General features: G+C 54.4%; 47 protein-coding genes, 2 tRNA genes and 1 pseudogene (2 of these 50 cut by a window edge). 44 read left to right on the top strand and 6 right to left on the bottom strand.

The window, feature by feature from the left end; genetic code table 11:
* Window positions 1–167 carry the final stretch of a DEAD/DEAH box helicase gene (locus M2120_RS00240; protein WP_280796736.1) on the top strand. Its footprint begins 1951 nt before the window's first position, so only the last 167 of its 2118 coding nucleotides appear in the window; its start codon lies beyond the left edge, outside the window; it ends in the stop codon at window positions 165–167.
* A 9-nt stretch (window positions 168–176) separates the two neighbouring features.
* Window positions 177–908, top strand: coding sequence for a ZIP family metal transporter (locus M2120_RS00245; protein ID WP_280796737.1), 732 nt, complete (start codon window positions 177–179; stop codon window positions 906–908).
* Window positions 909–911: 3 nt separating this feature from the next.
* On the opposite strand, the gene M2120_RS00250 is transcribed toward M2120_RS00245, so the two are convergent.
* Window positions 912–1805 (bottom strand): alpha/beta fold hydrolase, encoded by an 894-nt coding sequence (locus M2120_RS00250; protein ID WP_280796738.1) that lies wholly within the window; start codon window positions 1803–1805, stop codon window positions 912–914.
* A gap of 168 nt (window positions 1806–1973) precedes the next feature.
* Here M2120_RS00250 and M2120_RS00255 point away from each other — a divergent pair, with 168 nt between their 5' ends.
* From M2120_RS00255 to M2120_RS00305, 11 genes are all read left to right on the top strand, one after another.
* Window positions 1974–3470: an NCS2 family permease gene (locus M2120_RS00255; protein ID WP_280796739.1), complete on the top strand. Its 1497-nt coding sequence runs from the start codon at window positions 1974–1976 to the stop codon at window positions 3468–3470.
* 110 nt (window positions 3471–3580) lie between these two features.
* Window positions 3581–4114, top strand: coding sequence for a hypothetical protein (locus M2120_RS00260; protein WP_280796740.1), 534 nt, complete (start codon window positions 3581–3583; stop codon window positions 4112–4114).
* A gap of 251 nt (window positions 4115–4365) precedes the next feature.
* Entirely contained in the window at window positions 4366–4923 is a 558-nt protein-coding gene (locus M2120_RS00265; protein WP_280796741.1) for a hypothetical protein, read from the top strand.
* Between the two features lie 21 nt (window positions 4924–4944).
* Window positions 4945–5673 carry a DNA alkylation repair protein gene (locus M2120_RS00270; RefSeq protein WP_280796742.1) on the top strand — a complete coding sequence of 243 codons (729 nt, stop codon included), beginning with the start codon at window positions 4945–4947 and terminating at the stop codon, window positions 5671–5673.
* Window positions 5674–5796: 123 nt separating this feature from the next.
* A complete protein-coding gene (locus M2120_RS00275) occupies window positions 5797–7119 on the top strand; it encodes a S1C family serine protease (protein ID WP_280796743.1) in 1323 nt (440 codons plus the stop codon).
* 77 nt (window positions 7120–7196) lie between these two features.
* Window positions 7197–8216 (top strand): glycosyltransferase family 2 protein, encoded by a 1020-nt coding sequence (locus tag M2120_RS00280; RefSeq protein WP_280796744.1) that lies wholly within the window; start codon window positions 7197–7199, stop codon window positions 8214–8216.
* Between the two features lie 3 nt (window positions 8217–8219).
* Window positions 8220–9017 (top strand): CDP-alcohol phosphatidyltransferase family protein, encoded by a 798-nt coding sequence (locus M2120_RS00285; RefSeq protein WP_280796745.1) that lies wholly within the window; start codon window positions 8220–8222, stop codon window positions 9015–9017.
* A 49-nt stretch (window positions 9018–9066) separates the two neighbouring features.
* Entirely contained in the window at window positions 9067–9903 is an 837-nt protein-coding gene (locus M2120_RS00290; RefSeq protein WP_432418520.1) for a glycosyltransferase family 2 protein, read from the top strand.
* A gap of 41 nt (window positions 9904–9944) precedes the next feature.
* On the top strand, window positions 9945–11174 hold the full coding sequence (locus M2120_RS00295) for a CDP-glycerol glycerophosphotransferase family protein (RefSeq protein ID WP_280796746.1): 1230 nt from the start codon (window positions 9945–9947) through the stop codon (window positions 11172–11174).
* A gap of 65 nt (window positions 11175–11239) precedes the next feature.
* Complete coding sequence (locus M2120_RS00300) at window positions 11240–14410, top strand: ATP-dependent DNA helicase (RefSeq protein ID WP_280796747.1); 3171 nt, start codon at window positions 11240–11242, stop codon at window positions 14408–14410.
* On the top strand, window positions 14407–17613 hold the full coding sequence (locus M2120_RS00305; RefSeq protein WP_280796748.1) for a UvrD/REP family DEAD/DEAH box helicase: 3207 nt from the start codon (window positions 14407–14409) through the stop codon (window positions 17611–17613). Before M2120_RS00300 ends, M2120_RS00305 begins: the two co-directional genes overlap by 4 nt.
* Here the strand turns inward: M2120_RS00305 and M2120_RS00310 are convergent.
* A complete protein-coding gene (locus tag M2120_RS00310) occupies window positions 17553–18617 on the bottom strand; it encodes a phosphotransferase (protein ID WP_280796749.1) in 1065 nt (354 codons plus the stop codon). The two genes, M2120_RS00305 and M2120_RS00310, sit on opposite strands and share 61 nt — an antisense overlap.
* Before the next feature lie 83 nt (window positions 18618–18700).
* On the opposite strand from M2120_RS00310, the gene nudC reads away from it, so the two are divergent.
* Together nudC and M2120_RS00320 are read left to right on the top strand one after the other, a co-directional pair.
* Window positions 18701–19678, top strand: a complete 978-nt coding sequence (gene nudC, locus M2120_RS00315) for an NAD(+) diphosphatase (RefSeq protein ID WP_280796750.1) — start codon at window positions 18701–18703, stop codon at window positions 19676–19678.
* Window positions 19675–21390, top strand: a complete 1716-nt coding sequence (locus M2120_RS00320; protein ID WP_280796751.1) for an ATP-dependent helicase — start codon at window positions 19675–19677, stop codon at window positions 21388–21390. Before nudC ends, M2120_RS00320 begins: the two co-directional genes overlap by 4 nt.
* 775 nt (window positions 21391–22165) lie before the next feature.
* Here M2120_RS00320 and M2120_RS00325 read toward each other — a convergent pair.
* Window positions 22166–23521, bottom strand: a complete 1356-nt coding sequence (locus M2120_RS00325; RefSeq protein WP_280796752.1) for a zinc-dependent metalloprotease — start codon at window positions 23519–23521, stop codon at window positions 22166–22168.
* Window positions 23522–23693: 172 nt separating this feature from the next.
* On the opposite strand from M2120_RS00325, the gene M2120_RS00330 reads away from it, so the two are divergent.
* Together M2120_RS00330 and M2120_RS00335 are read left to right on the top strand one after the other, a co-directional pair.
* Window positions 23694–24863, top strand: coding sequence for a YlbL family protein (locus M2120_RS00330; RefSeq protein ID WP_280796753.1), 1170 nt, complete (start codon window positions 23694–23696; stop codon window positions 24861–24863).
* A 34-nt stretch (window positions 24864–24897) separates the two neighbouring features.
* Complete coding sequence (locus M2120_RS00335; RefSeq protein ID WP_280796754.1) at window positions 24898–27780, top strand: UPF0182 family membrane protein; 2883 nt, start codon at window positions 24898–24900, stop codon at window positions 27778–27780.
* Here M2120_RS00335 and M2120_RS00340 read toward each other — a convergent pair whose 3' ends face one another.
* On the bottom strand, window positions 27781–29037 hold the full coding sequence (locus M2120_RS00340) for an MFS transporter (protein WP_280796755.1): 1257 nt from the start codon (window positions 29035–29037) through the stop codon (window positions 27781–27783).
* Between the two features lie 50 nt (window positions 29038–29087).
* On the opposite strand from M2120_RS00340, the gene prfB reads away from it, so the two are divergent.
* Complete coding sequence (prfB, locus tag M2120_RS00345) at window positions 29088–30197, top strand: peptide chain release factor 2 (RefSeq protein WP_280796756.1); 1110 nt, start codon at window positions 29088–29090, stop codon at window positions 30195–30197.
* Here prfB and M2120_RS00350 read toward each other — a convergent pair.
* Window positions 30190–30999, bottom strand: a complete 810-nt coding sequence (locus M2120_RS00350) for a sugar phosphate isomerase/epimerase family protein (RefSeq protein ID WP_280796757.1) — start codon at window positions 30997–30999, stop codon at window positions 30190–30192. The two genes, prfB and M2120_RS00350, sit on opposite strands and share 8 nt — an antisense overlap.
* Before the next feature lie 98 nt (window positions 31000–31097).
* Here M2120_RS00350 and ilvD point away from each other — a divergent pair, with 98 nt between their 5' ends.
* The 20 genes from ilvD to M2120_RS00450 all read left to right on the top strand — a co-directional run bounded on the left by ilvD (window position 31098) and on the right by M2120_RS00450 (window position 51015).
* Window positions 31098–32792, top strand: coding sequence for a dihydroxy-acid dehydratase (gene ilvD / locus M2120_RS00355; protein WP_280796758.1), 1695 nt, complete (start codon window positions 31098–31100; stop codon window positions 32790–32792).
* A gap of 44 nt (window positions 32793–32836) precedes the next feature.
* Window positions 32837–34633, top strand: coding sequence for an acetolactate synthase large subunit (locus M2120_RS00360; protein WP_280796759.1), 1797 nt, complete (start codon window positions 32837–32839; stop codon window positions 34631–34633).
* 12 nt (window positions 34634–34645) lie between these two features.
* Complete coding sequence (gene ilvN, locus M2120_RS00365) at window positions 34646–35155, top strand: acetolactate synthase small subunit (RefSeq protein ID WP_280796760.1); 510 nt, start codon at window positions 34646–34648, stop codon at window positions 35153–35155.
* 45 nt (window positions 35156–35200) lie between these two features.
* A complete protein-coding gene (gene ilvC, locus M2120_RS00370) occupies window positions 35201–36226 on the top strand; it encodes a ketol-acid reductoisomerase (RefSeq protein ID WP_280796761.1) in 1026 nt (341 codons plus the stop codon).
* 39 nt (window positions 36227–36265) lie between these two features.
* Window positions 36266–36712 carry a hypothetical protein gene (locus tag M2120_RS00375; protein WP_280796762.1) on the top strand — a complete coding sequence of 149 codons (447 nt, stop codon included), beginning with the start codon at window positions 36266–36268 and terminating at the stop codon, window positions 36710–36712.
* A 2-nt stretch (window positions 36713–36714) separates the two neighbouring features.
* Window positions 36715–37053: a hypothetical protein gene (locus M2120_RS00380; protein WP_280796763.1), complete on the top strand. Its 339-nt coding sequence runs from the start codon at window positions 36715–36717 to the stop codon at window positions 37051–37053.
* Window positions 37054–37126: 73 nt separating this feature from the next.
* Window positions 37127–38719 carry a phosphoglycerate dehydrogenase gene (gene serA, locus M2120_RS00385; protein ID WP_280796764.1) on the top strand — a complete coding sequence of 531 codons (1593 nt, stop codon included), beginning with the start codon at window positions 37127–37129 and terminating at the stop codon, window positions 38717–38719.
* Between the two features lie 24 nt (window positions 38720–38743).
* Entirely contained in the window at window positions 38744–39796 is a 1053-nt protein-coding gene (locus tag M2120_RS00390; protein WP_280796765.1) for a 3-isopropylmalate dehydrogenase, read from the top strand.
* 16 nt (window positions 39797–39812) lie between these two features.
* Window positions 39813–40925, top strand: coding sequence for a branched-chain amino acid aminotransferase (locus tag M2120_RS00395; protein ID WP_280796766.1), 1113 nt, complete (start codon window positions 39813–39815; stop codon window positions 40923–40925).
* On the top strand, window positions 40922–42427 hold the full coding sequence (gene gltX, locus M2120_RS00400) for a glutamate--tRNA ligase (protein WP_280796767.1): 1506 nt from the start codon (window positions 40922–40924) through the stop codon (window positions 42425–42427). The genes M2120_RS00395 and gltX overlap by 4 nt, the downstream gene beginning before the upstream one ends.
* A 74-nt stretch (window positions 42428–42501) precedes the next feature.
* A tRNA-Gln gene (locus M2120_RS00405) sits at window positions 42502–42573 on the top strand.
* 56 nt (window positions 42574–42629) lie between these two features.
* The gene (locus M2120_RS00410; RefSeq protein WP_280796768.1) at window positions 42630–43538 is read left to right on the top strand and encodes a diacylglycerol kinase family protein; all 909 of its coding nucleotides are present in this window, start codon (window positions 42630–42632) and stop codon (window positions 43536–43538) included.
* A 57-nt stretch (window positions 43539–43595) separates the two neighbouring features.
* Window positions 43596–43671: transfer RNA gene (locus tag M2120_RS00415), tRNA-Glu, on the top strand.
* Between the two features lie 86 nt (window positions 43672–43757).
* Window positions 43758–44750 carry a TerC family protein gene (locus M2120_RS00420; protein WP_280796769.1) on the top strand — a complete coding sequence of 331 codons (993 nt, stop codon included), beginning with the start codon at window positions 43758–43760 and terminating at the stop codon, window positions 44748–44750.
* A 9-nt stretch (window positions 44751–44759) separates the two neighbouring features.
* A complete protein-coding gene (gene leuC / locus M2120_RS00425; RefSeq protein WP_280796770.1) occupies window positions 44760–46172 on the top strand; it encodes a 3-isopropylmalate dehydratase large subunit in 1413 nt (470 codons plus the stop codon).
* A gap of 2 nt (window positions 46173–46174) precedes the next feature.
* Window positions 46175–46777, top strand: coding sequence for a 3-isopropylmalate dehydratase small subunit (gene leuD, locus M2120_RS00430; RefSeq protein WP_280796771.1), 603 nt, complete (start codon window positions 46175–46177; stop codon window positions 46775–46777).
* Window positions 46774–48147, top strand: a complete 1374-nt coding sequence (murA, locus tag M2120_RS00435; protein WP_280796772.1) for a UDP-N-acetylglucosamine 1-carboxyvinyltransferase — start codon at window positions 46774–46776, stop codon at window positions 48145–48147. Before leuD ends, murA begins: the two co-directional genes overlap by 4 nt.
* A gap of 6 nt (window positions 48148–48153) precedes the next feature.
* Window positions 48154–48885: a lysophospholipid acyltransferase family protein gene (locus M2120_RS00440; RefSeq protein ID WP_348519936.1), complete on the top strand. Its 732-nt coding sequence runs from the start codon at window positions 48154–48156 to the stop codon at window positions 48883–48885.
* Entirely contained in the window at window positions 48882–50015 is a 1134-nt protein-coding gene (locus M2120_RS00445; RefSeq protein WP_280796773.1) for an NAD(P)H-dependent glycerol-3-phosphate dehydrogenase, read from the top strand. The genes M2120_RS00440 and M2120_RS00445 overlap by 4 nt, the downstream gene beginning before the upstream one ends.
* Window positions 49918–51015, top strand: a complete 1098-nt coding sequence (locus M2120_RS00450; RefSeq protein ID WP_280796774.1) for a D-alanine--D-alanine ligase family protein — start codon at window positions 49918–49920, stop codon at window positions 51013–51015. The genes M2120_RS00445 and M2120_RS00450 overlap by 98 nt, the downstream gene beginning before the upstream one ends.
* 9 nt (window positions 51016–51024) lie before the next feature.
* Here the strand turns inward: M2120_RS00450 and M2120_RS00455 are convergent, their stop codons facing one another.
* Entirely contained in the window at window positions 51025–51507 is a 483-nt protein-coding gene (locus M2120_RS00455) for a DUF3515 domain-containing protein (RefSeq protein ID WP_280796775.1), read from the bottom strand.
* Between the two features lie 59 nt (window positions 51508–51566).
* Between M2120_RS00455 and thiL the strand changes: the two genes are divergently transcribed.
* From thiL to ffh, 6 genes and pseudogenes are all read left to right on the top strand, one after another.
* Window positions 51567–52538 carry a thiamine-phosphate kinase gene (gene thiL, locus M2120_RS00460; protein ID WP_432418542.1) on the top strand — a complete coding sequence of 324 codons (972 nt, stop codon included), beginning with the start codon at window positions 51567–51569 and terminating at the stop codon, window positions 52536–52538.
* On the top strand, window positions 52535–53101 hold the full coding sequence (rsmD, locus tag M2120_RS00465) for a 16S rRNA (guanine(966)-N(2))-methyltransferase RsmD (RefSeq protein WP_280796777.1): 567 nt from the start codon (window positions 52535–52537) through the stop codon (window positions 53099–53101). Before thiL ends, rsmD begins: the two co-directional genes overlap by 4 nt.
* Before the next feature lie 27 nt (window positions 53102–53128).
* Window positions 53129–55339 (top strand): ATP-dependent DNA helicase RecG, encoded by a 2211-nt coding sequence (locus tag M2120_RS00470; RefSeq protein ID WP_280796778.1) that lies wholly within the window; start codon window positions 53129–53131, stop codon window positions 55337–55339.
* A 44-nt stretch (window positions 55340–55383) separates the two neighbouring features.
* A complete protein-coding gene (gene coaD, locus M2120_RS00475; protein WP_280796779.1) occupies window positions 55384–55866 on the top strand; it encodes a pantetheine-phosphate adenylyltransferase in 483 nt (160 codons plus the stop codon).
* Window positions 55867–56361: 495 nt separating this feature from the next.
* Window positions 56362–57183: pseudogene (gene ftsY / locus M2120_RS00480) on the top strand (signal recognition particle-docking protein FtsY); the annotation flags it as partial.
* A 12-nt stretch (window positions 57184–57195) separates the two neighbouring features.
* Window positions 57196–57671 carry the 5' portion of a signal recognition particle protein gene (ffh, locus tag M2120_RS00485; RefSeq protein WP_280796780.1) on the top strand. Its footprint extends 1078 nt past the window's final position, so 476 of the gene's 1554 nt are visible here — the first part of the coding sequence; its start codon is at window positions 57196–57198; the stop codon falls past the right edge of the window.

A 57671-nucleotide genomic window follows, 5' to 3' on the forward strand; every position in this document is an offset into this window, starting at 1 on the left:
CTGCTCAGACTATTGACGCGAAGATTGCTGAACTGATCGACAGTAAGCGTGGTCTTGCTGCCCGAGCACTTGAGGGCGAAGAGCTCGAAGCTGGCTCGCAGGATTCCATCCAGCTCGATGCTCTGGTTCACATTCTTACTCGTGCAATCTCGACCCAGTACGCATAGCCTGAACATATGAACGAGTGGCTCACCGCAGCAGGCGCAGGTCTGCTTGCTGGTGGTGCACTCCTGGTGGGCGCACTGATTGCCTGGTTCGTTAATGTTCCACCGCGGGTGGTTGCCAGCATCATGGCATTTGGTGCAGGTGTCTTGATTTCCGCATTGGCTTTTGACCTAGTTGGCGAAGCCGTCGAAGAGTCTGGCATGTGGCCAACGGTGTCAGGTTTTGCTGTCGGCGCTGTTGTGTATGTGGGCGTGAATATCCTTTTGGATGCTTGCGATGCACGTAACCGCAGAGGATCTGCAGAGGGTCCCGGTACAGGAACAGGTATTGCCGTTGGAGCACTGCTCGACGGTGTTCCAGAGTCCATGGTGCTGGGTTTGTCCATGCTGGCAGGTCACGGAGTGAGTGTTCCCATTCTCACGGCGGTCATCATCTCGAACTTGCCTGAGGGCCTCTCCAGCACGGCAGAGCTGAAAGCTGCTGGAAAGAAGCCTCGCTTTGTGTTTGTGCTGTGGGGCGGAATTGCTTTGGCTGCCGCCATCTCGAGCCTCCTAGGTTTCACCATCTTGGCTGATGCCCCGGTTGAGCTGACAGGCTTCATCACCTCTCTGGCAGCAGGGGCCATGCTGGCCATGATTTGCGACACCATGATTCCTGATGCTTTCCGCAAAGCTCACAACTACACCGGCTTACTCGCGACTCTGGGCTTCTTGGCCAGCTTTGTTATTCACCAGCTGGCCTAGGTATTAGTGCTCGTCCCAGAAGGTTGCCAACAACTGAGCTGAGGCATGGGTGCGATCAGCATGTGCTGAGTGTCCTGCATTCGCAAGTACCCAGTAATCCCCACCAAGTTGCTCTGCCATTTCGCGTTGCATGGGGATAGGCCACGCATCGTCATTAGCGCCGTGAGAAACCAGAACAGGAATGTCGGTTCGTGAAAGCTCAAGCGTGCGGTTCTCTTGATTGATCAAAATGTTGATGCCTGCTTCAAGCTGGGCAGGGTTCGTGCTCATCAGGCGGTCGTAGTAGTACTGCTCAATCACGTTGAGCTCACCCTTGATGTCCGCCTCGGGGTCTTTACCCAGAGCAAGTTGGTTCCCAACGAAGTAAGCACGGGGCCCGTGTTCGAGCAAGCCATCACGTTGCTCGTGAAGATCTCCACCCATGTTCTCTGGCCCTGAGTTCCACATGGTCAAACTGGCGAAAGGGGAGTGGTCTTGAAGGACTGCCTCAATGGAGACCACGCCGCCGAAACTGTGGCCAAGTATATGAATGTCCGTTCCCAAGCCCAGTGTGTCAATGAGTTCGTGAATGTCTTGGCCAAGGCGGGAGAGTGCATAGCCGTCGACACTGTCGGGGCCTTCAGAGAGGCACTGGCCACGTTGTGAAAAGGAAACGACTTTGTAACCTCGTTCGGAAAGGGGCTGGAGCAACATGTTGAAGGTGTCTGCTGAGCTGGTGTATCCAGGAACAAGCAAGGCAGTGCCGACGTGTTCACCCACAGGCTCAATCGTGATGGTGGCGAGCTGATATCCATCGACTAGCACGTGAGAGCGAGTAGCGCGAGAGGGAAGTTGATCCGCCAGGGTTATGCCCTGGCTTTCCAGGGTGATGCCGTTAGTCGGGATGTTCCTACTCATAGTTCAATGCTATGTCAGGAAGTTAAACACCACATCTGGTGGTCACATACTCAGAAATTCACTTCAAGTAGTGGTTAAGACTTTCCGGCGAAAAACTCTAGGCAAACTCACAGGCAGGTTATTCTGGAACCTGTAGTTCCCTCATCCCTACTCAAAAAGGAGAACGGTTTGTCGTCCTCGACCACCGAAAAGCCCAAGTCGGGCTTCTCAGCAACACTCGATCGCTACTTCGAAATCACCAAGCGTGGATCCACCATTGGTACGGAGTTCCGTGGCGGTCTCGTCATCTTCATGACGATGGTTTACATCATCATCCTGAACCCCATCATCTTGGCATTCAGCCCCGACGTTAACGGCAACGTTATCGGCGGCGGTTCAGCTGACGCCTTCCAGTTCGCTCCTCAGGCAATTGCTTCGGCAACTGCACTGGCTGCAGGTCTGATGACCATCGCGTTCGGTCTGGTTGCTCGCCTTCCCTTCGCTATCGCTGCTGGTCTGGGTATCAACTCATTCCTCGCGGTAACCCTGGTCAAGGACGTCACCTGGCAGGAGGCCATGGGCCTCGTTGTCATCGACGGTATTATCATCCTGATTCTGGCTGTCACCGGTCTTCGCACCATGATCTTCACCGCTGTTCCTGCAGCGCTGAAGACCGCCATCACCGTGGGTATTGGTCTGTTTATCGCATTCATCGGTCTGGTTGACGGTGGTCTTGTTCGTCGCACCGACGAAGGACCAGTTCCCGTTGGACTCGGTGTTGGTACCTCTCACGGCATTGGTCTTCCCACCACCATCTTCATCATTGGTGTTCTCACCATTGCTGTTCTGATGGCACTGCGCGTTCGTGCAGCAATCCTGATTGGTCTGATCTCGACCACCGTTATCGCGATCATCGCAGAAGCGATCTTCCAGGTCGGCGGTAAGTTCGTCAAGGGCGAGTTCGTTACCCCATTCGGTTGGGACACCACCATTCCTGGTCTCCCCACCAGCGTGTTTGCTGTTCCTGACTTCTCCACCATCGGTCAGGTGAACCTCTTCGGTTCCTTCGAGCGCATCGGTGCACTCGCTGCAATCATGCTCGTGTTCACCCTCGTGTTCTCGAACTTCTTCGACGCAATGGGCACCATGACCGGTCTTTCCAAGCAGGCTGGTCTTGCTGACAAGGACGGTAACTTCCCACGTCTGAAGTCCGCACTGGTTGTTGAAGGTGCTGGTGCTGTTGTTGGTGGTTTCACCTCGACCTCTTCCAACACCGTCTACATCGAGTCCGCTTCGGGTATCGCAGGTGGTGCACGTACCGGTCTAGCAAACGTTGTTACCGGTGTGCTGTTCCTGATCGCCATGTTCTTTGCACCACTGACCTCAGTAGTGCCTATCGAGGTTGGCGCATCGGCACTGGTAATCGTGGGTGCGCTTATGATGGCTCAGGTTGTTGACATCGATTGGAAGGACTGGAGCGTTTCGTTCCCCGCCTTCCTGACGATCATCATCATGCCTTTCACCTACTCGATTGCAAACGGTATCGGTATCGGGTTCATCACCTGGGTTATCGTCCGCGCATTCGCTGGTAAGGCGAAGGAAATCCACCCAGTACTGTGGATTGTTGCAGCTGGATTCGTGCTCTACTTCGTATCAGCACCTCTGACTGCAGCCTTCGGCGGCTAGTCGCACAACACTCGCACGAGCGGGAGGGCCTTCGGGCTCTCCCGTTCGTCATTTAACCCTGTGTGGATAACTTCTGAGGCAAACCCAAGAAGTTCAGTAGGTTTCCACACATGCGCGTGAAACCGTTATTCCTTATTCCCATAGTTGCTGTTGCTCTGGCTGCCTGTTCGACACAGGCAACTCCGAAACCACAGACAACACAAGCAGCAACTGAAAAGCCACTCTTCGCAACAGATGAAGAAGCGCTCGCAGCAGCTCAAGCTGCCTATGCCAACTACTTGGAAGTATCGGACCAGATAGCCCGTGATGGCGGAGCTAACCCTGAGCGGTTGAAGGGGTTGATCTCTGCAGGGTTGTATAAAAGCCAACTAGATACGTATTCAACTGCTGCCTCAAATGGGTTAAAAGCGGTAGGTAGCTCAACTTTCAATCACTTCGAATTGCAAAATCGAAACTCAAACACACTTACTAATTATGTTTGTCTAGATGTCTCCAACATCCGTGTTGTAGATAGTGCGAATACAGATCGAACGCCGGTAGATCGACCAAACATTCTTCCTTTGGAATTAACCTGGTCGGAAGATTCCGGTGTTTTGATTCTTCAAACGAGTGACGTATGGTCTGGCACAAACTTCTGCTCATAGGCCTTGTCCTCGCTTCAATAGTTTCCTTTCCGATGTCTTCCTTGGGCGCTTCGAATAGCTGTCAAGGGGGAGCATCTGTATTTGGTGGTTGTACCGGCGCCCAAACCTCCAACAACTCTGTAGATGTCTGGGCGAGGTCTACTACTCCTGGTGGTTCAAGTAGTGCGGTGGTGCCTGCTGGCAGAAGCACGGGAACTAGGTCATCACAACCTCAGACTTACTATCCATCCGGAACAGTTACTTTCAACTGCTTGGCTAGGAAAGCAACTATTGCGAGTTGTCGTAGTACTCCAGCTCCTGCAGCAGTACCCGTCTACTACGCCCCTATTACGTTGGCAGATCTGGCTAACTTTGTTCCTCAACAGGCCACTCTCACTTCTCAGCCTCGTGGCTGGACAGTGGTCAATCTGAACACTAACTTCATTGCCGGGGCTTCAACCCACGTGGTTTCGGGATCCTTGATGGGAAATAGTGCTGAGGTTCGTTTTACTCCTCACGCATATGACTGGAGCTACGGTGATGGCGCCACCCAAACCACCAGTGTTGCTGGTTCCAGGTGGGATGTTCAGGGGTTACGTGAATTCTCACCAACTGCTACTAGTCATGTTTATGGTTCATTGGGTTCTTTCACTACCTCTGTTTATGTTCGCTACGGCGTTGAATATCGAGTGGGTGGGGGAGCATGGCTTCCTGTTGACGGAGAAGTATCCAGTGCGGCAACCACAACCGTGGTTATTGTTCAAGGTGCTGATACCGTGCTTGCCGCCCGTGATTGTTCTCAAGTTGGTGTGACGAGGAGCTGTCCCTAACTTCAGCGCTATCGTGGTGGTGTGTCCAGCGCCAGAGTGAGTGAATTGATTGCCGAACTTCAGGGTGTGGCAAATCCTGCAATTGCGGAACATTCTCAGCGCTATTTCAAAACTGGGCCGGGCGAGTATGGCGAGGGTGACATCTTCATTGGCATTCGGGTGCCCGTCACTCGTTCTGTGGGCAAGAAATACAAAGACCTGTCGCCGGATGAAATCTATGAACTAGCGCAGTCCGAGATTCATGAAGTGAGACTGTGTGCTGTTCAGATCTTGGCAGAGCAGTTCAAACGTTTAAAGAATGTGGTGCAACAGGGTGAGTTATTCAACCTGTTGTTAGAGCTTGTCTCTTCTGGCCGAGTGAATAACTGGGATTTGGTCGACTCTTCGGCTCCCTATGTGGGGTCATATCTTGTTCATGTTCCAGACTCGGCACAGCTGCTTGATTCGTGGTCGTCTTCTGAGAACTTGTGGCAGCGGCGCACAGCTGTGATGTTGACGTTTGCTTTGATCCGAATGGACATCTACGAGCCAACAATGACTCTGTGTGAAAAGTTGTTGACCGATACTCACGACCTCATTCACAAGGCAACTGGATGGATGCTGAGGGAAGTGGGGCGCCGTGATCGTGGTGTTTTGCGCTCCTTCTTGGATTCTCATGCCTCGGTGATGCCTCGAACCATGCTCAGATATGCCATTGAACAGATGGAACCTCAGGAGCGTCAACACTATTTGGGGATGAAGTCGCGTTAGCCTGAAGTGGCACAGCAACCAACCTGAATCTGCTCAAGAAACACTCAGATAACACTCAGCTTGGTCATAGCTTCCACACAGATTCATCAGGAAAGCTAAGAGTGCTTGAAAGGAGCTTCTCGAATGGTTGAGAACAACGACAAAGGTATCCCTGAGTATTACTTCCCTCCCGTGGGTGGAGAAACTCCACCACCTGCAGCACCCCCTGCTGCGGAGCAGGTAGTGCCAGAAACCTTCGTTGGACCAACTGCTATTCGTGAACGTAACCAGAGCAAGGTTGCCCCACTCGTTGCTGTTGCCGTTGTTGCTGCCCTTGTAGGCGGTATTGCAGGGGCCGGTGTTGTCGCAGTCATGGGTGCTCAAAACTCCAGTAACTCAGCTTCTAGTGCAGTTCAGGGCATCACCATTAACGACACCGACGAGGTCTCAACTGTCACAGCCGTTGCCGCCAAAGCCTCACCAAGTGTTGTCACCATCTCTGTGACCGGCACTGATGGTTCTGGGACTGGTTCAGGAGTGATCTTGAACAAAGAGGGCTATGTCCTCACCAACAACCACGTGGCAACACTGGATGGCGCATCTAGTGATGCCAAGATCACCGTGCAGGACAACGACGGCAACATTTACCCTGCCTCCATCGTGGGAACTGACCCGACGGTGGACATGGCAGTACTCAAGATTGAAGGAACAGGAACCTTCACCCCCATTGAATGGGCTGACTCAAGCAAACTCAACGTGGGTGACCTCACCATTGCCATGGGTGCACCCCTTGGTTTGGCAGGAACCGTGACCACCGGAATCGTTTCTGCATTGAATCGTTCCATTCAGGTGGCCAGCTCTGCAGTTCCAGACTCATCTAGTTCTGACTCGGGTAGTGGCGACAGCTCCAACCCCTTCAACTTCGACTTTGGCCAGGGCCAGTCTCAGGCTCAAACCCAGAGTGCTTCTATCTCTATTCCTGTCATTCAGACAGATGCCGCCATTAACCCTGGAAACTCCGGTGGTGCACTGCTGGATTCCAAGGGACGGTTGATTGGTATCAACGTCGCTATTGCGAGCGCTGGATCCTCTTCTGGACAGTCTGGAAGCATTGGTGTGGGATTCGCCCTTCCCTCGAACCTGGCAAAGCGCGTCTCTACAGAATTGATTGAAAACCAGAAGGCTTCACACGGTCTGCTCGGAGCTCAAGTCTCAGATGCGGCAACCAAGGACGGCAGCACCGCCGTGGGCGCCTACATCGAAAAGGCCGTTGATGGCGGAGCAGCAGCAAACGCAGGCATCAAGGCAGGTGACATCGTGACCCAGTTCAATGGGGTTCGTGTCACAGACGCTAATGACCTCACTGCGTTGGTGCGCACCGCAGCAGGTGGATCTGAAGCAACCGTGGTGGTCAACCGCGACGGAAAGCAACAGACCATCAAGGTTCAGCTCGGCACACTCAAGTAACACGGAGGGCATCAGCTAACCAGGGTAAAAGGCCAGCTCTTGGTAACCTAGAACTCGGCCTTCTACTCAAGGACCTCATGTCTGCTCTTGGCTCAGCGCCCATCCCTGCAACACCGCTTCCCGGTGTTTCATATGTGATGCCTGTGCTCAATGAAGTTACCCATATTCGTGCAGCTGTCGCGAGTTTGTTGGAGCAGGACTATGCCGGCCCTATGGAGGTCACCCTCGCCCTAGGGCCAAGTACGGATGGCACCAATGAGCTCGTTGCACAGATGTGTGCAGAGGATCCCCGAATCCACTCGGTTGATAACCCCGCTGCCGCTACGCCTGTGGGAATGAACCTCGCCATCAAGGCCTCGAGCTATCCGATCGTCATTAGAGTGGATGCACACTCGGTTCTTCCTCGTGACTACGCCAGCATCGCTGTCGAAACGTTGCTGCGAACCCAAGCGGACAATGTCGGCGGCATCATGGATGCCCAGGGAACCACTCCCTTTGAACGTGCTGTTGCCAGGGCATATGACACGAAGGTGGGGCTCGGCGGAACACCATTCCACGTCGGCGGTAAAGAAGGTCCAGTAGACACTGTTTATCTAGGTGTTTTCAACCGCGAAAGTCTGCTCACCGTCGGCATGTTCAACGAAGAGATTCGTCGTGGTCAAGACTGGGAACTCAACCGTCGCATCCGCGATGCCGGGGGACTGGTCTGGTTTACTCCCAAACTCAAGGTGGTCTATCGGCCTCGGACCTCGGTGAAAGCTCTGGTCAAGCAGATGTATTCCACCGGTTTATGGCGAGGAGAGCTTTCACGCCGTTTTGGCAGTGGATTGCGCTACTTCATTCCACCGGTGATGGTGCTGGCTACCGCGTTGGGTATCGTGTCTGGACTACTGGGCTTCACTCTGGGCTGGGTTATCCCAGCGGTCTATGTTGCCTTCGTGGTGGTCTCCACTGCGGTGTATGGCCGGGGCATGGGTCTCAAGGGACTCGGGTGGTTTCCACTGGTCCTTCCCTGTATTCATTTCGCCTGGGGTGTAGGTTTCATCATGAGTTACACCAGACTCAGCACCAATATTGCTGGCAAGAGCGGAAGGTAGAACGTGGACAAACCCACCTCTCTTGCTCAGTTGCGTGAAGTAACACAGCCTCCCGAGGTTCGTACCCGTGCCAATGCAGAGCACTGGGTCGCTCACCTGTATTTACGTGATCTCTCTCCCTATGTCACCTGGGTTCTTCTCAAGACACCTATCTCGGCTAATGGTGTGACCGCGCTGATGATTCTGACCGGCTGGGCCACTGCGTTAGCACTACTGATCCCCGGTATCTGGGGACCAATTCTTGCGTTGCTTCTGGGGCAGCTGCAGATGTTGATCGACTGCTGTGATGGCGAGGTTGCGCGTTGGCGCAAAACGAAGAGCCCGGCTGGGCACTTCCTCGATGCAGTAGGTCACTACACAACCGAAGCCCTCATCCCTATTGCCCTCGGTCTTCGCGCAGCGGGCTTTGCTGATAACTCACGACCCATCAACTGGATGTGGGTAGCTCTTGGCGCATTCCTGGCCATTGTCATCATCTTGAACAAGGTGCTCAATGACTTGGTTCGTGTGGCACGTGCCATGTCTGACCTGCCAAAGCTTGCAGATGCGAAGGGTGCAAACGCACCTCGACCTGGCATGGTTGCCACGCTTCGCCGCATGGCACGATTTGTGCCCTTCCACCGGATTTACCACTCGGTTGAGCTGACAATTATTGCTTTTCTGGCCATGCTTGTGGGCATTGTGATTGGTCAGCTCGTGGTCAGCCAGATCTTGGTTGCGATCTTGCTCCCGCTGTCGATTCTTGCCATCATCGGTCACTTTGTTGCCATCATGACGAGCTCTCGTGTCCGAGTTGCTTAGTCCCACACAATTTGGTGTCAGGCCCCGCGTTGGCGTCGTGGTGCTCACAATGGGGCAACGTCCAGAAGATCTTTCACGAGCGGTCAAGAGTGTTCTTGCGCAGCAGCTTGTCTCACTCGACATCGTTGTGGTGGGAAATGGCTGGCGTCCTGAATTCCTTCCCGGAGGAGTTCGTGGACTACATCTTTCGGAGAATCTCGGCATACCTGCTGGTCGCAATGCCGGAGCACAACTCGTGCAAGGTGACTATGTTTTCTTCCTCGATGATGATGCGGAGTTGGCAGATCCACTCTTTCTCACCGAGGGGATATCAAAATTACAAGCCGATTCCTCGCTGGGGTTGATTCAGCCTCGCATTACTGATCCAACGGGTAAGCAAACCCCACGAAGGTGGATTCCGCGCCTTCGAAAAGGTAGTGCCACAGACTCTAGTTATGTTTTCTCTGTGCTTGAAGCTGCCGTGTTGATGCCCCGCAGAGTATTCGATGACATTGGTGGCTGGGGAGACCCCTACTTCTATGCCCACGAGGGCATCGAGCTGGCTTGGCGGGTGTGGAACGCAGGAAAGACCGTGTGGTATGCCGGTGACATGGTTGTTCACCATCCTGTGACTTCTCCTACACGGCATGCAACCTATTACCGACTCAATGCCCGTAATCGTGTGTGGTTAGCCAAGCGAAACCTTCCTCGAATTCTGATTCCCTTCTATGTGTTCACGTGGACGGGGGTTCAACTTGTTCGCTCGGTTAGATCTGGGGGAAAGGGTCTGGGTTCCTGGTTTTCGGGGTGGATTGAAGGATGGCGCACAAACCCCGGTGGGCGCGTGGGGATGAGATGGCTCACGGTGTGGCGCATGACACTGGCGGGACGTTTCCCCATCATCTAGTGCCATCAGGCGCTCTTTCTGAAGCAAGTTAGGCTAAAACTATGGGTTTGATTCAAGATGCACGGTCAGCAACGACTCTGCTGTCCAACGCTCTCAAAGGTCGTCTTCGTCGAAAAGAACTAGCTCGCAAGCTTGAGGCAAACCCTCTTCCAGATCACAACTTTAAGGTCGGCGTTTACTTTGCTGATGGCGAAGTAAACCTCTACCAGGTTCGCCAGTGGTACAAGCCGCTGGAGGAACTGTCAAAGACCTGGCCTGTTGTCATTCTCAGTCGTAATACCTTGGGTGCTCTGGCGCTGTTGGACGAGTCACCAGTTCCCGTGGCGTATGTCCGCACGGTTGTGGATTTGGAAGAGTTCATCGCAGATCAGGACTTGCACGTCATTCTCTATGTGAATCAGAACGCACGTAACTTCCAGATGTTCCGTTACGGCAGCCGTTTCCATGTCTTCATCAACCACGGTGAATCCGACAAGATGTATATGACCACCAACCAGTTCAAGGCATATGACTACAGCCTGATTGCTGGTGATGCTGCTCGAGAACGACTTCAGCGCGTGCTGTGGGATTACGACTTTGATAAGCGTGCGATTCCTATTGGACGCCCCCAGGCTGATTACTACAGCGGAACCGTTCCTTTTGAACCTGATGGTCGTGAAGTTGTGCTCTATGCCCCTACCTGGGAGGGTGACCGCCCGGCTGCTGCCTACGGTTCTGTCGAGACGCACGGTCTAGCTCTGGTGGAGGCACTCATTGCCACCGGTAAGCACCGCGTGATTTACCGCCCCCACCCTCGAAGTGGCGCAGTGGACTTTGAATACGGTCAGGCAAATGACCAAATCAAATCCCTGCTGCGTCGAGCGAATGCGCATGACCCTTCTGCCAAACACGTCGTGGATGAAGGTGCTGAACTCGGTTGGCAACTGTCGGTGGCAGATATGGCCATTGTGGACATTTCTGCCATGGTTTATGACCGTTTGGCAGCGGGTAAGCCACTGATCATTACCCGCCCGGTCAATCCTGAAGCTGAGATTGATGAGGGTGGTTACCTCAGCGATTGCGAGTGGCTCGATGCCGACAAGGCAGGAAACATTGTTGCTCAGATCGATTCCATCGAGCATGATCCACAGGCCCAAGAACGTTTAGCAAAGTGGTGCAAGCACTATTTCGGTGACATCACTCCCGGTGTTCCCACCAAGCGTTTCCATGAAGCCATCGAACACTTGATGCGCGAGTGGGACAAGCACGCACAACTGCACGCACGGGACTAATTCGTAGCTGGCCAACTCCGGCTTGTTTCCGCGGGAGTGTCCGTGGTTCGCAGTAGCTTAGGAGTGTGGCAAAAACGGGGTTCATCGCACGTGAAAGTGTTGGTGCACGCCCTTTTGTTGCAGATGAGATTCAGGCACAGTTACTGGCTCTCCCTACACATTTTTCTGCAGCAGTCATTGGCTCTCCAGGCACGGGTAAAACGAGAGTTCTCCTCGAACTCGTTGCGGCGAGGGTCACGGCAGGTACTAACCCTGACAACATCGTGGTGCTCAGTCCCAACCGTGTTGCTGCCTCTCGCCTGAGGAACTCCTTAGGGTTACGCCTGGGTATTGCCACTAATGGTGCACTGGCTCGAACACCTGGATCTCTCGCCTTTGCACTTGCCCAGGAACATGCACTTTCTACAGGTCAAGCAGCTCCTCGGATGCTCACCGGTAGTGAGCAAGACAGCATCATTGCTGAATTACTCCTCGGGCACATCGAAGATGGCACGGGGCCTTCATGGCCAGACCCACTAGTCCCCGAAGTTCGGCAACGACGAGCTTTCCGAAGCGAATTACGTGATCTCATTGCACGCAGTACCGAGATGGGCTGGACACCTGCCGATTTACGGTTGCAAGGAGCTACTCGTGAACATCCTGAGTGGGTTGCTGCGGCCGAATTCTGGAACGAATATAGGGATGTCATTGCAGGCTTCAGAACCGAATCTTTTGATTCCTCTGAAATTTTGTCCATAGGTGCCACGGCATTAGCTGATCCTGCCGTCATGCCCTCTGTTGAACTTGTGCTGGTAGATGACGCACAAGAACTTACCCAGGGCGCAATTCGTATGTTGCGAGCATTTGCCGCCCGCGGTGTGCCCATAGTCATTTTCGGAGACCCGGACATTACCTCGACAAGCTTTCGCGGAGCCCATCCAGAAATGTTGGGGCGCTTCGGAGTTGAGCTTGGTATTCCCAGTGACTGTGTACAGAGCTTCACCCTGGAATCGATTCACCGACATGGCCCACTCATTCGCGCTGCGGTGCAGAAAACTACCGAGATGGGTTCAGCGCTGGCAGGGTCTCAACGAAAAGCGCTCTCGGTTGTTCCCGATGAGGTAACCACTCCGGTTGTGGTGTTGGAGCGTTCGTCAAAAGTGGCAGAGACCACCGCTATTGCACGCCAGCTCCGAGAAAAACACATTCTGGGCAGCACGCCATGGTCACGCATGGTCGTGGTGGTCAGAACGAGTTCTCTTGTTCCCCAGGTTGCCAGGGCACTAGCCGTTGCTGAAGTCCCCACGAAAACTTTGCTCTCTGAGCGTTCCTTGAAAGAGCACCCCGCTGCGTTAGACCTCATTGCAGCAATTGCGGTTGCGATGGGACGAATGGAACTGACTCCCAATGTTGTCAATGACTTATTGACCTCACCCATGGTGGGTCTCACCGTGTTGGAATTGCGCAGGATCCGTCTTGCGCTGCGTCATGAGGAACTCGCGAACGGGGGAGTGCGCACAGGGGAAGAACTGCTGATGGCTGCCTTGAGTCAGCCCGCTGATCTACTCACCTTGGATTTTGGCCCTGCCCGTCGTGCTGCACGATTTGTGGAGACCCTGCAGATGCTGCGAACTCAGATTGCTGCAGGAAACTCCATCGAAGAACTCTTGTGGACAGCTTGGGAACGCAGTGGACTGGCCAAGGCGTGGGGTGCGGAGGCGCTCAGTGCAGGACTGGTCGCAGACGATGCTAACCGCAACCTTGATGGTGTGATGGCGTTGTTCACTTCCGCAAAGAGGTATGTCGAACGATTCCCTGACCGACCGGCTGCAGATTTTATTGCCGAGCTACTTGACGCTGATGTCCCAGAAGATACCTTGGCCCCGCAAGCTCAAGCAGATGCTGTCTTAGTGTGTACTCCTTCAGCGCTCATCGGTACCGAGTTTGATGTGGTGGCTATAGCCTGCGTGCAAGAGAACCTGTGGCCTAACCTACGGCCACGCGGCTCGTTGTTGCACGCCCAAGACCTCGCTGGAGATTCTGTCGGTGTTGACATCGATTTCGTCGCAGCACGCAAGGACGTGCTTGATGATGAACTGAGAATGTTTGCTTTGGCTCTTTCTCGCGCAACGCAATCTGTCATCCTGAGCGCAACAGCCAACGATGACACCTTGCCGTCGCCCTTCCTCCGCCGAGTCCACGGCGCAGTTTCACAACATTCACAGGCCGTAGAAGTGCCACCTGCCACCACATTGAGTGAATACCCTCTCACTTTGAGGGGCTTGGTGGGCTCGCTGCGCAGGGCACTTACTCTGGCTCTTCGCCGCGGAGAAGAATCGACCCGGGTCGCACAGATTTCTCATGCTCTTGCCAAGCTCTCTGCTGCACAGGTTCCTGGAGCAACGCCGACAGATTGGTATGGCCTGCGTGAGCCATCCACGACAGAGCCACTGGTAGACCTCAGCATTCCAGAGAATTCTGTCTCCGTTTCCCCATCAAAGCTCGACACATGGGAAAAGAATCAGCTTGCTTGGTTTATCGAGTCAGTGGTGGGCAGAACTACCAGTTCCTCTCAAGGAATCGGCACCATTATTCACAAGGTCATGGAAGATGCCAGTGCAGATGGTGCTCCGATTGATGCCGATTCACTCTGGGAAGCTGTTGACCAGAGATGGCATGAACTGTCCTTCGACGCGCAATGGCTCAGTGTGGGCGAACGCAGGCGTGTGCGAAAGATGATTGATGCGGTGTCGCAGTACCTGGAGAACTTCTCGAGTGAGAACAAAACCCTTCTCGCCACCGAAGGTGGGTTCACCTTGGAGTTGGGGAATGCAACATTGCGCGGGTACATCGACCGCATTGAACAGGACACCGTCGGGCAGGTGGTCATTGTTGATCTCAAAACCGGCAAATATGAACCCCGCATGAAAGATCTTCCTGAACATGCACAGCTTGCCTGCTACCAATTAGCCTTGACCGAAGGGGTGCTCGAGAACGTTCCTGAAGGCTCTCTAAATGGCGGGGCCAAGCTGATTTATGTCACTAATGGAAACAAGGGCAAGCTCTACAAGACCATGCCTCAGGAAGCATATGACGATGCTCAGATCCAAGGCATTCGAGACCGTATTGAACAGGCGGCTGTTGGGATGGCTGGGAACGAATTCGTCGCACCCATCGCCATCGAGGAAGAAAAAGGAAATCCTCACACTCGTTACGAATTCCGCATCCACACGGCATCGGCGGTGTCAGCATCATGAGTGAAAACATCACTGCACGAGAGTTGGCCGATCGTCTAGGTCAGTTTGCTCCCACCCCGGAGCAGGAAGAGATTATCCAAGCTCCGCTAGAGCCTGCTCTCGTGATTGCCGGTGCCGGTAGTGGAAAGACCGAGACGATGGCGAACCGTGTGGTGTGGCTGGTGGCCAACGGCAAGGTAAGCGTCAACGAGATTTTGGGTATGACCTTCACCCGCAAGGCAGCTGGTGAATTAAGTGAACGTATCCGCGGGCACATTGCCAAGTTGGTCGCCCAAGGTCTGGCCCCTGCAGGCATGGACGAGCTTGATCAAGCCACCGTGACGACCTATAACTCATTCGCCAATCGCATTTATTCGCAGTATGCGGTGTTGATTGGACGCGACCCAGATGCCACGGTGCTCGGAGAAGCAGCTGCTTGGCAGCTCGCTCGTTCCATCGTGAAAGAGAGCACAGGGGAGGTGCTCTCCGATCTGGATAAGGGCCTAGACACTGTGACCGATGCTGTGTTGCGCCTCTCTCGTGCAATCGCCGATAACGTGGCTAACCCTGAAGACATCGTCTCCTTTGCCCACTCTCTTGATCAGCACACCTTAGCCATGCCCGTGGATGCGCCAGGTAGTAGAAAAACAGCGGCCGTTGATGCATGGCTCAAAGCTCGGGAAGTGGGCACCACGTTGCCAGCCCTTGTTGATTTGGCCATGGAATTCTCTGCAGCAAAGCGTCGACAGGGACTGATTGAATACAGTGACCAAGTCGCTCTGGCTTTAGAAATCTGCCAACGCTTCGACAGCGTTGTGGAAGATTTCAGGAGCCAGTTCAAGGTTGTTCTTTTGGATGAATATCAGGACACGTCCGTTGTTCAAACCCAGTTACTGAGTCTGCTCTTTGCCCAGACTCCCGTAATGGCTGTGGGTGACCCACACCAATCCATTTATGGTTGGCGTGGAGCGTCGGCAGACAATATTGAACAGTTTGGTGCCGCATTCGGTAATGGGCCAGCCAACATCATGAACTTCTCACTCTCCACCAGTTGGCGTAACCCTGTGAGTGTGTTGGCGGCAGCCAATGTGTTGGTGCAACCCCTCACTGCCAAGACACGAGTACCCGTTCTCGAACTCCACGCCAAAGACAGTGCTCCGCTCGGTGAACTGGACGTCAGTGTCACAGAAACTATTTTCGATGAAGCACAGGCAGTTGCCCTGTGGCTGATGGAGAGAGTCAACGACACCACCACATCAGCCCTGTTGTGTCGCTCACTCAAAGGCATAGAACCCTTCAAACGAGCACTGGATGAGCATGGTGTGCGCTATCACGTGGTCGGTTTAGGCGGGCTTCTTGATGAGCCTGTCATTGTCGACCTTGTCTGCACGCTCCGCGTTCTTCATGATGCGAGTGCGGATTCAGAACTTGTTCGTCTGCTCACCGGTGCACGCTGGGCAATTGCCCCCAAAGACATCGTGGGCCTAAGTTCAATTGCGAAGTGGATGAGCGAACGTGATCACCGCCAGCAACAACTAGCCCCAGAAGTGCGCAAGGCACTCAAAGATTCAGTTGTGTCAGAAGATGGTGCATCACTAGTTGACGCTGTGGACTTTGTCGTTTCCGCCCCTGAAGGCCACACAGCACTACAGAATCTCTCTGCTGCCGGACTGGCACGTATCAAGGAAGCCGGTGAGCAAATTGCCCGGTTGCGTCGCCGTGTGGGTGTTGATCTGCGTGAACTGGTCACGATTGCCAATCAGGAACTCCTGCTCGATATTGAAGCGGTTGCAAATGAATCAGCAGCCACTGCACTATCCAGCCTTGAAGCCTTTATGGAACCTCTGAGTGCCTATGTTGATGGCGAAGATCGTGCCACGCTCGGAGGTTTCCTCAGCTGGCTCAAAGAGGCAGAAAAGCGGGAGAGACTCAGTCCACAATCAGCTCCAGCAGAGCCCGGAACCGTCCAAATCATGACCATCCACGGCGCTAAAGGTCTCGAGTGGGATGTCGTTGCCATTCCTCGCATGGTGAAAGACGAACTGCCCGGAAACAGAACACGTGCTGAGCATTGGCTGGGGTTCGGCAGATTACCGTTCCCCTTCCGAGGAGATGCCCTTCACCTTCCGATCTTCAACTGGCGTTCTGCAACAACACAGGTTGAACTGGGGCAACACTACGACGAATTCGTCGAAGAAGTTCGTCTTCGATATGACGATGAACAACGCAGACTTGCCTATGTTGCACTTACCCGCGCCAAGCACAGCCTGCTATTGTCGGCATCTTTTTGGGCACGCCAGGTTTCACCACGCTCACCGGGAGTATTCCTGCAAGAGCTCGCTGCTGCCGGTCTTCTCGGCCAGCCGTTGCCCGAAGCCCCCGAGAATGAGGCAAACCCTCTCGGAGATTCTGAAGAGACCGTGATGTGGCCACTAGATCCGCTGGGTTCCAGGCGTGACATTGTTCTGCGGGCTGCAGAAGCTGTGTATCTTGCCGACGCCTCTACTCCAACGCCATGGGATTCTGAGATTGATTTGCTGCTGGCAGAGCGTGAACGCAGAACCAATTCAGACGTTGAGATTCCTCTACCTGAACGTATTCCAGCATCACGGTTTAAGGACTTCATTGAAGATCCCCAAGCAGTTGCGAGAAGTCTTCGCAGGCCACTGCCTGAACGCCCCTATCGTGCAACTGCGCTGGGAACTTTATTCCATTCCTGGGTGGAAGCACGTTCTGCCGTGACCACCCACATTGACCTCGTGGATTCACATCCAGGCGAACTCGATGGCATGGATGACAACGCTCTGGTCTCAGCTGACGAGGCAACGTTGCGTGCGCTGAAAGAAACATTCGAGCACAGTCAATGGGCAACTCGCAAACCGGTTGCAGTCGAGCTGGAAGTCAATGTTCCGCTGGGTAACAGCATCATCATCTGCAAGATTGATGCCATCTATGAGGTTGAGGGCTCACAGGGGCAGCGCTTTGAAATCGTGGACTGGAAGACCGGTAAAGCACCTAAGGATGCGGCCGATCTGGAACTGAAGCAATTCCAGTTAGCGCTCTATCGACTTGCCTATGCCCGTTGGTCTGGAGTGCCTGCAGAGAACATCGATGCCGCCTTCTACTTCGTTGCAGAAGACACCGTGATTAAGCCAGAACGTATTTACTCTGAGAGTGAGTTGGAAGAGCGCTGGTCGTCAGTAACTGGCTCCATGCCACGGTAACGGCTTGTTGCATCACCTGGGGTCTCGTCCAGAAGTTCAACAACCTCGGTCACTGTCAAGACAGGTGCAGTATCGGTGCCGATGGAGTTTGTGTTTTCTTGGTGAACGCTGTCGACCAGACGGTCCAGCATGTCGATAGCGTCATCAACGATTTCTGGGCTCTTTTGCTCCACGCCGTGGAGCAGCCAGCGGGCAAGCTCCAGCTCGGAATACAGCGTTGCACGCTGGCGAAGCTTGGGATCGACCAGAGAGTGTCGTGAATCTCCGTAGGCGGCAAAGGCTGCATCTTGGGATTCAATTGGTGCATTGATAATCCAGTGCATGTCTGAGGCGGGGTCTCCCACGCGAAGAGCCGCCCAGCCCAGAACACCAGAGATGGAATCTGTGCCAGCGATGAATGAGTCAGCACCCAATGAACCGTGAATCACGGTCGGATCAAAGAGCCACAACGAGTTGTCATTCACCGCTTCTTGCCAGCGTGCTGATAAAGCTGCAGGCAAGAGTGCGGTTCCCCGAGCTTTGGACACGAGATCGCGTGTTTGACGCTGAATGTCCTGTGCTGAGAAGAAAGGCAGACCAGCATCTGAAACGAAGTGGGTGGGCAGGGAGTGAATAGAAGCGATTGAAGACCCAATTGAGGTGGGAAGTCCTGAATCCAAGGTGAACTCTGCCAAGGAAAGCTGGTGACCGTGGAGGAATTCGAAGACAAGCCCAAAGGTCTTGCCAATAGGCGCACGGCCAACAAGGGTGGGAACATCAAAGCTCAGGCGGGAACGGATCCCTGCGGTCATGGTTTCCAGAGCATACTTCTCTGCACCAAGCTGAGCCTCAGCTTCGGCAGAGTTAGGAACACGAACAATGAGCTCACGACCGGTCGCATCGGTGACGATGGCAGCAAAGAAGTCACCGTGCATTCCGGTGGAAAAAGCCTGGGCTTGAACGGGGTCAAAACCGGGCACTGCCGCTGTAGCCAACGCCGCTAGAGTGATATGAGATCTGGCCATGAAATACAGGCTAATTCGCGGATGCGCTTGTGGCTCTCAACGCCACGCATCCAATGCCCTACTGATACCCGTAAACGAGTGCAATGACTGAAGATTTCACACAACGGTTAACGTTGTCTCGTCACGCCACGGATCGACGGGCAGATCTGCGCACCAGACCTGGTTTGCTGGAAGAACTTGCTCAAGACGCCAGAACCCGTGTGATTGTGTTGAACAATGGCAAAGCGTTAGTGAATGCTCATGCTCTCGTCACGTTCACACTTGAACAACTCTCCGCGGTCACAAATACTTCCGAGCAGGAAATCATCTTCTTAGGTGTGAGCACCGAAGAGGCACCGAATGAGCCTGTGGGAACGCCATTCCTCGCGGTGAGTGTGGATGAGAGCGTTGCCCGCGTGCTGGCCCCTGATGCTGAAAACTGGGGTGATTTGCGTGCGCTGGGACATGTACTCAGTGACCGTGATGCTGGGCTATTCACCCAAGCACTAGCCTTGGCGAACTGGCACCGCTCACACACCCATTCTGCTTCGCATGGCCACCCCACTATCCCTGTTCATGCCGGGTGGGTTCGCCAGCATGAAGACGATGACTCCGTTCAAGTTTTCCCCCGCACAGACCCCGCCATCATCGTGTTGGTCACCGATGAGCAAGATCGTGTTCTGCTTGGCAACAATGCGATGTGGGAAGGGAATCGATATTCACTGCTTGCAGGGTTCGTGGAGCCTGGTGAATCTCTAGAAGCCGCTGTGATTCGAGAAGTGTTTGAAGAATCAGGCGTGGTGGTAACAAACCCTCGCTACATGGGCTCACAGCCCTGGCCTTTCCCACAGTCACTCATGTTGGGCTTCACTGCGCAGGTTGCAGCAGGGTTTGATCCGGAAAACCACGTACCTGACGGCGAAGAGATTCTCTCCTTGAAGTGGTTCTCTCGCGAGGAGCTCAAGGCCAGCATTGGTGAGATTATTCTGCCGGGCAAGGTCTCGATTGCTCGCGCACTGATCGAGCACTGGCTCGGTGAAAATCTCGATCACGAAGATGCCTGGCTGGGGCGTCAGTCATGAGTGAGATCAGTTCTGCATCGCCGGAAGAACTACTCGCTGGTCTTGATGAAGACCAGCGCACAGTTGCACAAGAGCTTCACGGGCCTGTGTGTGTACTTGCAGGTGCTGGAACAGGTAAAACGAGGGCCATCACTCACCGCATTGCCTATGGTGTTGCAACGGGAACCTATTCTCCCGATCGAGTTCTCGCACTGACATTCACCAATAGGGCCGCCGGTGAAATGCGCACACGTCTTCGCCAACTCGGAGCAGGACCTGTTCAAGCCCAGACGTTCCATGCGGCAGCACTTCGACAGCTTGGGCACTTCTGGCCCAGGTTTGTTGGGGGAGAAACTCCCAAGATTTTCGAATCCAAATCACGACCACTGGCAGAAGTGGCAACGGGCTTAGGTCTGAAGCTGGACACCGCCACTTTGCGCGATCTTGCCTCAGAAGTTGAGTGGAGAAAGACCAGCAACCTGAGCCTGTCCAGCTATGAAAAGCGCGCCTATGGCCGAGCAATGCCAGGAAACCTTGCTATTTCGGATGTTCTTGCAGTGATGAACGGCTATGAGGATCTCAAGGATTCTCGTGGACAGATCGATATGGAAGATGTGCTCCTGCTCACGGCAGGATTACTTGAATCCGAGGCAGCAGCGGCCATGGAAGTGCGCGAGCGTTACCGCTTCTTCGTAGTTGATGAATACCAGGACGTATCTCCCTTGCAACACCAACTCTTGGATTTGTGGTTGGGCGATCACCGCGACTTATGCGTGGTGGGGGATGCAAGCCAAACTATTTATTCCTTTACCGGTGCAACTAGTGAGTACCTCCTGAACTTCGGGTCAACCTACCCCGATGCACACGTGGTGAAACTGGAGACGAACTACCGCTCCACCTCTCCAATCGTGTCGGCAGCGAATGCATTGATGCGGGAGCGCCCAGGAGCACTGACGCTCACGGCAGCAACCCCACAGGGCAGCGAGCCAACACTCACTGAATATCCCAGTGACGCTGCGGAAGCTCGAGGAGTTGCAGCCAAGATTGCGGTAGAGATTGCTGCCGGAGCACTGCCCGAAGATATTGCAGTGTTGTATCGCATCAACGTGCAGGCAGTAGCTGTGGAACAAGCGCTCGCAGATCTGGGCATCAGCAGCACTGTGTATGGAGCTAAGCGCTTCTATGACCTCCCTGAAGTCAAACAGGCCATCCTTGCTCTTCGGGGAGCATCAGTATCTGTCACAGGCGAACCACTGTTCAAGTCTGTCAGCGACGTGTTGCGCTCGGTGGGGTGGACCCAAGAGGCTCCACAGACCACCGGCGCATCCCTAGCTAAGTGGGAAGCACTCAACGCCCTGATGGTGATGGCAGATGAAGCACCCGAAGGAACAACTTTCCGGGCCTTCACAGATGAATTGCTTGCTCGGCAGGCCGCCCGCCATGAACCCACGATGCATGCCGTGACTCTTGCTTCAGTTCACTCGGCTAAGGGTTTGGAATGGGATTCGGTCCACCTGATTGGGCTCAGTGAAGGTTTGTTCCCGATTAGCTATGCGCAAAGTATGGAAGCAGTTGCGGAGGAGCGCAGGCTTCTCTATGTCGCCATTACCCGCGCCCGGAAGCAGCTCTCACTGTCGTGGGCTCAGCAAGGAACTGGCCGCGCCACGAACCGAGAACGCTCACGTTTCGTGGCAGAGCTTGGCATGCACAATCTGGGTGCAAAGCGTAAGTAGCTTCTTCCCGGGCACCGTTTGTCCAGAGCACCAGGGCAGTATCTGTAGAAATCGGAACTTCCGTTGGGGTTTGTATCCACCGGGCAATGGTTGCTGAGATTTCCACATTGAGCAGGGGAGTCTGACTAGGTGCGGGAGTATTCAAGAGTTGGCTTGCCATCGCAATCCAGCAGCTATCTCGGTCTCGGTGGGCCAGTTCTATGCACTGCTGGCAGGGGTAGTGGCTGATTTCTGCAGGTGAACGAGGCGTGGTTCCTAATAGTGGTCCTATTCGAGCAGATTCATCACTAAAGACAACCGGAAGGTGGGGAATGTCCCTGGAAAGCCAGGCGCCAGGACGGTGGGGTTCGAGCACATACTCACCAACCACAATGGCCAGATCGCATTTACCCGCAGTGTGTGCTGATGCCCTGACTACTCGGTGTCCCAGAGCAATCAGCAGAAGGCCCAGTGAGTCCACGAACGGTCCCGTTCCATCAAGAGCGATCCGCCAACTGGGGCGAGGTTTCTCCTGCCCTAGCGCAGGTGAAATGACGGTGAGGAACGCATCGGTCTCATCAGGCGTGAGACCACATTCTTCGGCAACCGTCGGAAGTGAGGCATTACCGAAGCCTGTTCGCAGAGCACTGAGAAATCTTTCCTCAGCTGGATAGAGCTGGGGAAAGACAGCACGTGGATTGTCTAACCCAATTTGGATGGAGGTTGGGGTTCGCCAGATGAGCGGGAGCGCAGTAGTGATTTTGTACATGCAGCGAAGAATGCTGCAAAAACAGATTTACTGTTCAGATTCATCCACAGGTGGGATGTTGCCCTCGAGTAAATCAGCCAAAGCTCGGTCCATGTCGTCTGGCTCTGCCACCTCGCCACGAGCTGTTGCTTCCAACTTGGCAATCAGTGCAGCAGGGTTGTCGAGGTCATCCCCAGTAGGCATGACGTCGGGGTGGGACCAGAGTTCATCACGTGCATCTGCACCCACAGCATCGGTTACTTGCTGCCAGAAACTGGTTGCTTCACGCAGGCGTCGTGGGCGAAGTTCAAGTCCCACCAAGGTGGCAAATGCCGATTCTGCAGGCCCACCTGAAGCACGGCGACGGCGCACCGTCTCTGCCAGAGCGCCTGCACGAGGAAGCCTCGAGGTCGCCGAAGAGGTGACTACATCAACCCAGCCCTCAATCAAGGCAAGTTGCGTTTCGAGTCGGCCCAGTGCAGCAAGTTGTTCTTCGCTCTTGGGCGGAATGAGTGCACCGCTGGAGAGAGCCTCTCTGAGCTCGTCAGGGTTTTGTGGGTCAAAGTTTCCGGCGATGTCCTCAACCCGGCTGAGGTCGATAGTGATACCCCGGGCAAAGTCCTGAATAGCCGAAATGAGGTTGAGGCGAAGCCATTTGGCGTGACGGAACAGGCGGGCGTGAGCAAGTTCACGAACGGCTAGGTAGAGATGAACCTGGTCCATAGGGATGTCTAGTCCCTCGCCGAACTCATCCATGTTCTGAGGCAACAGAGCCGCATGGCCTTCATTCAGTAGCGGAATCCCCACGTCACCGCCAGAGACAACTTCGGTGGAAAGCTGTCCAACGACCTGCCCTAGCTGCATGGCGAAGAGGGTGCCCCCGATTTGTTTCATGAGCTGGGATGCCCCAGCAATCATGCCCTTCATCTCTTCCGGCGCTTGATCGGTGAGAACACTGGTGAGTGCGTGAGAAATACTGTTCGCAACAGGCTCCGCCAGCTGAGTCCACAGTGGCATCGTCTGCTCGATCCATTCCAGCCGTGTAATCAAGGCAGGGGTGGTGGAAAGCCCCGAAATCGAAGTTGCTTCGGCAAGCCAGAGGTTGGCGATATGGAATGCCTGGTCTATCTCTGCGCGTTGAATTGCAGTCACCGGTTTGACCGTTGATAGCGCTAAAGATTTTGCTTGCTCCATGGACATGTTCCAGTTGATGCCCTCGCCAGAGGTGCTTGCATTCATTGCTGCTTGGAACTGTCGCATGATGTTGGCCAGGCTGGCTGGATCATTCGGTAAGCCCGCAGCAGCAGCGAGTTGGCTGGCGTCTACGCCCTCTTTGCCCGAGAGGATGTCGCGAATCATGTCGCGGAAATCGTCTTCGGGGGAGCGTTCGTTCTCGTCCGACATGAGCAATCCTTTTTAGGTCAGTAGTTCAACGCTAACCCCCTCGCGCTGTGAATGGCATGAATACTGGGAGAAAACACGTGCGCTGGGCGCGAACATGCGGGAAATACCCAGCAATACCTGACAATCTGTAACTACTGGAAAGACCAAGCACGCGAGAAAGGTGAACACCGTCGTGACACTCTTCCGTGCTGATGAACATGGGCTGCCAGAAGGCCAAACCGCACAGCCGAAAACCAAGGCTCAGCGCCGTCGAACCCTCGGTGTGACTCTGCTCGTTGGTTCGCTCGTTCTCGCAGTGGGTCTTGCTGCTGTGCCCTCGGCATATGTGATCGAACAACCAGGTCCATGGTTCGACACCCTTGGCACGGTCTCTGTGCCCGATCCGAATGATGATTCCAAGAAGGAAAAGATTCCTCTCATCACTATTGATGGAATTCAGACGTTCCCCACGACGGGAGAGTTGGATCTGTTGACGGTGTCGGTGTTGGGTAATCCTGATCAAACTCCTTCCTGGCTTGAAGTTGCTGGCGCCTGGTTCGACCCATCCAAAGCTGTTGTTCCAATGGAATTGATCTTCCCTAAGGATGAGACAACCAAGCAACGTGAAGAGTCCAACACGGCACAGATGATTGATTCTCAGCAAGATGCCATCGCGGCTGCGTTGACCAATCTTGGCTATGACGTGGTGGTTGGCGTTGAAGTTCTGGGCTTCACTAAGGACTCCCCAGCAAAGTCTGAACTTCAGCTCGGTGATGTCATTACCGCATTCAACGGGACCGCAGTGGAAAGTGTTCCGCAGCTTCGTGAGCTTCTCAAAGCAAACGGCGCGGGTGTTCCTGGCACCGTCAGCTTCCTACGTAAGGGAGTGGCGACCGAAGCACAAGTTACACCTGCCGATGTCGATGGGAATGTTGTTCTGGGGATTGGCGCCAAGGCGAAGTATGACTTCCCCTTCGATGTGAGTATTCGACTCGATGACGTCGGTGGCCCCAGTGCTGGCATGATGTTTGCCCTTGGAATCATTGACAAACTCACTCCGCACGATCTCACCGGCGGTAATCACTTTGCCGGTACGGGAACTATTGATGCTCAAGGAAACGTCGGACCTATCGGCGGAATTCAACAGAAACTTTATGGCGCAAAAAAAGCAGGTGCTACATATTTCCTTGCACCGGCAGATAACTGTGACGAGGTCGTAGACCACGTTCCTGACGGTCTTCAGGTGTATTCCGTGAAGACCCTGGATGATGCGCTCAAAGTCCTTTCTTTCGTTGATATGCACGGAACCAAATCGGAAGCGATGAATGCCAAAATGGGCATGCTCGCAACCTGTAAGAATTAGTCCCTAACCCACTGCCCTAGATGAGGTCATTTACGTGAGTAACCAAGCACCCACCCCCGGACGTCTCGGAAGTCGCGGTCCAGTCGCCATCACCATTGGTGTGTTGGTCGTCTTGCTCATTGCCTTCTTTGCCTTCGCCAGCGTGTATGCAGATGTGCTCTGGTACAAGCAAGTCGGCTTCATGAACGTGCTCACCACACAGTGGTTCGCCGCTGCCGGGTTCTTTGTCGCGGGATTCATTGCGATGGCTGTGCCGGTATGGCTCTCTATTCAGATTGCCTACCGACTCCGACCTGTTTATGCACGCCTCAATTCACAACTTGATCGCTACCAGGACGTGATTGAGCCTCTGCGTCGCTTGCTCACCTGGGGTGTTCCAGCGTTACTCGGAGTTTTTGCCGGTCTCTCTACTGCTACTCGCTGGCAGCTGGCCATGCTCTCTTTCAACAGCGTTTCAAGTGGTCAGAAAGACCCCCAGTTCAACCTAGATATTTCTTTCTATCTCTTTGACCTGCCGTTCTATCAGGCTGCCGTTGCACTCTTCTCAGCCATAGTGTTGCTCTCTGGTCTTGCCGCACTGATTACCAACTACGTCTATGGCTCGATTGCTTTTGCAAACCGTGAACTCCGTGTTGCTAAAGCAGCTCGCATTCAGCTCGCGATCACTGCTGCCATTTACATCGCACTGCAGGCAGTGAGCATTTGGCTTGACCAGTACGCAACGTTGACCAGCGCCAAGGGGCTGATTACCGGTGCTGGATATACCGATGTGAATGCCACGATTCCCGGCATGCAGATTCTGTCTGTGATTGCGATTTTGGTAGCATTACTGTTCATCGTCACTGCCTTTACAGGTCGCTGGCGGTTGTCCATGGTGGGAACAGCAATGCTGGTTGTTTCCGGTTTGATTCTGACCATGGGTTACCCCTGGATCATGCAGCGCTTTATTGTTGATCCTTCCGAGCGCAGCTTGGAAGCTCCCTACATTGAGCGCAACATTGATCTCACTCGTGAGGCATATGGCATCTCAGATGTGGAAGAGATTCCGTACAACGCCACCACTGACGCCACTGCTGGCGCTCTGCGTGCAGATGCAGAAACCACCGCAAGCATCCGAATCATCGATCCTGCATTGGTTAGTGCTTCCTTTGCACAGCTGGAACAGTTCAAGCAGTACTACGCTTTTGCGCCAGAACTGGATGTGGATCGCTACACCATTGATGGCAAGAGCCAGGATGCTGTGGTTGCAGTTCGTGAACTCAACCAGGCAGGTATCGGTTCGTCTCAGAGCTGGTACAACAACACTCTTGTTTATACCCACGGTTATGGCATGGTTTCTGCCTATGGAACTGAGCGTTCAGCCGATGGTCAGCCCGTCTTCTTAGAGGCAGGAATTCCCTCCTCGGGCGAGCTGGGCAAGTTTGAGCCACGAATCTACTTCGGTGAAAACTCTCCGGTGTACTCGATCGTGGGAGGCACCTCAAGCACGAAGCCCGTTGAGTTGGACTACCCAGCATCGGGGGAGCAGAACGAGCAGGTGTACACCACCTTCGCTGGTAACGGTGGACCTAAGCTCGACAACATTTTCAACCGTTTGGTCTATGCGCTGAAGTTCCAGAGTGAAGAGATACTTCTCTCGGATGCGGTGACCAATGATTCCCAAATCATTTACAACCGCAACCCGCTCGAGCGTGTGAAGAAGGTTGCGCCTTACCTGACTTTGGATTCAGATCCATACCCCACCGTGGTTGATGGCAAGGTTCTGTGGGTAGTTGATGGCTACACCACCAGCGAGAACTATCCCTACTCGAAGGTTGAATCACTGTCCTCCGTGATCAGTGACCAGCCCGAGGCCGCTAACGCGTTCTCTCTGGATAACGTCAACTACATTCGTAACTCTGTCAAGGCAACTGTTGACGCCTATGACGGAACCGTCACCTTGTACACCTGGGATGAAAACGACGCCGTCTTGAAGACCTGGCAGAAGATCTACCCTTCCAACATCAAGCCCATGAGCGAGATGTCGGCAGAGTTGATCAGTCACGTTCGATACCCCACTGACCTGTTCAAGGCTCAGCGCTCTATCTTGGGCCAGTATCACGTGACCGACGCTGGATCTTTCTACTCCAGTGATGACGCTTGGGTAACTCCCAACGATCCAACGGCATCGAGTGACACCACCAAGTTCCAGTCTCCCTACTACCTCAGCATGAAGGTTCCTGGGGCTGAGAAGTCTGCTTACTCGATCTATTCCACGTTCATCCCCAAAGCTTCTGGAACGTCTAGCCGTAACGTGCTGACCGGTTACCTCGTGGCAAACTCGGATGCTGGTGCACAGGCGGGGAAGCGTTCTTCCGAATACGGGAAGCTGCGCTTACTGACCTTGCCCAAGGATGTCACCGTTCCAGGCCCTGGACAGGTTCAAAACAACTTCAATGCAGACCCTGCGGTGTCGAAGGAACTCAACCTGCTTTCGCAAGGATCGACCAATGTGCTCAAGGGTAACCTGCTCACTCTTCCCGTCGGTGGCGGCCTTCTCTATGTTCAGCCGGTCTATGTTCAGTCGACAGGTAACACGAGCTACCCACTGCTCAAGAAGATCCTGGTTGCTTTTGGAGACAAGATCGCCTTCGAAGACACATTGCCATTAGCTCTGGATGCACTCTTTGGCGGCAATGCAGGAGTTGATGACCCCACAAACGGGGGAGCACAAGCTCCTGAAGCAGATCCTGCGGCAAACAATGGCGGTTCAACACCGAGCACGAACTCAGCATTGAACCAAGCCCTACAGGCAGCCAAGGCAGCACTTGCCGACCGTGAAGCTGCACGTGTTGCCGGCGACTGGGCCGCTTATGGTGTGGCAGACGCTGCACTGACTGATGCACTCACCCGTGCACTAGCGGCTTCTTCTCAGTAGTTATTTCTTACGCGGAAGGAATCGTGGGACATAGATCATCATCATGATCACTCCCACGATTCCTGCCACACCAGTTGCGGCGGCGGCAATAGCCAATGAAGCAGCTGCTGTCAGGGCAGCGATGCCCATGGGGGCAAGTGCAGCACCAGAATCTGTGATGAATCTCCACGCGCCCAGGAATGGGGCAGGGTTGTTCTTATTGGCCAGATCCGAGGCAAGGGTGAGCAGGATCCCTGAGCCGATTCCGTTGCCGATGGCGAAGACAAACGCGGTGGCAATGAACCAGAACACGGGGTTACTCACGTCGTGAGTTAGTGAGAGAACAATGAGTGAGATCGACATCAGCACCATCGCAGGAATGATGGAAGCCAAACGCCCCCATTTGTCCATGATTTGACCGCTGGGGAAGAACAACAAGAAATCGATGGCGGTTGCCAGGCCAATAATGAGTGCAGTGTCTGCATCACGCATACCGATACTCACCGCCCACAGCGGAAACAGTACCGAGCGTCCAGAACGCAACACCATCACCGATGCTGATGCGCCACCTAGGCGCGCTAACACGCGCCAGTTTTCTCTCACGGTGTGTATCAGCCCGATTGATTCTTGTTCAACTTCAAGCTCACCAGAGGTGACGACATGGCCTGCTGGATCTCTTTGTCTTTTGGCGTGACCGAAGGTTTTCTCCGGATCAGGCATGAATAACAGCACGGCACCAGAGCTCAACGTGAAGGCAACCATGAGCCAAAAGGCAGCTAGGGGTGCGTGTGTGAGGGCGAGAACCACTGAACTGAGCAAAGGTCCCGCAACAGCACCGGCACGGAACATCCCACCGAGTGTGGAGAGGGCACGTGCTCGATAGGCAACGGGAACAAAGGTGGTGAGGAAAGCGTGACGCGCCAAGGCAAAAGCACTCGTTGCCAAGCCAATCAAGAAGATGCCCGCGCCTAAAACCAGGGGAGTAGTCGCGGCCAGAGCACAACCTGCTCCGAAAAGCGCAATGAGGGTTGACCACAGCATGGCCATGCGCTCGCCGATGCGGGAGATGATCCCGCCGCTGGGAATGTCACCGACCACAATGCCGAGTGTGAGCATGCCGGCAACTAAGCCAGCTGTTGCCAAGTTCGCACCCACATTTTGGGCGATGACAGGAACGATGGGGATAAATGCTGCCTCTCCGGCCGAAAAAAGCAGGGTGGGAAAGTAAACCGCAAGACCTACTTGACGTAGTTGGAAAGGTTTACCGGAGATGCTCATGTCGGGTACGAGCCTACGCCTGCCAGTGGCGCAGGTAGGCTGGTCTCACAATGCTTGACCTTGATCTCTCTGAACAGATTCGCGCTCTGCGCTCCACGTTCGCCGATATTCGTGCTGTCGTGGACGTGGACAGGCTCACTTCAGAAATTTCCCGACTAAGTGAATTAGCGGAAGCCCCGGACCTGTGGGATGACACTGCTAATGCACAAAAAGTCACGAGTGAACTCAGCCACCGCCAGGCAGAGCTGACCAAACTCAAGAGCATTGAAGCGCGCCTGGATGATCTTGAAGTGCTTGTTGAACTTGCCAACGAAGCAGGGGATGAGGCTTCTGCTCTCGAAGCACAAGCCGAACTGGCAAGCATCACCGCGGTGCTGGGTGAATTAGAAGTCCAGACCCTGCTCAACGGCGAATATGACTCCTATCCAGCAGTCATCACTATTCGCTCAGGTGCTGGTGGTGTTGATGCTGCAGACTTTGCCGAAATGCTGCTGCGCATGTATCTGCGTTGGGCAGAAAAGCACAACTACAAAGTCAACGTGCTGGACACTTCATATGCCGAAGAAGCCGGGATCAAGTCCGCAACGTTCGAAGTTGATGCGCCCTATGCTTTTGGCACGCTCTCGGTTGAGGCAGGAACACACCGTCTGGTGCGCATGAGTCCGTTCAACTCGGCAGGAAAGCGCCAGACTTCCTTCGCCGCTGTTGAAGTAGTGCCACTCATGCCGGAGTCTGCAGCTATCGAAATCCCTGAGAATGACATCCGCGTGGACGTCTTCCGCTCCAGCGGTCCAGGTGGGCAGTCAGTGAACACGACAGATTCTGCCGTGCGCATCACCCACCTTCCCAGCGGCATCGTAGTGAGCTGTCAGAACGAGAAGAGTCAGATTCAAAACCGTGCAGCAGCCATGCGCGTGCTCACCTCTCGCTTGTTACTTCTCCAGCGTGAAGAAGAAAACGCGAAAAAGAAAGAGTTGGCCGGAAACATCACTGCTAGCTGGGGCGACCAGATGCGCAGCTACGTGCTTGCGCCCTACCAAATGGTTAAAGACTTACGTTCAGAGTGCGAAGTGAACAATCCATCCAACGTCTTTGATGGTGACCTGGACGGATTTATTGCTGCCGGTATTCGCTGGCGTAAGTCGGCAGAGGCTAACTAGTTACAGTTGCAGTTTGTCCAAGGTGTAAACGGGCAAACTCGAGGGTTTCAACCAGGAGCGCCAGACGCTCGTCTTCGGTCTTGGCCTTGCGGGTGTTGACTTCCGCAACAACGTGGCCATCCCAATCCTGGGCAGCAAGATGTTGCAACACTTCTGCCACAGGTTGCTTGCCATAGCCAGGGAGCAGGTGCTCATCGAAGATGCGGTTGTCGTCAGCGGCAGCCGATCCATCAGTGAGGTGAACGTGGCGAAGGCGCTCGCCGTATTCCAGCGCTAGCTCGAGGCTGTCGTGACCGGAAAGGGCAGCGTGGGAGAAGTCGAGAGTAATCGCGTCACAGTCAAGCTCACGCGGGTCAGGTCCTGGCGCATATGCCTGCATCTGGGAGTTGCGCACCTTCCAAGGGAACATGTTCTCCACAGCAATGGTGATGCCAGTGTTCTGGCTGGTTTGGCGCACGATATCGAGGAATTTCTCGGCATAGGTGGCTTGCCAGCGAAATGGTGGGTGCACAACGACGGTGCTGGCGCCCACATGTGCCGCTAATTCAGCAGACTTCTCCAGTTTGATCTGGGGATCGCGACCCCAGACGAAGTGGGTGAGCAACAGCACGGGAGCGTGGATGGAGAGCACGGGGGTTTCATAGGTGTCGATGAGCTGCTTGATGCCCTCAACGCTTTGGGTGACCGGTTCGCGCGTCACCATCACCTCAACACCGTCATAACCAGCTTTCTGGGCAAAACGGAAGCCATCTTCACAGGCCAGGGGATATACGCAGGATGCGCTCATGCCAACTTGAATCATTTGTTCCAGCCTAGTTGGCGTTTCTGGGTGAATTGGGGGAGTTTGTGCCCTGCCTGCTGGGAGTTAACCGAGAGTTAGAACCGCGTAGACTTATCCCTATGCCAGAAAACGACATGAAACCACGCAGTCGCGACGTTACAGACGGTATTGAGAAAGCCGCATCTCGCGGAATGCTCCGTGCTGTCGGCATGGGAGATGAAGACTGGAGCAAGCCCCAAATTGGTGTGGCCAGCTCCTGGAACGAAATTACTCCCTGCAACCTCAGCCTGGATCGTCTGGCACAGGCCTCCAAAGAAGGTGTCCACTCTGGTGGTGGATACCCACTCCAGTTCGGTACCGTCTCGGTTTCTGACGGTATTTCTATGGGGCACGAAGGTATGCACTTCTCCCTGGTTTCCCGCGAAGTCATTGCTGACTCTGTGGAGACAGTGATGCAGGCAGAGCGTCTTGATGGTTCTGTCCTTCTTGCCGGTTGTGACAAGTCACTTCCCGGCATGTTGATGGCAGCGGCTCGACTGGATCTCGCCTCGGTATTCCTCTACGCAGGCTCGATTGCTCCTGGTTGGGTTCGGCTTTCCGACGGTACCGAAAAGAACGTCACCATCATCGATGCTTTCGAAGCTGTGGGAGCCTGCAAGGCAGGCACCATGAGCGAGGAAGACCTCGACCGTATTGAGCGTGCGATCTGCCCAGGTGAAGGAGCTTGTGGCGGTATGTACACCGCAAACACCATGGCTTCTGTTGCTGAGGCGCTGGGTATGAGCCTTCCAGGTTCTGCTGCGCCACCGAGTGCAGACCGTCGTCGTGACTACTTTGCTCACCGTTCCGGTGAGGCCGTTGTGAACTTGATTCGTCAGGGTATTACCGCTCGCGACATCATGACCAAGAAAGCGTTTGAGAACGCTATTGCTGTTGTTGTGGCATTCGGTGGTTCCACTAACGCTGTTCTGCACCTTCTTGCCATTGCTCGTGAAGCAAACGTGGACCTCAAGCTCGAAGACTTCAACCGCATCGCGGACAAGGTTCCCCACATTGGTGACCTCAAGCCTTTTGGTAAGTACGTGATGAACGATGTCGACCGCGTTGGCGGTGTTCCAGTTGTGATGAAGGCTCTGCTTGATGCTGGATTGCTGCACGGCGACGCTCTGACCGTGACCGGTAAGACGCTTGCTGAGAACCTCGCAGAGATGAACCTGCTTCCACTCGATGGTGAAGTTATCCGCACTTTGGATAACCCCATCCACGCAACTGGTGGCCTGGCTGTTCTTCACGGATCACTCGCACCTGAGGGTGCTGTGGTGAAGACTGCAGGCTTTGATCTCGATGTTTTCGAAGGCCCTGCTCGTGTGTTTGAGCGCGAACGTGCAGCAATGGATGCCCTCACCGAAGGCAGCATCAAGAAGGGCGATATCGTCCTCATCCGCTACGAAGGACCTAAGGGTGGCCCTGGTATGCGTGAGATGCTGGCCATCACCGCTGCCATCAAGGGTGCGGGACTGGGTAAAGATGTTCTACTATTGACAGACGGACGATTCTCAGGCGGCACAACCGGACTGTGTATCGGACATATAGCTCCCGAGGCTGTTGACGGTGGACCCGTTGCCCTCGTGCGCGATGGTGATCTCATACGGGTCGATATCGCAGCTCGGACGCTCGACTTACTCGTCGACGAATCAGAGCTCGAAGCTCGCCGAATCGGCTGGGCTCCGCTCCCTCCGCGTTACACCCGCGGTGTGCTTGCAAAGTACGCCAAGCTGGTGCACTCCGCATCTGAGGGTGCGATTACTGGGTAACGACGCCCCAATCACTTTTCGCTTTTCTATCAAAGGGATTCACGATGTCTACGGAATCACTCCCCACCTCGACGCCTGCCGCGCCTGCTAACGCACCCATTTTGACCGGTGCTGAAGCTGTCGTTCGCACATTGGAACTCATTGGTGTCACCGATGTGTTTGGTCTGCCCGGCGGTGCCATCCTTCCGGTCTATGACCCACTGATGGACTCCACCAAGCTGCGCCACATCCTGGTTCGCCACGAACAGGGTGCAGGTCACGCAGCTCAAGGGTATGCCTCAGCCACAGGTAAGGCCGGTGTCTGCATTGCCACCTCTGGCCCTGGTGCTACCAACTTGGTTACTGCCATCGCAGATGCATACATGGACTCTGTTCCCTTGCTGGCGATTACCGGTCAGGTGTTCTCGCACCTGATGGGTACTGATGCATTCCAGGAAGCAGACATCGTGGGTATCACGATGCCTATTACCAAGCACTCGTTCTTGGTGACCAAGGCCGAAGACATTCCTGCAACGATTGCTGCGGCGTATCACATCGCCTCAACCGGCCGTCCAGGTCCTGTTCTGGTAGACATCACCAAGGATGCTCAGCAAGCAGAAGTACCCTTCATCTGGCCCGCTGTTCTCGATCTTCCTGGCTACCGCCCGGTAACCAAGGCACACGGTAAGCAGATTCAGGCAGCTGCCGACCTCATCGTTGAAGCAAAGAAGCCCGTCTTCTATGTCGGTGGTGGAATCATCCGCTCCGGTGCCTCCAAGGAACTCTTGGAGCTGGTAGACCTCGTGGGTGCACCCGTCGTGACCACACTGATGGCACGTGGTGCTTTCCCTGACAGCCACGAAAACAACCTGGGTATGCCTGGTATGCACGGAACTGTTCCTGCAGTGTTGGCACTGCAGGAAGCTGACCTGCTGATTACCCTCGGTGCTCGTTTTGATGACCGTGTGACAGGTAAAGCATCCTTGTTTGCCCCTAATGCCAAGGTTATTCACGTTGACATTGACCCTGCCGAAATCGGCAAGATTCGTGCCGCAGAAGTTCCCATCGTGGGAGACCTCAAGGATGTCATTTCTGACCTGATTGACACCTACAAGGCCACACCTGGGGCAAAGAAAACTGACTTCACCGAGTGGTGGAGCACACTGAACTCTCTGCGCAAGGAATACCCACTGGGATACACCCCACCCACTGATGGTTTGCTAGCACCGCAGCACATCATCACTCGTATTGGTGAACTTTCTGGACCTGAAGCAATCTTTGCTGCGGGTGTGGGACAGCACCAGATGTGGGCAGCACAGTTCATCAAGTACAACCGACCTAACTCCTGGCTGAACTCAGGTGGTGCGGGAACCATGGGTTATTCCGTGCCTGCTGCGATGGGCGCCAAGGTGGGAGAGCCTGACCGTGTGGTTTGGGCAATCGATGGAGATGGTTGCTTCCAGATGACCAACCAGGAACTTGCGACATGCACCATCAACAACATTCCTATCAAAGTGGCGATTATTAACAACTCATCACTGGGTATGGTGCGCCAGTGGCAGACCCTGTTCTATGACGGTCGCTACTCCAACACTGATTTGAACACCGGTCACGACACCATTCGTGTTCCGGACTTCGTCAAGCTTGCTGACGCTTATGGCGCCCTCGGTATTCGTGTGACCAAGGAAGAAGAGATTGATGCTGCCATCAAGCTCGCCTTGGAAACCAATGACCGTCCTGTCGTCATCGACTTCGTAGTGAGCGCTGACTCCATGGTGTGGCCCATGGTTCCTCAAGGAGTGAGCAACAGCTACGTTCAATACGCCAGAGACCACGCTCCCACCTGGGACACGGACGAGTAGGGGAGTGAGATTATGAGCACACACGTACTTAGCCTTCTCGTAGAAGACAAACCTGGTCTGCTGACCCGCGTTGCTGGTTTGTTTGCCCGTCGTGGCTTCAACATTGAGTCTCTTGCTGTAGGCCACAGCGAGATTGAGGGACTTTCACGGATCACTGTTGTGGTCGACGTGGAGAACCTTCCCCTCGAACAGATCACTAAGCAACTGAACAAGCTCATCAACGTGATCAAGATTGTGGAACTAGACCCTGAACAGTCTGTTGCTCGCGAGCACATGCTGATCAAGGTGCGCGTCGATAACTCCACGCGTTCACAGGTGCTTGAAGCAGTCGCCCTGTTCCGTGCTCGTGTCGTGGACGTTGCCACCGATTCTCTCGTCATCGAGGTCACCGGTAATCCAGCAAAGATTTCTGCATTCCTCAAGGTTCTTGAACCCTACGGAATCAAAGAAATTGCGCAATCTGGCGCTATTGCTATCGGCCGTGGCAGCAAGTCCATCACCGAACGCGTGTTTAAAAACTAACGATTTATCAATTTTCCAAACCTACAAACAAGGAGAAAACCCAAAGTGACTGAAATTCACTACGACAAGGACGCCGACCTCGAGCTCATCAAGAGCAAGAAGGTTGCTGTTATCGGTTACGGCTCACAGGGCCACGCACACGCACTCAACCTGCACGACTCTGGCGTTGACGTTGTTGTTGGTCTGAAGGCTAACTCGAAGTCGATTGCTAAGGCAGAAGAGGCAGGCCTCAAGGTCATGACCACTGCTGAAGCAGCAGCATGGGGTGACGTTATCGTCATTCTCGCTCCAGACCAGGTTCAGCGTCACCTCTACGCAGATGACATCGCTCCAAACCTCTCTGCAGGTAAGACCCTCATCTTCGGTCACGGTTTCAACATCCGTTACGGCTACATCACCGCTCCTTCGAACGTTGACGTTGCTCTCGTAGCACCCAAGGGTCCAGGTCACACCGTTCGCCGCGAATACCTTGCAGGCCGTGGTGTTCCTGTGATCGTTGCTGTTGAAAACGATGCAACCGGAAACGCGTGGGAAACCGCATGGTCATACTCCAAGGCAATCGGTGGTCTGCGTGCCGGTGGTATCAAGACCACCTTCACCGAAGAGACCGAGACTGACCTCTTCGGCGAGCAGGCAGTTCTCTGTGGTGGTGCTTCACAGCTGGTGATGTATGGCTTCGAGACTCTCGTTGAAGCTGGTTACCAGCCGGAGATTGCTTACTTCGAGGTTCTGCACGAACTCAAGCTCATTGTTGACCTGATGTGGGAAGGTGGCATCGCCAAGCAGCGTTGGTCCGTTTCTGACACTGCAGAGTTCGGTGACTACGTTTCTGGCCCACGTGTGATTGACCCTTCGGTCAAGGAGCACATGAAGGAAGTTCTCGCAGACATTCAGAACGGTGCTTTCGCAACCCGCTTCATCAACGACCAGGACGCAGGAGCTCCCGAGTTCCTCGCGCTGCGCGAAAAGGGTGCTGCACACCCCATCGAGGCAACCGGTCGCAAGCTGCGCGAACTCTTCGCATGGCGTCCACAGGACAAGGATTACACCGAGGGTTCCGCCGCTCGCTAATCCAGATCTAGACGAGAGGATGCGCCACGCGCGTCACGTATGAGTACTCCAGAAGATGATGCCCTGAGTTGGGCAGGCGATGAAGATCGTCTGACCACGGGCTCTCCTGCCAGTGCGAAACGTGATGCGGGTGGCGCTTCTTCCGTTAAGCGCAGCACCTCGTCAACAGAAACTGACGCAACACCAGAACTTCCCGCTGGTTTGAGCTCAGTAGCTTTGATCGGGTTTGGAATCTTTGCAGGTATTTACTTGCTGTTTTCTGTCGCCTGGTTGATTACTGCGTTGCGTAATCCAACACAGATTGCTGATGCATTGGGTAATGCCATGTTCCAATTCGGTTTGTGGCTGTCCGTGGCAGCTCCTGCCATCTGGTTTGGTGCGGTGCTGTATTTGGGTAAAGACTCCAAGGTTTCTTCACGCCTGCTGTGGCTGTTAGTTGGTGTGCTTGTGCTGATCCCGTGGCCCTACGTGACCTGGGCAGGCTAATCATGAAAGTCACACAAACCCGTTCAGTGGGTGCCTGGATTCTTGCAGCGGTATTTGCCCTGCTCTTTGCCTATGACGTGTGGGAGGGGATTGGCAACTTCGTAGGTGTCATGACGCAGAGCCTCTCACTCGGTATTGGTTTGAGTGCCTTTGGCTGGTTTGCGGTTGTCTTTGGAATTCTTGCGCCGCTGGTTATCTTTTTTGCCGCCCTGTGGGTGACCAGAAAGAGAACGCTTCTTCCAGCTTTCGTAATCTATGTCGTTGCCTTGTCCATCTCTGCAGTCATTGGTGTTGACCTCGCTTTAGGTACCAACGCATTCCTCATTTTCAGCGTGAATTAGCGCAATTTAGCCCCACAGCGCTCGGGTAGACTTGAACCTCCCGTGTGCATAAACCTCAAGGAAATACATACTCGTGACTAAGCCCGTCGTTCTCATTGCTGAAGAGCTTTCTCCTGCCACCATCGAGGCTCTCGGCCCCGACTTCGACGTGCGTGTCGTGGATGGTACTGACCGTCCTGCACTTCTCGAGGCAGTTCACTCTGCCAGTGCAATTCTCGTTCGTTCTGCTACTCAAGTGGATGCTGAAGTTCTTGCTGCAGCGCCAAACCTCAAAGTTGTAGCCCGTGCGGGTGTGGGCCTGGACAACGTAGACATCAAGGGCGCTACGGCAGCCGGTGTCATGGTGGTGAACGCCCCTACCTCGAACATCATCTCTGCAGCAGAGTTGACCTGTGGTCACATTCTGAGCCTTGCTCGCCACATTCCTGCGGCACACGCAGCACTTGCCGAAGGCAAGTGGAAGCGCAGCGCCTACACCGGTACTGAGTTGTTTGAAAAGACCATCGGAATCATCGGTTTGGGACGTATTGGTGCACTGATTGCCGAGCGCATGAAGGCATTCGGCACCAAGGTTGTTGCCTATGACCCCTACGTCACTTCTGCACGTGCACAGCAGCTCGGCGTTCAGCTGGTGAGCTTGGATGAACTGATTGAAACCTCAGACTTCATCACCATTCACATGCCCAAGACTCCTGAAACCACCGGCATGATTGGTGCGGCACAGCTCAAGGCGATGAAGCCCACTGCCTATGTGATCAACGTGGCACGTGGTGGTCTCATCGATGAAGAGGCACTCTTTGACGCACTGACCAACAACGTCATTGCTGGTGCTGGTCTAGACGTATTCGTCTCCGAGCCACCTACCGGTTCTCCATTGCTTGGTCTGCCGAATGTCATCACCACCCCTCACCTGGGTGCTTCTACCGATGAAGCTCAGGAGAAGGCAGGAATTTCAGTTGCGAAGTCTGTGCGCCTTGCACTCAGTGGTGAACTCGTTCCTGACGCTGTGAACGTTGCCGGTGGTGTGATTGACCCCTACGTCCGCCCCGCAATTCCTCTGGTTGAGAAGTTGGGCCAAGTTTTCTCTGGCCTGGCACACACCAGCCCACTGACCTCGGTCGATGTTGAAGTTCGCGGTGAAATTACCCAGTTCGACACGTCAGTGCTCAAGCTTGCTGCGCTGAAGGGAATCTTCACAAACGTGGTCAGCGAGAGTGTGTCTTATGTGAACGCACCACTGCTGGCTGAACAGCGCGGTATTGAGGTTCGTACCCTCAGCGAAGAAGAATCTCCCGAATACCGCACCGTGCTGACCATTCGTGGTGCACTCAGTGATGGCACCCAGATTTCTGTCTCGGGAACCTTGGCCGGTATCAAGCAGGTCGAGAAGATCGTGGAAATCAACGGATACGAAGTTGATGTCCCCATCGATGACCACCTCATCGTGATGCAGTACATCGACCGTCCCGGAATCGTTGCCGTCTACGGCAAAGAATTCGGCGATGCGAAGATCAACATTGCAGGTATGCAGATTGCTCGTCAAAACCTCGGCGGTAAAGCACTTTCTGTCCTCACCGTTGACTCACCAGTCCCAGCAGCACTGCTGGAAAAGGTTCGCAAGGCTATCGATGCCGATGTCATGCTCGAAGTAGACATCACCGAATAAGACTCTTCACACTCAAGGAACAACATGTCGCGCACACTCAAGCTCGCAGTCATCCCCGGAGATGGCATTGGCCCCGAGGTTATTGCTGAGGCCGTCAAGGTCCTAGACGTTGTTGCTCCTGCTGCTGACCTCGTCGTAGAGAAGACTCACTTCTCACTCGGCGCAGACCGGTACCTCGCTACCGGCGATGTGCTCAGCGAGGAAGATCTCGCCGCCATCGCCTCACACGAAGCTATCTTGCTTGGCGCTGTGGGCGGCAAGCCGGGTGATCCACGCATTCCTGCGGGCATCATCGAGCGTGGTCTTCTGCTGAAGCTGCGCTTTAGCTTGGACCACTACGTCAACCTGCGTCCAACCACCATCTTCCCTGGTGTTACCAGCCCACTGGCACACCCTGGCGAGGTTGACTTTGTTGTCGTGCGCGAAGGAACCGAAGGCCCTTATGTGGGTAACGGTGGAGCTTTGCGTCAGGGAACTGAGTTCGAAATTGCGAACGAACTTTCCGTCAACACCGCCCACGGTGTTGAGCGCGTGGTTCGTTATGCCTTCGAGTTGGCTGCCAAGCGTGATCGAAAGAAGCTCACCCTGGTGCACAAAACCAACGTGTTGGTTAACGCAGGATCCTTATGGAGCCGCCTGGTCAACACTGTTGCTGCCGAATACTCTCAGGTCACGGTTGATTACCTGCACATTGATGCAGCAACAATCTTCTTTGTCACCGACCCAGCACGTTTTGATGTCATCGTCACCGACAACCTTTTCGGTGACATCCTGACCGACCTTGCTGCTGCTATCAGTGGCGGTATTGGCCTGGCGGCCAGTGGAAACATCAACCCCACGAATGCTTTCCCCAGCATGTTTGAACCCGTGCATGGCTCAGCACCTGACATTGCAGGCCAGCAGAAGGCAGACCCCACCGCAGCAATCCTGTCGGTAGGGATGCTGCTCGAGCACTTTGGCTACGCTGAGGCGGCAGCTCGCATCAATGATGCAGTAGCTGCCGATCTTGCAACCCGTGGCTCCACCCCTCGTTCAACCAGTGACATCGGCGACGCTATTGTTGCCCGCCTGTCCTAGGAAGTAAAGGAAGATCATGAGCAACGAAACATCGACGTTTCCGCTGAACTTCGCCCTCACCCCCTCTGCATCAGCACGAGCTGAGGCAGAACGTGAAGAAATCCTCGCAGACCCTGGATTCGGTAAGCACTTCACCGACCACATGGTCTCCATCGACTGGACCGTGGCCGAGGGATGGCACGGTGCACACGTGCAGCCCTATGGACCCCTCGTTCTCGACCCTGCAGCATCCGTTCTGCATTACGGCCAAGAAATCTTCGAAGGACTCAAGGCATACCGCCACGCAGATGACTCCATCTGGACGTTCCGTCCCGAAGCTAATGCTTTACGTTTGCAGCGCTCTGCCCGCCGTATGGCCCTTCCAGAACTGTCTGTACCTGACTTCATTGAATCTCTCAAGCAGCTCATCGCAGTTGATGGTAAATGGGTCCCCTCTGCGCCAGAGACGAGCCTCTACTTGCGCCCCTTCATGATTGCCAATGAGTCATTCTTGGGCGTTCGAGCTGCCCACAAGGTTGGTTATTACCTCATTGCTTCCCCAGCAGGTGCCTACTTTGCTCAGGGAGTTGCCCCCGTGAAGATCTGGTTGACCACCGAATACTCACGTGCAGGTAAGGGTGGAACAGGTTCTGCCAAGTGTGGTGGAAACTACGCGTCTTCGTTACTTGCACAGGTTGAGGCCTACGAGAACGGGTGTGCGCAGGTTCTCTTCCTCGATTCTGAAACCCACACCAATGTGGAAGAGCTTGGTGGAATGAACGTATTTTTCGTCCACAAAGACGGCAAGATTGTCACCCCCAAGCTCACTGGAACAATCCTCGAAGGTATTACTCGAGAGTCCATCATCACCCTGGCCAAAGATCGTGGCCTCGAAGTTGAAGAGCGCACTGTTCCCATCTCTGAATGGCAAGAAGGTGTTGCCTCTGGTGAGATCACCGAAGTATTTGCCTGTGGAACTGCTGCGGTCATTACCCCCATCGGACAACTCTTAGGCGCAAACGGACTAGCAGTAGGCAACCCTGATGCTCCAGCGGGAGAGCTCACCATGAGCCTGCGCAAGGAACTCACCGATATTCAATACGGTCGCCTCCCTGACCGCCACGGATGGATGACCAGGCTCGACGTATGACAACTAACTACCCCTTCTCCACAGCGACGGGGAGCGACGTTCGCGTGCGCTTCTGCCCTTCGCCTACCGGAACTCCTCACGTTGGATTAGTGCGTACTGCCCTGTTCAACTGGGCATACGCACGCCACACTGGTGGTAAGTTCATCTTCCGCATTGAAGACACCGACGCTGCACGCGACTCTGAAGAGAGCTACGAGCAAATCATTGACGCTCTTTCCTGGCTGAACCTCGACTGGGATGAAGGCATCAACGTGGGGGGACCACACGCACCCTACCGTCAGTCACAGCGCTCGGAGATCTATAAGGACGTCATCGAAAAGCTCAAGGCCACCGGTCGCGTCTATGAAAGCTTCTCAACCCCAGAAGAAATTGAAGCGCGCAACATTGCCGCCGGCAAGGATCCCAAGGTTGGTTATGACAACTTCGACCGGAACCTGACCGAAGAGCAGAAGGCTGCCTATCGTGCTGAGGGCCGTCAGCCTGCCTTGCGTGTTCGAGTGCCCGATGAAGACATCACTTTTGATGATTTGGTCCGTGGAGAAATTACCTTCCCTGCCGGCTCTTTCCCCGACTTTGTTGTTGTTCGCCCCAACGGTGACCCGCTCTACACGCTGGTTAACCCGGTAGATGACGCCATCATGCAGGTGACCCACGTGCTTCGTGGTGAAGATCTTCTTTCTTCAACTCCACGCCAAATAGCGCTGTATCACGCACTGATTGACGCAGGTTTCACCACGCACATTCCGCGCTTTGGTCACCTTCCCTACGTCATGGGGGAGGGAAACAAGAAGCTTTCTAAGCGTGACCCTGAAGCAAACCTGTTCCACCACCGTGATCGTGGATTCATTCCCGAAGGTTTGATCAACTACCTCGCACTGTTGGGCTGGTCACTGACTCACGACCGTGACGTGTTCTCCATCCAGGAGATGGTGAAGGCGTTTGATGTGGTCAACGTGAACCCAAACCCTGCACGCTTTGACCAGAAGAAGGCGGATGCCATCAACGGTGACCACATTCGACTGCTCACCGTGGAAGATTTCACTGCCCGCATGATTCCGTATCTGCAGGCCGGTAATGTGCTCTCGAACAACCCAACTGATGAGCAGCTGGAAATTCTTGCCGCGGCAGCACCCCTGGTTCAAACGCGCATGAATGTGCTCAGTGAAGCTCCCGAGCTCCTTGAATTCCTCTTCACTCCTGCCACGCAGATTAGCTATGCAGAAGATGCCCTCAAGGGATTGCCAGAAAACTCTGGCGAAATTGTTGCGGCATCTGTTGGTGCACTGGAGTTGATCCCTGAAGCTGAATTCACACACGACCGCATTCAGGCAGCGTTGAACGAGACCTTGATTGAAGGGCTCGAGCTGAAGCCACGTAATGCTTTTGGGCCTTTGCGCACGGCAATTTCGGGTCGTCGAATCTCTCCGCCGCTGTTTGAATCCATGGAGATTCTCGGCAAGCAGGACACGATAAACCGCCTCGTTCGTTTCAACGAACGCTAGGGGAGCTGAGTTTGTTTAGCCTGCCCCTCGTGGGTTAGGCTAGGGAGTCGGTTCAAGGCTGAGCTTTGGCCCGGTGGGGTATGGTGTAATTGGCAACACGGAGGTTTCTGGTACCTTTGTTCTTGGTTCGAGTCCAGGTACCCCAGCAAGTAAAACCCTCGCATGGGCGAGGGTTTTCTCGTTTAACCGAGATAATCATGAAGTGACTTCTTCGCCCCGCCACATCGTTGTGGCTATCAACCCAACTGCCTCGTTTGGGAAGAACCCTTTGGCAGGAGAACAGACTGTTGCTGCGCTTGAGAGTGCTGGTCATAGTGTCACTGCCTTGCGGGCTGAAAGCTTTGACCTCCTCGCCGGCAAACTCAACCGTGCCCTCACGCTCACGCCAGATGCACTCGTCGTCGTTGGCGGCGATGGAATGGTCTCGCTGGCCGTCAATATGCTTGCGCAAACCTCAATCCCCTTTGCTGTTGTTCCTGCCGGAACAGGCAATGACTTGGCCCGGGGGATTGGTCTTCCTGTTGGCAATATCACTGCCTGTATTTCGGCGATGGTGGAGTCATTGGATCGAGAACCTGAACGTCTCGATTTAGGGCGCATCACTTCGACTGATGGTTCAGAAGTGCGATGGTTCGCCAGCATTCTTTCGGCAGGGTTCGACGCGATTGTGAACGAGCGTGCAAATGCGATGACGTGGCCTAAGGGTAAATCGCGTTACACACTTGCCCTCCTTCGGGAACTTTTTGCTCTGAAACCCGTTCGATATCGCCTCACTGTCGATGGTGACAGTCGAGAGGAATCAGCAATGCTGATCTCTATTGCCAATAACTCCACCATGGGTGGGGGTATGAGCGTGACGCCAGAAGCCAGTATGCGTGATGGGTTGTTGGATGTGTTTGTCCTTCGCCCGTTATCGCGATTGAGGTTTTTGCGATTGTTCCCCCGTGTTTTTGCCGGAACGCACGTGAGTGAGCCTGAAGTACTCATCCAGCGAGCAAAAACTGTCACTTTAGATGCGCCAGGAATCGTGGCCTATGCAGATGGTGAGCGTGTGTGGGCACTTCCGGTGCAGGTCGATGTTGTGCCTGCAGCCGTTCGAGTTTTCATTTAGCTCACTCGCCCCGATTGGCGGGGGATTAGTTCTTGTGGCATTATTGACAGGTACTTCGGCCCCATCGTATAGCGGCCTAGTACGCCGCCCTCTCACGGCGGTAACGCGGGTTCGAATCCCGCTGGGGTCACCACAACAAAAACCCTCGCCTGATGGCGGGGGTTTTTGCTTTGTCTCCCACACAATTTTCAGGATTCTTAGCTGTAGCCTTGAAACACTATGGATGGTGCTCTCCCCGCGTGGTTTGAAATCGGCTCACTCGTTGTTTTGACAGCGATTTTGATCGCAGATTTGCTGATTATTTTCAAGCGCCCGCACGTTCCTTCGATGAAGGAAGCCGCTCTGTGGGTTGGGTTCTATGCGCTCCTGGCTGTGGCATTTGGTGGGGCAATATTTGCGCTCGGTGATGTGGAGCATGCCAGCCAGTTTTATGCAGGTTGGTTAACCGAATACAGCCTGAGTATTGACAACCTTTTTGTCTTTGTCATTATCATGAGTCGCTTTGCTGTCCCCAAGAAATATCAGCAAGAAGTCCTCATGGTGGGTATCATCATGGCGTTAGTTTTGCGAGGAATTTTCATCATTCTTGGTGCCGCCTTGATCGAGAACTTTTCCTGGATTTTCTACATCTTTGGCGCATTCTTGCTCTACACCGCCTATCACCAGGCGTTCCGTTCTCACGAGGATGAGGAAGAAACCGAAGGCAAGCTAATCACCTTCTTGCGCAAACGCATCACCATGTCGCCTGAATTTGATGGCGCCAAGATCCGCACCACCCACAACGGAAAAAAGATGTTCACCCCCATGCTGGTGGTGTTCATCACTATTGCAGTTACCGACGTCATCTTTGCCTTTGACTCCATTCCCGCCATTTTTGGAATTACAACAAGTCCGTTCCTGGTTTTTGCAGCAAATATCTTTGCGCTGATGGGTCTGCGTCAGCTCTACTTCTTACTGGGTGGTTTGCTCGACAAGCTGGAATACCTCAAGTATGGAATCGCGTTCATTTTGGGCTTTATTGGCGTCAAGCTGGTATTGCACGCCATGCACGCTAATGAGCTGGGCTTCATCAATGGTGGCCAGCCCATTGAATGGGCTCCAGAAATCAGTACGGGCACGTCGTTGCTCGTGATTGTGGCATCCATGGCTGTTGCCACGATCGCCAGCGTCATCAAGATGCGTTCTGACGAAGCTACTTCACACACGAAGTAGAATTACAAGGTGAACAAACCAAGAACTCTCGCGGAAAAAGTGTGGGACGACCATCTGGTCGTCAAGGGTGAAGATGGCACTCCCGATCTGATCTATATCGACCTCCACCTCGTTCACGAAGTAACCAGCCCACAGGCTTTTGATGGCCTGCGCCAAGCCGGACGTCCCGTCCGCCGCTTGGACTTGACCATCGCTACAGAAGATCACAACACACCTACTCTCGCGATTGATAAGCCCATCGCTGATGAGACCAGCCGCGTTCAGATTCAAACCCTGCGCAATAACGCAGAAGAGTTTGGTGTTCGCCTGCACTCTCTCGGAGATGTTGAACAAGGAATTGTGCACGTGGTGGGACCACAGCTTGGTCTGACCATGCCCGGTATCACTGTGGTGTGTGGAGATTCACACACCTCTACACACGGCGCGTTCGGTGCCATGGCATTCGGTATTGGTACCAGCGAAGTTGAACACGTCCTGGCTACCCAGACTCTTCCGCTCAAGCCGTTCAAGACCATGGCTATCAACGTGGAGGGGACACTCAAGCCTGGTGTCTCTGCAAAAGACATCATCCTTGCGGTTATTGCCAAGATTGGTGCCAACGGAGGCCAAGGCTACGTGCTTGAATTCCGTGGTTCTGCCATTCGTGCCCTGTCCATGGAAGGTCGCATGACCATCTGCAACATGGCCATTGAAGCAGGAGCTCGTGCGGGTATGGTGGCTCCCGACCAGACCACGTTTGACTATCTGGAAGGCCGCCCCCACGCACCTGTTGGTGCTGACTGGGATGCGGCTGTTGAGTACTGGAAGACCCTTCCCACTGATGAAGGCGCTGTGTTTGATGCTGAGGTTAACCTTGACGCCGACACACTTGAACCTTTCGTGACCTGGGGAACAAACCCTGGTCAAGGTATTTCCCTAAGCGATGTTGTTCCTTCGCCAGAAGATTTCTCTGACCCCAATGAGCGTGCTGCGGCAGAGCGTGCTCTCAAATACATGGATCTCAAGCCAGGAACTCGTCTCAAAGATGTGCCTGTAGATGCTGTATTCATGGGCTCGTGCACCAACAGTCGTATTGAGGACCTTCGCGTCTTCGCTTCCATCGTGGAAGGCAAGAAGAAGGCTGATGGCGTTCGCGTCATGGTCGTTCCAGGTTCTGCTCGAGTGCGTTTGGAAGCAGAAGCTGAGGGCCTGGACAAAATCATCGAAGCCTTTGGTGCAGAGTGGCGTTTTGCTGGATGCTCGATGTGTTTGGGTATGAATCCTGACCAGCTTGCTCCGGGGGAGCGATGCGCCTCAACCTCGAACCGTAACTTTGAAGGACGCCAGGGAAAGGGTGGTCGCACCCACCTCGTATCCCCACAGGTTGCTGCAGCAACTGCTATTCGTGGAACGCTCTCGAGCCCCTCAGATTTGGAAGGCTAGTCATGGAAAAATTCACCACAGTTACTGGTGTGGGCGTTCCACTGCGCCGCAGCGCAGTCGACACGGACCAGATCATTCCTGCCGTTTATCTCAAGCGTGTGACCAAGACAGGTTTTGACGACGCACTGTTCGCTAATTGGCGTCAGGATCCTGAGTTCATCTTGAACCAGACTGAGTACTCTGGTGCTCGCGTGCTGGTTGCTGGTCCAGACTTTGGTACAGGATCCTCTCGTGAACACGCGGTGTGGGCACTGCGTGACTATGGTTTCGATGCCGTTCTTGCCCCAAAATTCGCTGATATTTTCCGAGGAAACTCAGGCAAGCAGGGATTGCTCACTGGCGTCATTTCTGAAGCGGACTGCGAAAAGCTCTGGAGTGCATTAGAAGCACAGCCGGGTGTTGAAATGACAGTCGACTTGGTTGAGAAGAAGGCTACGCTGGGCGAGCTGGTTGTTCCTTTCGAAATCGATGACTACATTCGCTGGCGTTTGCTCGAAGGTCTCGATGACATCGCGCTAACCTTGCGTAACGAACAGGCCATCTCAGACTTCGAAGCTCAGCGAGAAGGATGGCGGCCCAAGACTCTTCCTGTGAGGCACGCATGAACACTGTTGCAAACGACGCACGCGCCGCTGGCGCACGCGTAGGCCTCTCCGGTGACACCATCACGATTAATGGTGGACGTCCTCTGTCTGGCCGTATTGAAGTCAAGGGTGCCAAGAACCTTGTCACTAAGGCCATGGTTGCTGCACTTCTGGGTGAAAGCCCCTCAGAACTTCGTGACGTTCCAGATATCAGCGATGTTCGTGTGGTTAAGGGATTGCTTGAAGTTCACGGTGTCAAGGTGGAACACAACGTTGCTGAGGGAACTCTGCATCTAGATCCTGCCGGTGTTGAATCAGCACACATGACCGACATCGATGCACATGCTGGTTCCAGCCGTATTCCGATCTTGTTCTGTGGTCCACTTCTGCACCGCCTGGGTGAGGCATTTATTCCTGACCTTGGTGGCTGCCGTATTGGTGACCGCCCCATCGACTACCACCTAGAAGTTCTCGGAAACTTTGGTGCAGTGATTGAGAAGCTGCCGTCAGGTATTCGTATGACTGCGCCTGAGGGCCTGGTGGGTAACAAAATTTCTCTGCCATACCCCAGCGTGGGTGCTACCGAGCAGGTATTGCTCACAGCAGTTCGTGCCAAGGGTAAGACTGAACTTTCAGGTGCTGCGATCGAACCCGAAATCATGGACCTCATCAACATCTTGCAAAAGATGGGTGCCATTATCTCCGTAGACACTGATCGCGTGATTCGCATCGAAGGCGTCGACAAGCTCGAGGGATACACCCACCGTGCACTTTTCGATCGCAATGAAGCAGCAAGCTGGGCTTCGGCAGCTCTGGCAACCGGCGGTGACGTCTTCGTTGGAGGCGCTCAGCAGGCAGAAATGCTCACCTTCCTCAACATCTTCCGCAAAGTCGGTGGCGCATTCGAAATCCACGACGACGGTATTCGCTTCTTCCACCCCGGTGGCGAACTCAAGCCCGTTGTCATCGAAACAGATGTGCACCCTGGGTTCATGACCGACTGGCAGCAGCCGTTGGTTATCGCTCTGACCAAGGCACAGGGTGTGTCAATCGTGCACGAGACGGTTTACGAACAGCGCTTTGGTTTCGTTGACGCTTTGATCAAGATGGGCGCCAACATTCAGCTCCACAGCGAATGCTTGGGTGGTCACCCGTGCCGTTTCGGTCAACGTAACTTCCTGCACTCGGCCGTCATTTCTGGCCCCACTGAGCTCCACGGTGCTGATATTGAAGTACCTGACCTTCGTGGAGGGTTCAGCCACCTCATTGCTGCCCTGACGGCTCAAGGAACCTCACGGGTGAGCAACGTGGGAATCATTAGTCGTGGTTATGGTGACTTCATTACCAAGTTGCGCCAGCTAGGTGCCGACTTTGTTATCGAGGGCGAGTAACTTCTGGTGAGTGAACGCAGCAAGCCATCAATCTTTTGGCTTTTTGCCATTTTCGCCCTGCCCATTATGGGTGTGATGGTGAAATATCGCTTCCACAACCCCGAAAAAATGCCCCGCAGTGGTGCAGTGGTCATCACCCCCAACCACTACTCCAATATTGACCCCGTAGTCATTGGTGTTGCCACCTGGTATCTGGGCCGGTTGCCCCGCTTTATGGCCAAGGCCAGCATTTTGAAAGTTCCCGTGTTGGGCTGGATTTTGTTGAAGTCTGGGCAAATCCCCGTTGAACGTGGTGGATCTACCCGCAGCTCTGCCGCACTGAACGCAGCGAAAGAACTCGTGTCTAAAGAACGTGCTGTGATTGTGTATCCGGAAGGTTCTCTCACCCGCGACCCAGACATCTGGCCCATGCGCGGCAAGAGCGGTGCTGTTCGACTTGCACTCGAGTTGGGTATTCCCGTGATTCCGATTGCACACTGGGGAACCCAGAATTTGATGGCGCGCTATTCCAAGAAAATCAATGTTTTCCCTCGTCACACGATTGACGTGAAAGTGGGGGACCCTGTTGACCTCAGCGAGTTCCAAGGTAAACCGCTGGATAATAAAACTCTCACCGCCGCAACCACAAAGGTGATGGACGCCATCACTGCTTTGCTGGAAGACTTACGTGGTGAGAAGGCGCCAGCAACCCGCTGGAACCCAGCAGAGCACAACCAGAGTGAGACGGGGCGGTTTTGAGTAAGAAACCTGTAACGCCACCTGCCCGCAAAGTTGCTGTTCTCGGTGCCGGTAGTTGGGGAACCACCTTCGCCAAGATTCTTGCTGACGGCGGCAACGATGTGTCTTTGTGGGCTCGTCGTGATGATTTGGCTCAAGACATCAACGAAACCCACCGCAACAGCGACTACCTCCGCGGTATTCGCTTGCCGCTGAACCTGGTCGCAACTAGCTCAATGGCAGAAGCGGTGAAGAATGCAGAACAGGTTTACCTCTGTGTTCCTAGCCAGACACTGCGCGAGAACCTGGTTCAACTCGCTCCGCTGCTACGTGAAGACCAGATTGTGATCTCTCTGATGAAGGGCGTGGAGCGCAAGACAGGACTTCGCATGAGCGAGGTTATTGCCGAAGAACTTCCTATCAGCCCTGACATGGTTGCGGTGGCATCTGGACCTAACTTGGCTCTAGAAATTGCGAAAGAGCAGCCCACCGCCGCGGTTATCTCTAGCCAAAGCCTAGAGACCGCCAGCACCGTCGCTCTCACAGTGTCTAACCGCTACTTCCGCTGCTTCGTCAACACTGATGTTCCTGGCACAGAGTTCGGTGGCGTTCTAAAGAACCTCATTGCTGTTGCAGTGGGAATCGTAGATGGTGTGGGTTACGGAGACAACACCAAGGCATCCATCATCACTCGTGGCCTAGCCGAGATGACAGACTTTGCTGTTGCCTATGGGGCACAGCCAGAAACTCTTGCCGGTCTTGCAGGTCTAGGTGACCTTATTGCCACCTGTGAATCTCCACTGTCTCGAAACAACACGGCCGGTCGTCTACTTGGCCAGGGTTACACCCTCAAAGAAGTGACCAACCAGATGCAACAGACTGCTGAAGGTCTAGCATCGGTTGCACCAGTACTTACTCTTGCACGAGCTCGTGAAGTGGACATGCCTATCGTGGAGCAGGTCAGTCAGGTTCTGGCCGGTACGCTCGACCCCAAGGACATTGCACCACACCTCACAACTGATACGGATGAGCCTCAGGGCGAAAGGAGCCTCGATGACTACCAAGCTCGTGGTGGCGGTGTTGTTTGGGGGGCGCTCAAGCGAGCATTCAATCAGCTGCGCGACAGCCCGGGGAGTACTTCAGGCGATTGACACAACTCGTTACGAGGTCCTTCCTATTGGTATTACTCGTGACGGAGCATTCACTCTGGCCAGTGCCAACCCTGACGATTACGTACTTATTCCTGGGCAACTTCCCGAGGTTGAAGACAACGGCACCAGAATCATTTGGCCAGAATCTGCTGGCTCTAATGAACTGTGGGTTTCAGGTGATGGCGTCGACCGTTCCTTAGGGAATGTAGATGTCGTATTCCCGATTTTGCATGGACCATATGGTGAAGATGGCACCATTCAGGGAATGCTTGAACTCTTTGGCCTTCCCTATGTGGGCTCTGGAGTTCTTGCGTCGAGCTTGGGCATGGACAAGCACTTCACCAAGACCGTTTTGCAGGCAGCGGGTATTGAGGTGGCTCCATGGCGCACCATCAAGCGCTATGACTGGCACAAGCGCCCCCAGGCTATTCGCGCCATGGCAGAACAAATGACTCTTCCCGTGTTCATTAAGCCAGCACGTGCTGGTTCCAGCGTGGGCGTGGGGAAAGTATCGAACTGGGATCAGTTCGCCGCTGCCATGGATGTGGCATTTTTGGAAGATGACCACGTCCTCATCGAAGCAGGCATCGTCGGTCGCGAAGTTGAGTGTGCTGTGCTGCAGGGAATGCCTGGTCATCCTGCACGTGCATCGGTTGCCGGTGAAATCGTCGTCACCGGGCGAGAGTTTTATGACTTTGAAGCGAAATATCTCGGGGCGGAAGGTATTGACTTGGTCTGCCCAGCCAAGCTGAGTGCAGACGAGCTCTCCGAACTTCAGCGACTGAGCATTCGTGCGTTCGAAGCAATCGATGGTGCCGGTTTGGCTCGTGTGGACTTCTTCCTCACTGACACTGGTTTCGTCCTCAATGAGATCAACACCATGCCTGGCTTCACACCCATCTCGATGTTCCCCACCTGTTGGCAGAAGTCAGGACTGAGCTATCCCGAGCTTATTGATGAGCTCATTCAAGTAGCCCTTGCTCACCACGCTGAAGACTAGGAAACGACTCTAGTTTCCGTTGAACACATCAGCGAGGTCTGTGCACTTTGCTGTTTGTGGAAGCACACCCACTGCTGCACCCAGATCAACCAGTGTGGTCGTGCCACTGACGGCGTTGGAATCAATGACCACCTCAACCGCGGGAGTGCGACCGTAAGTGGTGTAGCGAAAGAGGGGGGCCTGGGAGTCATCCTCAATCCAGTCCACGTTATTCACGGAAACACAAGGCAAAGTGCTGGGCCCTGGAACTTCCACACCACAGGTGAGCAATACCGAAGCGGGAGAGCCCCACGCTCCAGTTGCCTGAGCGTTGGTTTCACGCTTGGGAAGATTGGCAACCGTGTTGGGTAGTCTCACGGTTACCGCAGCACAGTCCGGATTATTCGAATCGGCTGCGGGAGTCATTGGGACCTGCCCGGCACAGCCTGCCACAGAAAGACCTATGGCCACAGAAAGTGTGCCGAAGGTGAGTGCTCGAGTGCGAATATTCATCCTGTTCAGGCTACCGTGAGAGGGTGAGTGAAATTCCTGAGAATGCGACATTAGGCGAAATGCCTGAGTCTGCAATCCTCGCTCGCATTTTTCCCCGCTTGCCCCACTCGGATTTCACGATCGTGGGCCCAGGCGACGACAGTGCGGTGATGAGTGCCCCTGACGGTCGTTTTGTCATCACCACCGACATGATGGTGCACGGCCCCGACTTCCGCTTGGAATGGTCCACCCCACACCAATTGGGTGTCAAGGCAGCTGCAACCAATCTTTCTGATGTTGCAGCAATGGGGGCACGTCCCACTGGAATGGTGGTCTCCATCGCGGCCCCCCAGGACACTCACGTGTCCTTCTTGGAGCAGATTGCTGAAGGTTTCCACGATGCCTGCCTTGAGCTGGCCCCCGGTTGCGGAGTGGTTGGCGGAGATCTCTCGGTCTCAAACACTTTGACCATCAGTGTCACCGCGTTTGGTGATTTGGATGGGCGTCAACCTGTGTTGCGCTCTGGCGCTCAGCCAGGAGATGTGCTGGCATTCTCTGGTCGACTAGGCCTGGCAGGTCTCGGGCTGGCCGCACTATTTGCGGGGGAGAAGGAACGCACCCATCCATTACTTCTCTCTGCGCAGCTGGCACCCTGGCCACCCATCTCACAAGGAGTGGCCGGAGGGATTGCTGGGGCAACTTCAGGCATGGATATTTCAGATTCTCTGATCATGGATGCTGGTCGCATTGCGGCAGCTAGTGGCGTGGTTATTCAGCTCGATGAAAGTGCACTAGATGATCTTGCAGCACATCTGGCCATAGAAGTGGGTGTGGATGCTGCTCGCGCTCGTCAAGCAATCCTGTTCGGCGGGGAAGACCATGCACTCCTGATGACATTCCCGCACGGGCAGTCGCTACCTCCAGGATTTACGGCACTAGGACACATCAGAGCCTGCGAAACAGGGGAACTTCCACACGTCACCATGGGGGAGGCGGCACTGCCGGAAAACGGATGGAACCCCTATACCGGCTGGAATGGTGAACTCTCATGACTCGCATCATTTCTGGATTTGCTGGTTCCAGAGAACTGAAAGTTCCCAAGAGTGGCACGCGTCCGACCAGTGATCGTGTTCGGGAAGCCATTTTCTCTGCCTTAGAAGCCCGTGATGTGATCGAGGGTGCTCGAGTGCTCGATCTCTATGCCGGCTCGGGAGCACTAGCTCTGGAAGCACTGAGTCGAGGAGCTGCCAGTGTCACGATGGTGGAGAAGAATGCGCAAGCAGGAGCATTACTCAAAAGCAATGCGGATCTGATTCGTCAAGCTGGAAAGCGAGATGCTTCTGCAACCCGTGTGGTGATTGCCTCGGTGTCTGCATATTTGGGAAATCCCGTGTCAGAAACTTTCGACATCGTCTTTATCGACCCTCCCTATGAACACAGTGATGAGGAAGTGACGCACTGCCTTGAGCTTGTTATTCCACATTTATCTGCTGATGGGGAAATAGTGCTTGAACGCAGTTCTCGCACAGGATTTCCAAAAATCCCGGCGGGCCTGGAACTGGATAAATCCAAGGCATATGGTGAGACGACTATCCACTGGATCTCAAAGGTCTAATCAGTCGCCGAACATACACTTGAGGGTATGACCAGCTCAGATGCCCTGCTCGATGCAGCGCTGGAACCTGTGTTGGGCAGCAAGTCGGCAGCTGCACTGAAAAAAGCTTTTGGCATGCACACGGTGGGTGATCTTCTAGCTCACTATCCCCGGCGTTATGCCCGCCGCGGTGAACTCACAGCTATTTCTGATGTTCCCATCAATGAGAACGTGACCATCGTTGCCGAAGTGCTCGATGTTCGAGAACGCCCCATGCGTGCACGCAAGGGCTCCATTCTCGAAGTTCGCATCACCGATGGACGCTCTGGTGGAATCATGACTCTCACCTTTTTCAACCAGGCATGGCGTGCTAAAGACCTCAAAGCAGGGGTGCGGGGGATCTTTGCCGGCAAAGTCGGCGCCTATCGAGGCGCATTGCAACTTGCACATCCCGATTATGAACTCTTCGATGCAGATGACGAGCGGGATGACACCAGCGCAGATGCTGCCAAATGGGCGCTGACTCCGATCCCGATCTATCCAGCTACAAGCACATTGGCCAGCTGGCAGATCACCAAGCTCATCGAGGTTGTCCTTGCCCCGTTGAAGTCGGGAGCTACCCTGTCAGACCCTGTTCCTGCCGAGGTGTTGGCAGCGAGAAAATTGTTGTCCTTCACCGACGCAATCCTGAAGATTCACCAGCCTGAGAAAGACTCCGATTGGCAGCAAGCCAGAGAAGCACTGCGTTTCCAGGAAGCTTTCGTTCTCCAAGCCACACTGCTTGATCAAAGAGCCAAGGCGCAGGCACAGGCAGCCACACCCCGTCCACCCAAACCAGGTGGATTCCTGGAGCAACTGGATGCTCGCTTGCCATTCACGCTCACTGAAGACCAGGTACTCACCGGCACGGAAATCTCTACAGATCTGTGCTCCACCCACCCCATGAACCGTTTGGTTCAAGGTGAAGTGGGCTCGGGCAAGACCCTGGTTGCATTGCGGGCCATGTTGCAGGTTGCCGATAGTGGGGGACAGGCCGCACTGCTTGCTCCAACTGAAGTGTTGGCGGCTCAGCACCTTCGGTCAATAACCAACATGCTGGGGCCGGACCTTGCCGCTGCGGTGATGCCCACGTTGATCACAGGGCAATTACCGGCAGCTGCTAAACGCCAAGCGTTGCTGCGCACAGTTTCTGGTCAAGCACGCATCGTGATTGGTACACACGCACTATTGAGCGACAAAGTGGAATTCTTTGATCTGGGGCTCGTTGTTGTCGATGAACAGCACCGGTTTGGAGTTGAGCAGCGTCAGGCACTGCGTGTGAAGACAGAACTCACTCCGCATGTTCTTGTTCTCACCGCAACCCCCATTCCCCGCACCGTGGCAATGACGGTCTTTGGGGACTTAGATGTTTCAATTATTGCGGGACTACCTGCAGGACGTGCCGGAATCACTTCCCACGCCGTGACCTTGGCGGAGCATCCCACTTGGATCACCCGGGTGTGGGAACGCGTCGAAGAAGAACTGGTTGCCGGCAGACAGGCCTTTATCGTCTGCCCTGCGATTGATGCCACGGGCGTTCCTGAAGATGATCCAGATGCACTCGTTGACGAAGATTCAGATAGTGATTCTGATGTGGTCACACCTGTAAAAGCATCGGTCGAGTCAATAGCAGCAGTGGTGCGCGAGCACCCTCTCCTCGGTGCACGCAGAGTTGCTGAACTTCATGGTCGTATGAGCAGTGATGACAAAGATGCTGTCATGCAAGCATTCTCCCGCGGAGAAATTGATGTCCTCGTGGCAACCACCGTGATTGAAGTGGGTGTGGACGTCCCCAATGCCTCCACCATGGTGGTGATGGATGCCGATCGCTTTGGCGTCTCACAGCTACACCAGTTGCGTGGACGTGTAGGGCGAGGAGGAGTCCCTGGACTAGCTCTGTTCGTCACCCATGCACAGCCAGGAACAACTGCTTATGAACGTGTTGAAGCTGTTGCGAGTACGACCGATGGCTTTGAACTTGCCCGTATCGATCTGGAACTGCGTAGTGAAGGCAATGTGCTGGGAACAAGTCAATCGGGTGGTCGTTCTTCACTGCGCCTGTTGCGAGCTGCCCGGGACGGTGACATCATCATGGACGCCCGTGAAGCTGCGGCGCAGATTTTGGAAACAGATCCCGGTTTTCGCTCGCATCCAGCCCTTGCAGAGGCAATCTCGCGTCGACTCAGTGAAAGTGAACGCGATTTCTTGGACAAAAACTAGCAAGTTGCCCAAAACCTTGCAGGAATTCTGCGTAGGCTGAGAGTATGCGCAGGATCGCCGTTGTCCCTGGTTCGTTTGACCCCATCACACTGGGTCACCTCGACGTTATTGCTCGAGCAACAAAACTCTTCGATGAGGTTCATGTTGTGGTTGTGCATAACCCGGACAAGCATGCGCTTCTGCCTATTGCCCAGCGCGTCACGCTGATTGAGGACGCTATTCAAGAGGCAGGCCTGAGCGAGAACGTCGTCGTGGCTTCCTGGAGTATGGGACTTCTGGTCGACTACTGCTCTGACATTGGGGCAACCGTTCTGATCAAGGGCATTCGCACCCAGCTCGACATTTCTTACGAAACTCCCATGGCGATGGTTAACCGCAACCTTGCAGGTATTGAGACCATCTTCCTCATGCCCGAGCCTGGACACTCGTACGTTTCTAGCTCACTGGTTCGCCAAGTTGCCTCGCTTGGTGGAGATGTTCGCCCCTACGTTCCCCACGTCGTGGCGAAGTATCTTCAAGGCGCCTAATACGCTGTATCTATGGCAGAAAAATCTCGTTGGTCACTCGGCGCCAAGCTCAAGGGGCTTTTTGCGCGCGGAGCAGAGACTGATGAGTCTGTTGATGACATCTTCGATGATGTTCCCTCGCTTCCTCGCAATCAAGAGGTTGAACATGAAGCATCTCCTGCTGTCCAACCAGTAGTTGAAAAGCCGAAGGCACAGAAGCAACCGAAACCAGTAAAGGCTGTTGAGCCTGTTGCAGAGCAGGTTGTTGAAACTCAGCCTGAGCCTGTCGTCGTCGATGTCGTAGAGACTGTGACCGAGCCTGAACCAGTTGTTCAGGAGAAGGTAGTTGAGGCTGTTTCTGTCATCGTCGCTGAGTCCGAGACTATTTCTGAGCCAGAAGTTATTGCTGAGCCAGAGCCAGAGGTTGTTGCAGAAACCGTCGTTGAGGAAGCTGAACCAGCCCCTGTTGCCAAAGCAAAGCCTGTCAAGACACAACCTGCGGCGAAGGCTTCACGTAAAGCAGTCATTGATGAGGACATGTGGGAAGAGTTGGAAGAAACTCTACTTGCGGCAGACTTTGGTCCTGATATCACCGATGAACTCATCGAGGTGATGAGGGCTAACGTGGCAAAGTTTGGCACAACCGATCCTGAAGACTTCATCCGTTTGCTGCGAGAAGCTATTGAAGATCGTCTGAATAAGTTCGACACCACACTTAAGCTCTCTGAGCGTCCGGCTGTCATCCTGGTTGTGGGAGTCAACGGTGTGGGTAAAACCACCACGATCGGCAAGGTTGCCAAATACATTGCTAATGCTGGCAAGAGCGTTGTCGTGGGCGCTGCCGACACCTTCCGTGCTGCCGCAGTTGATCAGCTGGCAACCTGGGCAGAACGCGCAGGTGTTGATGTTGTTCGTCCCCAGATGGAAGGCCAAGACCCCTCTGCAGTGGCATACCAAACCATTGAATGGGCTATTAACAAAGGCACCGAAATCGTCATCATCGACACCGCAGGTCGTCTCCAAACCAAGAGTGGCTTGATGGATGAACTTTCCAAGATTCGCCGCGTCATTGAAAAGCAAGCCCCCATCTCAGAAGTGCTGTTGGTTCTCGATGCCACCACGGGTCAGAACGGTTTATCCCAAGCAGAAGCGTTCCTAGAACACGCAGGGGTGACTGGTTTGGTCCTCACGAAGCTCGATGGCTCGGCAAAGGGTGGCTTTGTGCTCGCAGTTCAAGAGCGCACGGGTATTCCAGTGAAGCTGGTTGGTAATGGCGAAGGCATCAATGACTTGATGGGCTTCACCCCACACGCCTTCGCAGCCCAGCTCGTTGGCTAGGCTAGAGGGGTTATGGCAACCTTCGGATCACTCTCAACACGACTAACAGAGTCCCTCAAAAACCTTCGCGGTAAGGGAAAACTCTCTCCAGCAGATGTCGATGGCACGCTGCGCGAAATTCGTCGCGCCATGCTCGATGCTGACGTTTCGCTGAACGTTGTCAAGAAGTTCACCAACGATGTTCGTGAACGTGCACTCAGTGATGAGGTCAACAAGGCCCTCAACCCTGCTCAGCAGGTCGTTCAGATCGTGAATGAAGAACTTGTCACCATCCTTGGTGGTGCACAACGTCGTCTTGAATTTGCCAAGAAGCCACCAACCATCATCATGCTTGCTGGACTTCAGGGTGCGGGTAAGACAACCCTGGCTGGAAAGTTGGCTAAGTACTTAGCCAAAGACAAGCACACACCACTATTGGTGGCGTGTGACCTTCAGCGTCCTAATGCCGTTCAGCAGCTCGAAGTAGTTGGTAAGAACGCCGGTGTCGC

The organism is Aurantimicrobium minutum, from assembly GCF_029893825.1.
Lineage (GTDB): Bacteria > Actinomycetota > Actinomycetes > Actinomycetales > Microbacteriaceae > Aurantimicrobium > Aurantimicrobium minutum_C.

What these genes read in the sequence shown, in the direction of transcription:
- thiL (WP_432418542.1), top strand. Translation starts at nt 51,567, where the DNA reads ATGCCTGAGTCTGCAATCCTCGCTCGCATTTTTCCCCGCTTGCCCCAC.
- M2120_RS00340 (WP_280796755.1), bottom strand. Translation starts at nt 29,037, where the DNA reads ATGAGCATCTCCGGTAAACCTTTCCAACTACGTCAAGTAGGTCTTGCG.
- M2120_RS00310 (WP_280796749.1), bottom strand. Translation starts at nt 18,617, where the DNA reads ATGGCCAGATCTCATATCACTCTAGCGGCGTTGGCTACAGCGGCAGTG.
- nudC (WP_280796750.1), top strand. Translation starts at nt 18,701, where the DNA reads ATGACTGAAGATTTCACACAACGGTTAACGTTGTCTCGTCACGCCACG.
- M2120_RS00290 (WP_432418520.1), top strand. Translation starts at nt 9,067, where the DNA reads ATGGGGCAACGTCCAGAAGATCTTTCACGAGCGGTCAAGAGTGTTCTT.
- M2120_RS00275 (WP_280796743.1), top strand. Translation starts at nt 5,797, where the DNA reads ATGGTTGAGAACAACGACAAAGGTATCCCTGAGTATTACTTCCCTCCC.
- rsmD (WP_280796777.1), top strand. Translation starts at nt 52,535, where the DNA reads ATGACTCGCATCATTTCTGGATTTGCTGGTTCCAGAGAACTGAAAGTT.
- M2120_RS00390 (WP_280796765.1), top strand. Translation starts at nt 38,744, where the DNA reads ATGTCGCGCACACTCAAGCTCGCAGTCATCCCCGGAGATGGCATTGGC.
- M2120_RS00260 (WP_280796740.1), top strand. Translation starts at nt 3,581, where the DNA reads ATGCGCGTGAAACCGTTATTCCTTATTCCCATAGTTGCTGTTGCTCTG.
- gltX (WP_280796767.1), top strand. Translation starts at nt 40,922, where the DNA reads ATGACAACTAACTACCCCTTCTCCACAGCGACGGGGAGCGACGTTCGC.
- M2120_RS00420 (WP_280796769.1), top strand. Translation starts at nt 43,758, where the DNA reads ATGGATGGTGCTCTCCCCGCGTGGTTTGAAATCGGCTCACTCGTTGTT.
- M2120_RS00280 (WP_280796744.1), top strand. Translation starts at nt 7,197, where the DNA reads ATGTCTGCTCTTGGCTCAGCGCCCATCCCTGCAACACCGCTTCCCGGT.
- M2120_RS00305 (WP_280796748.1), top strand. Translation starts at nt 14,407, where the DNA reads ATGAGTGAAAACATCACTGCACGAGAGTTGGCCGATCGTCTAGGTCAG.
- M2120_RS00350 (WP_280796757.1), bottom strand. Translation starts at nt 30,999, where the DNA reads ATGATTCAAGTTGGCATGAGCGCATCCTGCGTATATCCCCTGGCCTGT.
- ilvD (WP_280796758.1), top strand. Translation starts at nt 31,098, where the DNA reads ATGCCAGAAAACGACATGAAACCACGCAGTCGCGACGTTACAGACGGT.
- M2120_RS00320 (WP_280796751.1), top strand. Translation starts at nt 19,675, where the DNA reads ATGAGTGAGATCAGTTCTGCATCGCCGGAAGAACTACTCGCTGGTCTT.
- M2120_RS00375 (WP_280796762.1), top strand. Translation starts at nt 36,266, where the DNA reads ATGAGTACTCCAGAAGATGATGCCCTGAGTTGGGCAGGCGATGAAGAT.
- M2120_RS00325 (WP_280796752.1), bottom strand. Translation starts at nt 23,521, where the DNA reads ATGTCGGACGAGAACGAACGCTCCCCCGAAGACGATTTCCGCGACATG.
- prfB (WP_280796756.1), top strand. Translation starts at nt 29,088, where the DNA reads ATGCTTGACCTTGATCTCTCTGAACAGATTCGCGCTCTGCGCTCCACG.
- leuD (WP_280796771.1), top strand. Translation starts at nt 46,175, where the DNA reads ATGGAAAAATTCACCACAGTTACTGGTGTGGGCGTTCCACTGCGCCGC.
- M2120_RS00295 (WP_280796746.1), top strand. Translation starts at nt 9,945, where the DNA reads ATGGGTTTGATTCAAGATGCACGGTCAGCAACGACTCTGCTGTCCAAC.
- M2120_RS00245 (WP_280796737.1), top strand. Translation starts at nt 177, where the DNA reads ATGAACGAGTGGCTCACCGCAGCAGGCGCAGGTCTGCTTGCTGGTGGT.
- M2120_RS00470 (WP_280796778.1), top strand. Translation starts at nt 53,129, where the DNA reads ATGACCAGCTCAGATGCCCTGCTCGATGCAGCGCTGGAACCTGTGTTG.
- M2120_RS00380 (WP_280796763.1), top strand. Translation starts at nt 36,715, where the DNA reads ATGAAAGTCACACAAACCCGTTCAGTGGGTGCCTGGATTCTTGCAGCG.
- M2120_RS00360 (WP_280796759.1), top strand. Translation starts at nt 32,837, where the DNA reads ATGTCTACGGAATCACTCCCCACCTCGACGCCTGCCGCGCCTGCTAAC.
- M2120_RS00455 (WP_280796775.1), bottom strand. Translation starts at nt 51,507, where the DNA reads ATGAATATTCGCACTCGAGCACTCACCTTCGGCACACTTTCTGTGGCC.
- M2120_RS00395 (WP_280796766.1), top strand. Translation starts at nt 39,813, where the DNA reads ATGAGCAACGAAACATCGACGTTTCCGCTGAACTTCGCCCTCACCCCC.
- M2120_RS00450 (WP_280796774.1), top strand. Translation starts at nt 49,918, where the DNA reads ATGACTACCAAGCTCGTGGTGGCGGTGTTGTTTGGGGGGCGCTCAAGC.
- coaD (WP_280796779.1), top strand. Translation starts at nt 55,384, where the DNA reads ATGCGCAGGATCGCCGTTGTCCCTGGTTCGTTTGACCCCATCACACTG.
- M2120_RS00250 (WP_280796738.1), bottom strand. Translation starts at nt 1,805, where the DNA reads ATGAGTAGGAACATCCCGACTAACGGCATCACCCTGGAAAGCCAGGGC.
- ilvN (WP_280796760.1), top strand. Translation starts at nt 34,646, where the DNA reads ATGAGCACACACGTACTTAGCCTTCTCGTAGAAGACAAACCTGGTCTG.
- murA (WP_280796772.1), top strand. Translation starts at nt 46,774, where the DNA reads ATGAACACTGTTGCAAACGACGCACGCGCCGCTGGCGCACGCGTAGGC.